Raw genomic sequence first — 57,060 nt, forward strand, 5'->3', positions numbered from 1 at the left:
ACACGCCACGTGCAAGCCCATCGATGTGGCCACCATGAACCAGCGTTATTTCTTTGGCTAATGCCTGAACGGGCCGCTACCGGGGGCACCTGCACCCGGTGGCACACGCCCGGCACATGATTCAGGGAAGGAGTTTGCGACGTGATTTTGATTGAACACATACTCGGCAACGCCAAGAAAGACCCGCACTGGCAACACAAACTCGAAGGCGCCAAGGTTGACCTGCTGGTGCTCGACCAGCGTGAAGCGCAAAAAAGTCGCTGCCGGCGCACCAGCCTCGGCGGTCTTGACCTGGGCATTTCGCTGGAACGTAACGTGGTGCTCTCGGACGGCGATGTGCTGCTCTGGGATGAAGGCTCCAACACCGCCGTGGTGGTGCAACTGAACCTGCGCGACGTGATGGTCATCGATCTCAAGGAGCTGAAAAAACAGCCCCTGGACGTGCTGATCAAAACCAGCTTCGAGCTGGGCCATGCCCTCGGCAACCAGCACTGGAAAGCCGTGACCAAAAACAACGAGGTCTATATCCCGCTCACCGTCGAAACCAAAATGATGGACTCGGTGATGCGCACCCACGGCTTTCAACACCTGCCGTACGCTTTTGTTGGCGGCGCCGAAATCCTGCCGCTACTGACCACATCCGAGGCGCGCCTGCTGTTTGGCGGTGCCGAAGAAACCGACACCCATGTTCACGTGGCCAGCCCGCAAGACAAGCTGGACGCTGCCGCCCTGAAGATCCAGGGCGTGCACAGCCATGACGCACACAGTCACAGTCACGACAACGGCCATACGTTTCACAGCCATAAGCACTGAACCCGGCAAGAAGGCGCATAGATGAACGCATCAGATCTAATTCGCATCATGCAGTTTGGCGATTCCGTATTGCCGGTCGGTGCCTTTTCGTTCTCCAACGGCGTGGAATCGGCCATTCAAAAAGGCATCGTCCACGATGTCCCGACCCTGAAGGGTTTTGTGCTCACCGCCCTCAAGCAGGCGGCCAGCTGTGACGGCATGGGCGTGGTCGCTGCGCACCGGGCTGCCGTGGCAGAAGACCGCGACGGCATTTTACGCGCCGACTGGGCGGTGAATAACCGCAAGCTCAATGAAGAAAGCCGGTTGATGGCCACGCGCATGGGCAAAAAACTGGCGGAAATGTCGATCCATGTCGTCGAAAAACCGCTGGTGCGCTGGTGGCTTGAACAGATCAAGGCCGGCAACGCGGCAGGCACCTACCCCGTCACCCAGGCCGTGGTGATGTCGACCCAGGGCATCGGTGCCCGTGAGGTCGTGGTGATGCACCAGTACGGCGTGGCCATGACCATCCTCAGCGCGGCCATGCGCCTGATGCGGGTCACGCACCTGGACACCCAGCACATCCTGTTCGAACTCAACCACGACATTGAAGCGTTCTGCGATATCGCCGAAGTCGGCGATATCGAGCAGATGTCCTCCTATGTCCCGATAGTCGATGTGCTCGCCGCCGTGCACGTCAAGGCACATGTACGGCTATTCATGAACTGACACCCCGGGCTGCGTCGGCATGTGTCGACGCAGCTTCCGCTCCCCTATCTGGTAAGGAAATAACCGTGAAAAAGATTACTCGTATTGGTATTGGCGGCCCGGTCGGTTCAGGTAAAACCGCGATCATCGAAGTGATCACTCCGATCCTGATCAACCGTGGCTACAAGCCCTTGATCATCACCAACGATATCGTCACCACCGAAGATGCCAAACAGGTCAAACGTACCCTCAAGGGTATCCTCGATGAAGACAAGATCCTCGGTGTGGAAACGGGTGCCTGCCCGCACACCGCCGTGCGTGAAGACCCGAGTATGAACATTGCCGCGGTCGAGGAAATGGAAGAGAAGTTCCCCGACAGCGACCTGATCATGATCGAGAGCGGCGGCGACAACCTGACCCTGACCTTCAGTCCGGCCCTGGCCGACTTTTATATCTACGTGATCGACGTCGCCGAAGGCGAGAAAATCCCGCGCAAAAATGGCCCGGGGCTGGTGCAGGCCGATATCCTGATCATCAACAAGATCGACCTCGCCCCCTACGTTGGCGCCAGCCTTGATGTGATGGAAAGCGACACCAAAGTGGTACGCGGCAACCGCCCGTATATCCTCACCAACTGCAAGACCGGTCAGGGCATTGAAGAACTGGTGGACATGATCGAGCACATGTTCCTGTTCGCACAAAAACCGGCGGTCAAAAGCGGGGTCAGTGCATGACAGCGCAGAGCCAGATCGTGAACAACCCGTCACGGCTACGCGCTCACTCACTCGGCATTGATGCGCCGGAGCTGTCGCAGTACCAGGACGAACCGGCGCAAATGCACAGCGGTGCCGTGGGTAAAAGCGGCTACCTGCGCCTGGGTTTTGAAAAGCGCGGTAACCGCAGCGTACTGGCGGACATGGAGCGCCGCGTACCATCGCTGGTGCAACGGGCCTTGTATTGGGACGAGGAAATGCCCGAGTTGCCCTGTGTGACCATGATTTCAACTTCGGGCTGCGTGCTGCAGGGCGACCGCCTGGCCACAGATGTCAACGTGGGGGTGGGTGCCTGCGGGCACGTCACCACCCAGTCGGCGACCAAAGTGCATTCGATGAATGCCAACTACGCCTCGCAAATCCAGCACTTCACTATCGAAGAAGGCGGCTACCTGGAGTTTATGCCCGACCCGCTGATCCCCCATCGCAATGCACGGTTTATCACCGACACGCAAATCAGGATCCACCCCACGGCGACGGCCATCTACTGCGAAATCCTGATGTCGGGGCGCAAGTATCATCATGTGGATGAGCGTTTCGGCTTTGACGTGTACTCCTCCCGGGTGCGCGCCGAGAACCTCGAGGGTCGCGAGCTGTTTGTCGAGAAGTACATTCTTGAGCCAAAAAAAGAGAGCCTGGACGCCATTGGCGTGATGCAGACCTTCGATGTGTTCGGCAACGTGGTATTGCTCACGCCCAGGGAGCATCACGACCGGATTGTCGAGCGCATCCCGGCGCTGTTTGACATGCAGGCCGGGCTGGCCAGCGGGGTGACCCGCCTGCCCAACGACTGCGGGCTGATATTCAAGGTGCTGGGCAACGACAGTGGCGAGGTCAAGGCGCAAATCCGCGAGTTCTGGAAGGTGGCCCGCGAAGAAATCCTGGGCGTGACCCTGCAACCGGCGTTTTTGTGGAAGTAGCTGTGTAGCAGCTGCCGAAGGAACGAGGCTGCGTCCGGCGGCGCAGCCGTCGTAATTCCTGAGGGCAGGGTTTGACTGGCACACCGCAGTGCCTGATTTTGCGACGGCTGCGCCGCCGAACGCAGCCTCGTTCCTATGGCAGCTGCTACGCAAGCTGATCCTGGCCAAATGCTCAATTGGGAGAGTCAATATGGAAGCTGCATCCAAGTGGTCGAAAATCGTGGATGGCAACGTCGTCCTTGAGTTTATCGACGTCACCCTGCGTGGTTGTGCTCAGGTCATGTTCCAGAATAACCCGCTGACCGGGCTACTGTTTTTTGCCGCCATTTTTGTCGGCGCGTTTGGCGAAGGCAACCCGGCCATGGCCTTCGGCAGTGTGCTGGGCACGGTCGTGGCAACCCTTACCGGTATGCACCTCAAGGACCGCACTTCCTGGAAGGCCGGCCTCTACGGCTATAACGGCTGCCTGGTCGGCGCTGCCCTGCCTACCTTCCTCGCCGTCACACCCATCCTGTGGCTGTGTATTATCCTCGGCAGCGTGGTCTCGGTAATCGTCACCATCTGCATCGCCGATATTCTGAAGACCTGGAAAGTCGCCGCCCTCACGGCGCCCTTCGTGCTGGTGACCTGGACCATGCTGCTGGCCAGCTATGCCTTTGGCGGCCTGAACACCAGCGCCCTGCCCGTGCCCAACCTGCCCCATGATCTGGTCGCGTACAACACCAGCCTGTTCGATGGTATCGACCTGTTCAAGAGCACGTTCTACGGGATCTCCGAAGTGTTCTTGATCAGCACGGTGATCGGCAGCGTGCTGTTTCTCGCCGGGTTGGCGGTGTCATCGTTGTGGGCCGCGGTGTTCGGCCTGCTGGGCTCGCTGCTGGCGGTGCTGGTGGCCGTGGTTCTGCAAGCCGAACACGCCAGCATCAATAACGGCCTGTATGCCTTCAGCGCCGTGCTGACTGCCATCGCCCTGGGTTCGACCTTCAACAAGCCCAGCTGGCGCGTGTTGATCTACACCCTGATTGGCGTGGTTTTCACTGTATTTGTGCAAGGCGCCTTGAATACAGTACTGGCCCCGGTTGGCATCCCGACATTGACCATGCCCTTTGTACTGGCTTCCTGGCTGTTTCTGGTGCCCAACAAAGACGTCATGCCGGCCCACCGCCAATAATTTCGATCCCTTTGCCGGAGTCTTTCCATGACCGCGATTGCCTACCCCCTGACAAATGCCGAGCCGTCGAACACCACACGGCGCGCCATTTATCTGCTTACCGGCCTGATCGTGGCCAACCTGCTGGCTTGGGCCTGGGCCTTTATCGAGTTCGGCAACAACCCGGTCTTGATGGGCACCGCATTGCTCGCGTACGGCTTCGGCCTGCGCCACGCCGTGGACGCCGACCATATTGCCGCCATCGACAATGTCACCCGCAAGCTGATGCAACAGGGCAAACGCCCGATAGCCGTAGGCACCTGGTTCTCCCTGGGGCATTCGACCATTGTGGTGCTGGCGTCTTTCGCGATTGCGGCCACGGCAATGGCGTTCAAGGACGATATGGAGTGGTTCCATGAAACCGGCGGCCTGATCGGCACCCTGGTGTCCTCGGTATTCCTGCTGCTGTTCGGCGTGCTCAACCTGGTCATCCTGATCTCGGTGTACAAGAAGTTCAAACAGGTCAAGGCCGGCCACACCCTGCCCCCCGAAGAACTGGACCTGATCACCACCCACCAGGGTGGCCTGATGGCGCGAATTTTTGGTCGGGTGTTCAACCTGGTTAACAAAAGCTGGCACATGTACCCGGTGGGCTTTCTGTTTGGCCTGGGCTTTGACACTGCCACCGAAATCGGCTTGCTGGGCATCAGCGCCACCAGCGCCTCCCACGGCATCAGCCTGTGGTCAATCATGGTATTCCCGGTGCTGTTTGCGGTGGGCATGGCCCTGATCGATTCACTGGACAACTTCGTGATGATCGGTGCCTACGGCTGGGCGTTTTCCAAACCGGTGCGCAAGCTCTACTACAACATCACCATCACTGCCGCCTCGGTGGTGGTGGCCCTGTTTATTGGTGGTGTCGAAGCGCTGGGGTTGATTGCCGAAAAACTGCAACTCACCGGCGGGATATTGACGCCGATCAATGCCATCAGTGAAAACTTCGGCGAGATTGGCTACTGGATCATCGGGATGTTTGTCCTGTGCTGGCTGATTTCGGCCCTCAATTACTACATCCGCGGCTATGACCAACTGCCTGCCAACGCCTGATCAGAGGCTCAAGCACACGGGCTGCTGGTGGCAGCCCGATAAACCTGACCTACACTCCCCTCACCCCTTAACTGACGCGTCGTAGGTGCCATGACTTTATTACAGGACGTAAAAAATCGGATCTCCTTTGCCTATGGGGTCGCCTTGCTGGTTGCGATCAACGGCTTTCTTTTGTTTCTGCCGGTGCTTGAACGTGGCGTTGCCCATGCCAATGCCAAATCCGGCTCCTTTGATACCTGGAAGGAGGCATTAAGCTTTTTAGCCTTGCTGGAAATCCCCGGGTTTGTGGTGGGGCTTGTACTCCTGCTGATGTCACTGGGGCTGTTGATCAAGTCACGCATCAGCTGGTTTTTTTCCCTGCTGCTGCTGGTGGCCACGGTCTGCGTGGATTTTTTCATTCTGAAAAAACCTGACGGCGTGACCTTCTTCTCGCTGGTCACCATTGCCGTGCTGGCCTTCTATTGGCGCCGTTTTGACCACTACAGCCTGGCCTCGGGCAGCTTCTTTGCGGTGGTCAGCATCGCCTCACTGATCGTCTACAGCACGCTGGGCACGCTCTACATCGGTGATGGCTTTGCACCGCCGGTGACGGACCTGCCATCGGCGTTCTACTTCGCCATCGTGGTGATGTCCACCGTAGGCTTTGGTGACATCGTCCCGCATACCACCGATGCGCGTTTTTTCACCCTGACAGTGATCATCCTGGGCATCACCATCTTCGCGATTTCGGTGGCGTCCATTGCCGGCCCGCTGATCAGCAACAACATCCAACGTATTGTTAAAGGCAGGATTACCCATATGGCGCGTAAAAATCACTACATTCTCGTTGGCGTTGGTTCCCTGGCACAAAACGTCTATAAAGGTCTGACCGATCGCGGCGAACACGTCACGGTGGTATGCGTGGCCGGCAGCCAGCATGACCTGCCGGAAAAGGCCGATATCATTGAAGGTGACCCGTCGGCCGCGTCGACCCTGAAACTGGCCGGTGCAGCGGACGCCAAGTACATCGTCACCCTGTGCGACAGCGACGCCGAAAACGTGTTCACCATCCTCGCGGCCAAGGAAGTGGCAGGCGACGAAACCCAGATCATCGCACTGGTCAACGAAACGCGGAACATGCCCAAGGTCAAACGCGTCAACCCGACCATGGTGCTGTCGTTGCCATTGCTGGGCAGTGAGTTGCTGGTGCGTACCCTGCAGGGCGATCAAATCAACAATGATCTGATCACCGAGATGTTCTTCGGCAAGCGTACGTCTTTGGCCTGAGACATGGCAGGATAAAAAAAGCCCTCTGACGAGGGCTTTTTCATGGGTGCTGCAAGGGCCTATTGCGGGGTATCGGATGCAGGCAGCGGCGTAACCTTGGCCCCGGCAATCAGACCCAGTTCGACGGCAGCAAAACCGATTACCAGGCTGATCACCAGATAGCAGATGGAGACAAAAACACTGCCCGGGTCTTGCATCATCTCGACTGCGCCAAACACGAAACTGGAGAACGTGGATAACCCGCCCATGATCCCGGTGCCGACCATCACGTGCACGTACTGGTTGATGCGGTTGCTCTTGAACAGCGACGTGGCCACGCCCAGCAGGAACGCGGCGACGATATTGGCGACAAAGATATCCATGGGAAAACCATCGGCCAGGCGCGGCACCGAGAGCATGACGAACTCGCGGCACATGGCGCCGAACGCACCACCGACGAAAATCAGAATAATCATGTTGAGCATGGTGTGACTCCTGAGTCAGCGCGCCAGCCAGGCGCCGAAAGCGGCGGCGGCCAGGCCGACCAGTACCGAGATGATCAGATAACCTGCGGTCCATGCACGATCCCTGGCCTTGGCCAGTTTCGAGGCATCCAGCTGCATGCTGCTGAATGTGGTGTAACCGCCCAGGATACCGGTGAGCACCGCGGCGCTGAGGAAGTCGCCGTAGCGGTCGCGCCAGTCCACGGTAAACAGGATGCTCAGGTAACCGATTACAAAGGCGCCGCTGACGTTGATCAAAAATGTACCCAGCGGAAACGGTCCCTTATAGAACTGCCCTACCCGCAAACCGATCCACCAGCGCAACAGCGAGCCCAGCCCGCCCCCCAGCCCGACCCAGAAAACATCCAGCGCAGTCATGAAAGTCCCTCTCGTGTCTGTTGGTGAGTGGGGGAAACTCTAGTTCATAAAACAGCGGGCGGGCATGACTTGGGCCGGGTCTTTCGCTGTTACAGAAGAGTCCATGCCGGGGGCAGTGAGGCCTGAATGGCGCAGCTCATATTTGCTCAAGCTTTCAAACTGGCGCTCCTGAGAGTTGCAGGGTATTTGAGCAGCACAGGACGTAAAGCCAACTTGCAAAATTCCCATCATGGGACCAGGATCGTTTTATGAGAATCATCGCAGTCAGTCAGCTCAAGATTTTTTGGCAACAGCACCCAGGCTCAGAGCAATCCTTCCTCTGCTGGATAGATGAAGCGAAAAAGGCGAACTGGCAAACGCCGGCCGACATCAAGGGCAGTTTCGCCATGCCAGCATTCTCAAGAGCAACCGGGTCGTGTTCAACATCAAAGGTAACGACTATCGGCTCGTGGTAGCTGTGGCCTACCGCTTCAGCGCCATTTATATCAAATTCGCAGGCACTCACCAGCAGTACGACGCCATCGATGCCAACACCGTGGAAATGGAGTAACCCATGAATATTCGTCCAATTCGCACAGAGCAGGACTACAAAGACGCACTGAAGTCGGTTTCGCCGCTGTTCGACAATGAACCGCAGCCCGGGACACCTGAGGGCGACTACCTGGAGGTTATGATCACCCTGATCGAAGCCTACGAAGCCAAGCACTTTCCCGTCGACCTGCCCAACCCGGTGGATGCCATCCGCTTCAGGATGGAGCAGTCCGGGTTGTCAGCGGCTGACCTGGTGCCTGCGATCGGCCGGCAGAACCGGGTGTATGAAGTGCTCAACGGCAAGCGCTCCCTGACCCTGCCCATGATCTGGAAGCTGCATGAGATGTTTGGCATCCCGGCAGAGAGTCTGATCAAGCCGGTCAAGTAGTGACCGCCGGGGCAGGCAAAATCATGGGCGCGGGTGAAAAGGAGTACCATGCCCTCCGGCTTCATCCTACCGCCCCATGGAACCCCTATGTTTCCCAATGCTGAACGCTACAACCACTCTACCGAATACGCCAACAAACTGGTCGACCGTATCGGCCAGACCCCGGCCTGGATTGCCCTGCGCCTCGGGGTCACGGAAAAACGCATGCGCTATATCCTCGCTGGGTCCCGCACGATCAAGGGCGACACCACCGAAATCCTGATGAGCTATGCCGAGCAGTTCTGCCTGGAATGCCTGGCCGCCGAAGCCAAGGCCGCCAAGGATCGTGCCCGCTCCAAGGCCGCCGCCAGCCCTGCCAGCGACGCTTAGAACAACCCCAGTTGCCCGCCCACCAGGGCGCTGAAATTGTCATCGACAAACACCAGAATCGCGTCGGCCACCGGTTGCAGCTGACGCGACAGATAGTGCTCGTAATCCACTTCTGCGGTGCGGTTCTCCAACGGCTGGGGGCCGGCCACGGTGATCACGTAGCTGATCGTCCCGCCATTCTGGTACTGCCGGGGCCGCCCCTGCCGGTCGTTATACTCATCGGCCAGCCGCGCCGCCCGCACATGGGGCGGCACATTGCGCTCGTAATCACTGAGCGGGCGGCGCAAGCGCTTGCGGTAGATCAGCAGTTCATCATGCTCACCCGCCGGGGTGGCACGCACAAAGTCACGCACGTAGGCCTGCCAGGGCTGACGATTGAAGATGCGCAGGTACAACGCCTGCTGGAACTGCCGGGCCAGCGGTGACCAGTCGCTGCGCACGGTCTCAAGCCCCTTGTAGACCATCTCCCGACGGCCGTCGGCGTGCACCACCAACCCCGCATAGCGCTTTTTGCTGCCCTCTTCGGCGCCACGAATGGTGGGCATGAAAAAGCGGCTGTAGTGGGTCTCGAATTGCAGCTCCAGTGCGCTGGTCAGCCCATACTCGTCACGCACATGGGCCTGCCACCAGTCGTTGACGTACTGCACCAGCTCACGGCCGATACTCGCCGCGTCCTCCTCACTGTGCTGACTGCGCAGCCAGACAAAGGTGGAGTCCGTGTCGCCATAGATCACGCTATAGCCCCGGGCCTCGATCAGTGCCCGCGTCTTGAGCATGATTTCATGCCCGCGCAGGGTGATCGAGGATGCCAGCCGCGTATCAAAAAACCGGCAACCGCTGGAGCCTAGCACCCCGTAAAACGCATTCATGATGATTTTCAGGGCCTGTGACAGGGGCGCGTTTTTGTCCCGCTTGGCCACTTCGCGCCCCTTGGCCACGCGCTCGATAATGGCCGGCAAGCAATGCCGGGTGCGAGAGAAACGCGCACCGCGAAAGCCCGGTACCGAGGTTTCATCGCCAGGCTCGCGCAAGCCTTCAACCAGCCCCAGCGGGTCAATCAAAAAAGTGCGGATAATCGACGGGTACAGGCTTTTGTAATCGAGCACCAGCACCGACTCATACAACCCCGGCTCGGACTCCATGACAAAGCCGCCGGGGCTGGCCTGGGGCGGTTTGTCCCCCAGATTGGGGGCGACAAAGCCCTGACGGTGCATCAACGGCATATACAGGTGATAAAAGGCCGCCACCGAGCCACCGCTGCGATCGGCCTCCAGCCCCGTGACCGAGGCGCGCTCCAGCAAAAAGGTCAGCAGCTCGGTTTTCGCGAAAATCCGCGTGACCAGTTCGCAGTCCTTGAGGTTGTAGCGCGCCAACGCAGGTTTGTCGTGGGCGAACATGCGGTTGATTTCGTCCATGCGCTGGTACGGCGTGCTGATGTCCTTGCCTTCGCCAAGCAGAGTCTGGGCGACGTTTTCCAGGCTGAAAGACGGGAACGACCAAGTCGCTGAGCGCAACGACTCGATGCCGTCAATGATCAAGCGGCCCGCAGCACTGGCGAAAAAATGGTTTTTGCGCGTGCCGTGTTCGCGCCACTGCATTTCACTGCTGCCACGCCCCAGCAGCAACGGGATACCAAGGCGCCGGGCATGCTCGTGCAACACCCGCATGTCGAACTGCACCACATTCCAGCCGATGATCGCGTCGGGGTCATGCCGGGCCATCCACTGGTTAAGACGCAGTAACAGGTCGCCGCGGCTGGCGCAGAACTCCAGGTCGAAATCCACCGGGGTATCGGCCGCGGTGGCCTTGCCCAGCATATACACCTGACGCTGACCGCAGCCCTCGAGGGCAATGGAATACAGATCGCCCTGCTCGCTGGTTTCAATATCCAGGGACACCAGTTTCAACCGTGGCCGGTAGTCGGAATGCGGCTTGATCCGGACGTCCAGCAGCGGGCCGTCGCCCTGTACACGGCCGCCAAAGCTCACCGGCGCAGTGATAAAACGCTCCATCAGGAACCGCTCCGGCGGGCGTATATCGGCCTCGTACACATCGACCCCGGCGCGGCGCAGGCGCTGGGCGATGTCCATCAACTGGGCATGCTGGCGGCAGTAGAGGCCGATCACCGGGCGCGACTGGAAATCACACAGCGCCAGCTCACGCCATTCGATATCGCGCTCGTTCTGCAGCAGAGCCTGGGCCTGGCCAAGCTGAATCTTGGGGATAAACGCGGTGCAGGTTTGGTAAGGCAGGCGCACCTGCTGCGGCCCGTCATCGGTGGCCAACCAGAAGTCGACCTCGATACCCGACGGCGTATCACGCCAGTGCCGGGTCAGGACAAAGCCCTGCCTCAAGTCCATTACGCGGTTACAGGCATGTCGCCAGCATCGCCAGGCGGCGCATGGCAGCAGCATCACCCGGCTGTTGGGCGTAGTAGCTCACTGCCGTGCCGGTGCCCTGGGGCGTCAGATCGGCAAAGGACTCGGCGCCACGGGTGTAGACGGTCTGTTTGCCAGCCTTGTCGTTATTGATATAGGCACTGGCATCGACCCCGAACACGCTTTCATCCTGCCAGGAAAACTTGATGCATTCGGCCACCAGCGCCGTGGCTTTTTCCGAAGCCAGCACCCGGGTCGGGGCTTGGTTACGGGCAGTGTCCATCGCAGGAGACACACAACCGGCCAGCATGGCCAGACTCATGACGCTAATCAGCATTCGCATTGGATAGCCTCTGGATAAAGGTCAATACGATATCACGCAGCCAGTGCCCATAGGTGGCTAAATAACCAGTAGTCCGCTGAATGGGCTTGGTCCCACAGAGAAAATATGTCGCCGGTATTGCAGTTAAAACCACCGGGGACAAATCCATTCCTGGGGGTGGCTACAGCAAAAGCAAAAATTTGAACAACACCAACCCTGCTCCCCGAGCGCAACACCTATAACCGCTCGTCATTTAAAAGAGACCCAGCCCACAGAATCAGCAGCATTTGCGTCTCCAGCCAGCGAATTTCGCGGTTGCTGCTAGCTTCAGTAAACAAATAAACACGCCGGGCATCGGACGATAAACCGCCAAAGAGCGATTGAAGGAGCACTACGATGGGAGCAAGTACCGCTCGCAAGGCCAGCTTTACCGCCCTCACCCTGATCCTGACGCCGCTGGCAGGCTGGGCCGACAACGCCCGTGACTGGCAAAACACCCCCACCGACCTGAACATGCTGTTCGGCTATTACAACCGCGTCGACTCCAATACCCCCATCGACACCTCGCTACCCATCGACGGTCTGTCCCTCAATGCCGACCTGTATATCCTGCGTTATGCCCGTAGCTTCGGTATCGACGGGCGCAACAGTGCCTTCGAGATCCTGCAGCCTTACGCCGATCTATCCGCATCATTCGACAACGCCCGCTATTTCACCGGTACCAAACACAACGGTGGCATGGGTGACACCCAATTGGTGTTCGCACACAACATCTTTGGCGGCCCCGCCCTGAGCAAGGAGGAGTTCGCCAAATGGACTCCCGAGACCTTTCTCACGGCAGCCCTGACAGTCACCACCCCCACCGGCGACTATGACAAGAACCGGGTGATCAATATCGGTGCCAATCGCTGGGTGTACAAACCCGAGCTGGGTTTCGGCACCCCCATCGGCCCCACCTGGCTGGAGATCAACACCATGGTGTCGTTGTTCGGGTCCAACGATGAATACCAGGGCAACAGCAAGCTCGAACAAAAACCCCTGTATGCCATCGAAGGCCATTACAGCTACGACTTCAACCGCGCCCTGTGGGCTTCGCTGGACGCCACCTATAGCCGGGGCGGCGAGACAAAAATTGACGGCGACTGGCAGGACAACAAACAGGAAAGCACCCTGGCAGGCGCCAGTATGGGCTTTATGCTCACCCCCCAATTCGGCGGCCTGCTGGCCTATACCGACACCGTGAGCGAGCGCAAAGGCTCACCGGATATCGCCACCTGGACGCTGCGCATGCAGTACGTCTGGTAAGCGTCGTGACCATGCCTCGGGTACGTCGCGTAGTGCCAGGCCTGTTACTGGCCCTGGCCTTGCACGCCCATGCCGGCGACCCGTCCGCCATCGAGCCCGCGGCTGTGCAGGCCCTGGAGCAGATGGGCAGTTACCTGCGCAGCCTCAAGCAGTTTGGCGTCGAGGCCCGCAGCCAGACAGACCAGGTACTGGATAACGGCCAGACCGTCGAATTTCGGCACACCACCCGACTGCTGGCCCAACCGCCGGACAAGCTGCTGGTCTCGGTGGACAATCAGGGCATACACCGCACCCTCTATTACAACGGCAAGCGCTTCACCCTCTACCAGAGCCCCAGCCCCTACTACGCAAGCGCCCCCGCCCCGGCGAACATCAACGCACTGATCGACCTGCTCAATAGTCGCTATGGCATCGAGTTGCCGCTGGCCGACCTGTTTCGCTGGAACGCCAACACCGTCAGACAGGCCGGTTTGCGTTCGGCCGTGCTGATTGGCAGTGAGACGCTGGACGGCCAGCGCTGTGATCATTACGCCTTGCGTCAGGATGCTATCGACTGGCAGCTGTGGCTGCGTGAGGGCGAACAGCGCCTGCCGTGCCGCCTGACCATCACCCGTCGCGACATACCCGAGCAGCCGCGTCACAGCGTCGACTTTACCTGGCAGCTCAAACCGGCAATCAGCGCCCACAGCTTTGATTTTGATCCGCCCGCAGGTGCCCAGGAAGTGCCGTTGCAGTGGGCCCCGAGCAAATACAGCCTGGAGGCGCAACCATGAAGCGTCTGCACTGGCTGTTCTGTGGCGTGCTCAGCGCCTGCCTGCTGCACACCTCTGTCGCCCTGGCCTGGCAACTGCGCGGTGGTGGTGGCGCACGGACTTTTGTGCTGCCGCACACTGGCGGACACCCAGCGCCGCACCCCATGCCACAGCCACAGCCGCATCCACAGCCGGGGCCGCACCCCTACCCGCAGCCGGCCCCCCAATCGCATCCCTACCCGGCACCACGGCCCATGCCACCTCCGCCACGGCCCTTGCCTGCGCCACCACCACCGGACAACTGGTATCACCCGTGGGCAGCCGCCGCCGTGGTCGGTGCAACCACGGCCACGGCAATAGCCATCGGCTCGCAAGTCACCAGCGTGCCTGCGGACTGCGTATCGGTCGTGGCCAACAATGTGGCGTATCAACACTGCGGACCAACCTGGTATCAGCCCCGCTATGTAGGTGGCAACGTGCAGTTTGTGGTGGTCCCCGCCCCCTGGTAATCGTGCTCAAGCAAGGAATGCTTTATGACAGCGCTCAACGATCTGAATGCCCTGCAAGCCAGCATCGCCGAAGCGGTATTGGGCCAGGACGAGGTTATCCGCCAGATCATCGTCGGCTTGCTGGCCAACGGTCATCTGCTCCTCGAAAGCCTGCCGGGTTTGGCCAAGACCCGCACCGTCAAGGCGTTGGCCAGGCACCTGGAGGCGCAGATGAGCCGTATCCAGTTCACCCCTGACCTGCTGCCATCGGACATCACCGGCGCCGAGGTGCTGCACCAGGTGGACGGCCAGAACCTGATCCGTTTTCAACCCGGGCCGCTGTTTGGCAACCTGATCCTGGCCGACGAAATCAACCGCGCCCCGGCCAAGGTGCAGGCGGCCCTGCTTGAAGCCATGGAAGAACGGCAGATCACCGTCGCCGGCAACAGCCACCCGCTGCCCGCACTGTTTATGGTGCTGGCTACGCAAAACCCCATCGAACAGGAAGGTACCTACCCGCTGCCCGAGGCGCAGATGGACCGCTTTGTGATGAAAGTGCTGCTCGACTACCCAAGCCCGGCAGATGAATCCCGGGTGCTGCGTATGCTGCGCGCTGAAGAACAGGTGCAGCACGCCACAGCCGATACAGCCCCGCCGTTTACCCTGGGTCAGGAGGTGATTTTCGCGGCTCGCCGCGAAGTCGCCACAGTGGCCGTGTCCCCCGCCATCGATGCTTACCTGATCGACCTGATCAACGCCACCCGCCGTCCTGCCGATTATGACGCCGATCTGGCCCGCTGGATCAGTATCGGCGCCAGCCCCCGCGGCGGTATCGGCCTTGACCGCTGCGCCCGTGCCGACGCCTGGCTGCGCGGCCAGGCCTTTGTCACCCCGGACAACGTGCGCGCCGTGGCGTATCCGGTACTGCGCCACCGCCTGCAACTGAGCTACGACGCCGTGGCCGATGGCGTCAGCGCTGATCAGGTACTGCAACGCATACTCGACAAAGTCGCGATACCTGCCTGATGCACGCCCAACGGCAGGAGGCCGACGGCCTGGTATACGTCTCGCTTGCGCAACTGATGGCGCTGGAGTTCAAAGCGCGGGCGTTGAGTTTTGTCGCCCGCCAACCCCACGGCAGTATCCTCTCGGGCAACCATGCTTCGCGCTTGCGTGGCCGCGGCCTGAATTTTGACGAACTACGCCGCTATCAACCCGGTGACGACCTGCGCCACCTCGACTGGCGCGCCTCATTGCGCACTGGCAAGCCAGTGGTGCGTACCTTTACCGAAGAACGCGACCGCCCGGCCTTGATCGTGGTCGACCAGCGCATGTCGATGTTTTTTGGCTCCAGCCGCAGCTTCAAATCCGCCACCGCTGCCGAACTGGGTGCACTGGCCGCATGGATGGTGTTCAACGCCGGTGACCGGGTGGGCGCCCTGGTATTCAACGATCAACGCATCGACAGTATTGCCCCGCTGCGCAGCCGCAAACGGGTGGAGGCGTTGTGCAGCAAAATTGCCCGGCAAAACCAGGAACTCAATGCCACTCAACCGGACTGCGAAGACGCCGATCAACTGGACAAGGTCCTGCAACATTGCCTGGCCATTGCCGGGCATGACCACCTGATTTGCCTGATCAGCGATTTCGCCGGGGCCGGGCCGCACACCCTGCAGTTGCTGCGCCAACTGGCAGTGCACAACGATGTCATCGCCATGCAGGTTTACGACCCATTGGCGCTGGACCTGCCCGACACCGGGCGCTTGCTGGTTACCCAGGGCCAGTTGCAAGTGGAGCTGGCGGTAGAGCACGCACACGTACGCCAGCCGCTGGGCGACTTCCTCAGCGGGCGCTTCAAGGACATCGCCAGCCTGCTGCGCCGCAGCCAGGTGCCGCTGATGATGTTCAGTACCGCGCAGGATACTCACAGCCAGCTGCGGATCGAACTGGGCAAACTGGGCGGGGCGCGGCCATGAGCAGTACTATCCCCAGCATTGACCAACTGCAAACCCTGGCCCTGCCTGCACCCGTCAGCTACCTGCCGCAGACCTGGGGCTGGTGGGCCTTGCTTGGGGTTGTGCTGACCGGCCTGGCGGTCTGGGCGGCACGCGCCTGCTGGCAGTGGCGGCGTGACCGCTACCGGCGCGAGGCCTTGCAACGGCTGGCACAACTGCGCGCGGCCAACGACCCGCTGGGCACCTTGCGCGAACTGCCCACGCTGCTTAAACGGGTGGCACTGTCCATGCCCGTCCCGCAGGCAGCGGCGCCTCTGCAGGGCGAGGCCTGGCAGGACTTTTTACAACGCCACGGCCCGCCGCCTGTGCCCGAGGATTTCAGCCAGCAACTGGCGTTTCTGGCCTACGCCCAGGATGAGCAATTGCTCGCCCTGCCCGCCGCACAACGCCAGCAGTTGGTCGACACCTGTACACGCTGGGTGGAGCTGCACCATGTGGCAGTTTGATTATCCCTGGTTGCTGCTGTTGCTGCCCTTGCCGTGGTTCGGCTACCGCTGGCTGCCCGCTTACCGCGAAGCCCGCAGTGCGGTACGCGTACCGTTTTTCAACGCCATGAGCCGCGCTGTCGATCAAGCACCACAGATCGCAGGTGCGCAGCACAACATCTGGCAATTGCTGCTCAACCTGCTGGTGTGGACATTGCTGGTGGTGGCCGTGGCCAGACCGGTATGGGTCGAAAAACCCATCGAGCGCCAGCAACCGGTGCGCGACCTGATGCTTGCCATCGATATCTCTCAATCGATGCAAACCACCGATTTCACCGACGCCAGCGGGCAGAGGATCGACCGCCTGAGCGCGGTCAAACACGTGGTGCAGGACTTTATTGCCCGGCGCAAGGACGACCGCATCGGCCTGATCCTGTTTGGTAGCGCTGCCTACCCGCAAGCGCCCCTGACCCTCGACCACGCCAGCCTGTCGCTGCTGCTGGACGACACCGGCATCGGCATGGCCGGGCCCGACACCGCTATCGGCGACGCCATCGGCCTGAGCCTGAAACTGCTCGACCAGGCCCACGAGCAGGAGAAAGTACTGATCCTGCTCACCGACGGCAACGACACCAGCAGCGCCATCCCCGTGCCCCGTGCCGCGGCCATGGCGGCGGCCAAAGGGGTAGTGATCCACACTATCGGCATAGGCGACCCGGATGCCGACGGCGAAGCCAAGGTCAACCTGGCCGCCCTGCAGAGCATCGCCAAAAGCACCGGCGGCCAGTACTTTCGCGCAGAAGACCGTGACAGCCTGAACCAGGTCTACGCCACCCTCGACCAGCTCACCCCGCACAGGGTGCAAACCTTCAGCCACCAGCCCAAACGTGACCTGTTCTGGTTGCCCGTAGCGGCCGCCATCAGCCTGATAGCGCTGTATCATCTGCTCGCACTGCTGGCCTCACGGCGCCACCCGCGCTCACCACCGCGGGAGGCCTGAAATGGAGATCAACCTGAGTGACTTCCACTTTCTGCGCCCGGCCTGGCTGCTGTTGGCGATTGTGGGTGCCCTGCTGCCGCTAATGTGGCGCCGCAGCCATGACCAGCAACGGCGTTTGCGGGCGATCATCGCTCCCCACCTGCTGCCACACTTGCTGGTCACCCCGCCCGACAGCCACCGCCTGCGCCCGGTACATTTGACCGCTGCCCTGCTGATCATCGGCGCCATTGCGGCCGCAGGCCCCACCTGGGAAAAGGACCGCCCGGCGTTCCTGCAAAACCGCGCGCCGTTGATCATTGCCCTCGACCTGTCCCCGTCAATGGATGCCAGCGATGTGCAGCCCACCCGGCTGGAAGCCGCCAAGCACAAATTGCATGACCTGACTGCCCGGCGCAGCGGTGCCCGCACGGCCCTGATCGCCTACGCGGGCAGCGCCCATCTGGTGTTGCCCGCCACCGACGACCCGGCGCTGCTCGACAGTTTTATCCAGGCCCTGGGCACCGACCTGATTGCCCGGCCCGGCAAAAACGTGGCGGCGGTGATCGAACAGGCCAGGCGCCTGCTACAGGCCGAGAAAGCTCCGGGCACCCTGCTGCTGATCACCGATGGCGCCGACACCTCGCAACTGGACAGCCTCAAAGCCCTGTTGCAAGACAATGCCCTGCAAGTACTGGTACTGGCAGTGGGCAGCAGCAATGGCGGGATCATTCGTGATGCCCGCGGCCAACCGCGCACCGACAGTTCCGGTCGCCCGCAACTGGGCAGCTTCGACAGCGCCGCGCTCAAGCAACTGGCCGCGGCCACCGATGCACCGCTGGGCAGCCTGACCATAAACAACGATGATCTGGACTGGGTCGAAGGCCACGCCCAACAGCACTTCCAGGCCGCCAGCGACGAGCAGCGCGAGCTGCAATGGAAAGACGCCGGTTACTGGTTATGCGGGCCCCTGCTATTGCTTGCCTGGTTCTCGGTGCGCCGTGGCTGGAGCCTCAACTGGAACGCCGTCCTGCTGCTGGGCGCAGGGCTGGCCCTGCAACCGTCACCGGCGCAGGCCAACGCACTGACCGATGCCTTCTTCACCCGGGACCAACAAGGGCGCTGGGCCTTTGAGCACCAGCACTACCCCGCAGCAGCCGAGTTATTTGTCGATCCTTACTGGAAAGGCATCGCAGCTTATAACGCCGCCGATTTCGATCTGGCACTGGCCAGCTTTGCCCAGTTGAACACCGCCCCGGCGTACTTTTACCTGGGCAATATTTACGTACGCCGCTACAAGTTCGATCAGGCGATTGCCGCCTATCGCCAGGCCTTGGCCCAGCAACCGCAGTTCCCCGAAGCCAGTGCCAACCTGGCATTGGCCATTGCCCTGGAAAAAGATACCGACAGCGCCGAGCAGAACACCCCCGAGGTCAAACCCGACGCAGTCAAATTCGACAAGCCCCCAGGCAAAGGCCAGAGCAAACCGCTGCAAACCCCGCAGGCGGCCAGCGACGAACAATGGCTGCAAAACCTGACCACCTCTCCGGCCAATTTCCTGCGGCAAAAATTCAGCCTGCAAGACCAAAAGGTGGCGCCATGAAGCCCTGCGCCCTGGTACTGCTGATGTTCGTCGGCCTGGCACAGGCCAACGAACCGCAACTGTTGGTGCAGGCCCGGCTGGTACCGGGTGATGCCGTGGTGGTGGGCGAGACCTTGCAGTTGCAGGTCGATGTGCTCACCGACAGCTGGTTCACCCGTGGTGCGTCATTACCCGAACTGAACCTGGACGGTACCGATGTGACACCGCCCAATGGTGAGGCCGGGCACCTGTCGCAGACGATTCAGGGCCAGACCTTCAGCAGCCTGCGCTACACCTATCGAATCACCCCGACGCAGGCGCAAGCGTTCTCGATCGCGCCACTGACAGTGCGCGCGACCCCGGCGCAGGCCAGCCATGAGCTGTCGGGGCAAACCCCGGTGCTGACCTTTCGTGCCAGTCTGCCCGAAGGGTTCAGCCCCGGCGAACCGATACTGGTGGCCAGCGCGTTGCGCCTGAGCCAGACCCTGACCCCGCCAGGCGGCCCGTTCAAGGTGGGTGACAGCCTGACCCGCAGCGTGACGTTACAGGCCGACGGTACCCCGGGGCTGGCCCTGCCCGCTCCGCCCCGGGGCTCGGTGGCCGGACTCGGTGCCTACCCGCAGACCCCGCAGGTGAGCAATCTGGACGACGGCCGGGGCGGTTTCAATGGCGGTCAGCGCATTGACCGGGTCAGTTATCGCATCGAGCGCGAAGGTGATTTCGAGCTGCCGGCAATCCGCGTCAAATGGTGGGACAGCGTGAACCGCCAAATCCGTTTCGGCGAACTCCCGGCCGTCACCTTCAAGGCCACAGCCAGCAGCAGCTACACCCCGGTGTTCTCGATCGTTGACGACCTCAGGCAAATGGGCCAACCCACCCGGCTGCGGCTGCCCGCCACGTTGCTGGTTGGCATCGGGTTATTGCTGCTGGCCGTTGCCCTGGCTGTGAACCGGCGGCGCTTGCTCCACGCTTTCAATGCCATGCGTCAGTGGAAACACAACCGCCCGCCGCGCAAAAACTATGGTTTGCGCCCGCTCAACCCAAGACATGAAAAGGACTTCCAAAAATGAATAAACAAAAAACTGTAGCCGTGGCAGCGAGCCTGCTCGCGAATGGCCTTCGCGAGCAGACTCGCTCCCACTGGAGCAAAAGGATCTCGGCAAGAACGGCAGCGACTCTGCTATTCGCCCTGCCCCTGTTCGCCCTGGCTGCCGACCCGTTGCCCTCCTGGAACCAAGGGCCGGCGAAAAAAAGCATCATCGAATTTGTCGAGACGGTTACCACGCCAGACAGTAAGGGCTTTGTACAACCCGAAGCGCGTATCGCCGTGTTCGACAACGATGGCACCCTGTGGAGCGAGCAACCTGGTTATTTCGAGGAGCTGTTTGCCTTCGACGAAATCAAACGCATGGCCCCCCAACACCCGGAATGGAAAGACCAGCAACCGTTCAAGGCGGTGCTGGAAAACGACCACAAAGCCCTGGCCGAAAGCGGCATGGAGGGCCTGCTGAACATTTTCATGACGACCCACGCAGGGCTCACCACCGATGAGTTCCGCGACAACGTCCAGCGCTGGCTAAGCAGCGCACGCCACCCCACCAGCGGCAAGCCCTACACCGAGATGGTCTACCAGCCGATGCTGGAAGTGCTGGCCTACCTGCGCAGCCAGGGATTCAAGCCCTACATCGTGTCCGGCGGCGATACCGGCTTTATGCGCGTATTTGCCGAAGAGGTCTATGGCATACCGCCAGAGCACGTGATCGGCTCCACGTTTGTCACCGAATACCAGGTCAAGGACGGCAAACCGTCAATCCTGCGCACCGCCAAAATTGCCCACAACGATGACGGCCCCGGCAAGCCGGTAAGTATCGACAGCGCGATTGGCCGCCGACCGATCCTCGCCTTCGGCAACTCCGACGGCGACCTGCAGATGCTCCAGTGGACCGCCGCCGGCGACGGCCCGCGCCTGATGGGGCTGGTGCATCACACCGACGCCAAACGCGAATGGGCCTATGACAAGGACTCGAAAATCGGCCGCCTGGACAAGGCGCTCGATCAGGCAAAACAGCAGGACTGGACTATCGTCGATATGGCGTCGCAATGGCGACGGATCTACCCGTTCGAGACCAGTGCCAACGAGCAACAGCAATAAGAAAAACAGCCGTCAGCAGTGCACCAACCAGGTCAACAAGGAGCAAGTTGCATGACTCGAACAGCCAAGTGGTTCCCCCGGCTAGCCCTCGTGGCGGCTTCGGTGATGGCGTTGTCCGCCACCGCCGTGGCCGCCGAAAAACCCAATATCCTGGTGATCTTTGGTGATGACATTGGCCAGTCCAATATCAGCGCCTACTCCATGGGTGTGGTGGGCTACAAAACCCCCAACATCGACCGGATTGCCAAAGAAGGCATGATGTTCACTGACTACTACGCAGAGAACAGCTGCACCGCCGGGCGCTCGTCGTTTATCACCGGGCAGACGCCGCTGCGCACAGGCCTGTCCAAAGTCGGCATACCGGGAGCACCGGTAGGCCTGCAAAAGCGCGATATCACCATCGCCCAGGCGCTCAAATCCCAGGGCTACGCCACTGCACAATTCGGTAAAAACCACCTGGGCGACCGCGACGAGTACTTGCCGACCAATCATGGTTTTGACGAGTTTTTCGGCAACCTCTACCACCTCAATGCCGAAGAAGAACCCGAACGCCCGTACTGGCCCAAGGATGACCCGGCTTTCGTCAAGGCCACCTCGCCCCGTGGCGTGATCCACAGTTTTGCCGACGGCAAGATTGAAGACACCGGGGCCCTGACCGCCAAGCGCATGGAAACCATCGACGACGAAACCACCGCGGCCGCGCAGGAGTTCATCGAAAAGCAGGCCAAGGCCGACAAGCCTTTTTTTGTGTGGATGAACACCACGCGCATGCACGTCTTTACCCACGTGCGCGACTCGATGAAGGGCCAGAGTGGTATGCCCGGCAACGAGTACGCCGATGGCATGCTTGAGCATGACGGCGACGTCGGCAAACTGCTGAAAACCCTCGATGACCTGAAAATCGCCGACAACACCATCGTGGTCTACACCACCGACAACGGGCCGAACCAGTTCTCCTGGCCGGACGCGGCCACCACGCCGTTCCGGAACGAGAAGAACTCCAACTGGGAAGGTGCCTTCCGTGTCCCGGCAATCGTGCGCTGGCCGGGGAAAATCAAGGCTGGCGAAGTGAGTAACGAGATGTTCTCGGGGCTGGACTGGTTCCCGACCCTGCTCGCGGTGGCTGGCGATGCCGATGTCAAAGACAAGTTGCTCAAGGGCTGGGCCCCGGTGGCAGGTGGCAACAACTTCAAGGTGCACCTGGACGGTTTCAACCAGCTGCCGTACCTGACCGGCGAACAACCCAAGGGCAATCGCAACGAGTTCTACTACTTCAACGATGACGGCATGCTGGTATCGATGCGTTTCGACAACTGGAAAGTGGTGTTCTGCGAGCAACGCGAACCGGGCGGTTTCAAGGTCTGGAGCGAACCTTTCGTATGCCTGCGGGTGCCGAAAATCTTCAACCTGCGCATGGACCCGTTCGAACGGGCTGACGTGGTCTCCGATCAGTATTACGACTGGAGCACGAAAAACGTCTACTTGAACGAACTGGCAATCATGAAGGCGGCCAACTTCCTGGAAACCTTCGTCGATTACCCGCCGAGCCAGAAGCCGCCAAGCTTCAGTATCGATCAGGTACGGGCAGCGGTAGACGCCAAGATTGCGGAAAAAATGAAAAATCAGCCAGCGCAGTAAACCTGCCCTGTGGGAGCGGGCTTGCCCGCGATTGTCTCGACGCACTGCATCTGTCAGATCGCGCCGCCTCCATCGCGAGCAAGCCCGCTCCCACACGGGGTAACGACTCCTTCCCGAATTCCTTCTGCACAAGGCTCCCGCGCAATGCCGTCACCCTTACCGCCCAGCCGTACTGCATTGTCTGCCACTGCCTTGCTGCTATTTATTTCCGGTACTGCCGCCCTGATCTATCAGGTGCTGTGGATCAAACAACTGTCGCTGGTGATCGGTGTCGAGGTGTACGCCATCACCACCGGCATCAGCGCCTTCTTTGCCGGGCTGGCCCTTGGCGGGCTGCTGTTTGGCCGCTGCGCCGACCGCCTGGGCAAACCCTTGCTATTATATGCGGGCCTTGAAGTGGGTGTGGCCGTGCTCGGCATCGGCGCCACGCTGGGGCTGGGTATGGCCGCGGCGCCATTCGCCTGGCTCGAACAACTGATCGGCCTGCCCGCCTGGTTGCTGCCATTGCTGCTCGTGGGTCTGCCCGCTCTCTTGATGGGCGGCACGCTGCCAGTGCTGATACGCGCACTGGCATCCGAGCCGCAACATCTGGGCCAGGCCGGTGGCCGCCTGTATGCCGCCAATACCGGCGGGGCGATTGTCGGCACTCTGCTGACCGCCTTTCTCCTGATTGCCAGCCTCGGTGTTTTCGCCAGTGCCGTTGTAGCCGCCGCACTCAACCTGATTGCCGCCGCGGGCGCCCTGTGGCTGCAACGCGGGCAGCACACCATTGTCGCCGATCCGGTGGCGACCAGCGCGGTACAAAAACCGGCCCGGCTGGCCATGGCCCTGTATGCCATCGCGGGCGGTGTGGCACTGGGCTACGAAGTGGTCTGGTCGCAATCGATTGTTCAGTTCATGAGCACCCGTACCTACGCCTTTGCCGTGGTGCTGGCCACTTACCTGACCGGACTGTTTATCGGCAGCAGCCTGATGGCGCGCCGGGTTGATCGGCTACGCGATCCCTGGGGTGTGTTTGCCTTGCTGATTGCCGGGGCCGGACTGGTTGCCCTGCTGGAAGTTGCCCTGCTCGGACGCTGGCTGATCCTGCTGCAAACCCAGGCAGAGACTGCGGCACTGGCCTTGGGTGGCAGTGTGTTGCTGGGCATGAGCGCCCGCTTCGCAGTGGCTGCACTGAGCATTGTGTTTATCCCTACGTTGCTGTTGGGCGCAGCGTTCCCGATAGCCCTGCGCCTGTGCGTCGGCCCCGGCCGGATCGGGCGGGATGTCGGTGCAGTCGTGGCGTTCAACACGCTGGGCGGGATCGTCGGCGTTGCCCTCTGCGGTTTTGTCCTGATCCCCTGGCTGGGGCTGGTACATACGCTCGGCATGCTGGCAGTCATCGCCGCTGCAGTAGGTTTGATCGCGGTACAGCAGGGGCACCGGGTCAAGAAAGGCCATCGCCAGGCAGTCGTTGCGTTCAGCCTGGCAGCGCTGCTGGTAGCCGTCTTAACGCCGGTTGAGCGCCTCGCCGAACTGCTGCCCGGAGCCCGTAACGGTGAGCTGGTGTTTTACCAGGAAGGTCGCGGCGGCACCGTCGCCGTCGTGGCCCAGGGCAAGGGTGAACGCCGCTTCCATCGCCTGTATATCCAGGGCGTGTCCAACACCGGTGATGCTATGCCTTCACTGCGCTACATGCGTATCCAGGCCCTGTTGCCGCTGTTGATCCACAACGGCGAACCACGCTCGGCGCTGGTGATCGGCTTTGGCACCGGGATCACTGCCGGGGCCCTGTTGAGTTACCCGGGACTGCAACAACGGGTGGTGGCCGAGTTATTGCCCTCGGTGGTCAAGGCTTCAACCCTGTTCAAAGGCAACTTCGCTGCGGCTTCCAACCCCGGCTTGCAGGTGCGTTTGCGCGACGGTCGCCAGGAACTTCTGCGCAGCGAACAGCGCTATGACCTGATCACCCTCGAACCACCACCGCCCTCCGCCGCCGGCGTAGTCAATCTGTACTCGCGGGACTTCTATCAACTGGCTGCACAGCGCCTGCACCCGCAAGGGATAGTTGCGCAATGGCTGCCGTTGCCGACGCAGAATATCGACGACTCGCGTTCGCTGGTGCGCAGTTTTCTCGACGTATTCCCTTACGCCACGCTATGGACCAGCGAGTTTCACGAAATGCTGCTGGTGGGTTCATTGCAGCCCATTGAACTGGATGCCGCGCGCATCAGCGCCCGTTTCGGGCAACCGGGTGTACGCAACGCCCTGCAGGATGTGGGCGTCGCTTCGCCAGCGGCACTGCTGGCAACCTGGGTGACCGACCGTGAAGGGCTGGTGCGCTTTGCTGCAGATGCGCCGGCCGTCACGGACGACCAACCGCGTATCGAGTACGCTCCGTGGGTGCGCAGCAAAGAAATCAGCCGGGTGCTGCCGGCGCTGCTCGATCTGCGCCAACCGATACCGTTGCTCAACGCCGCCCCGGAGTTTGTCGAGCGCATGCACAGCCAACAGCAACGCCTGATGCAGTTTTACCGTTCCAGCCTGCATGCCTATGATGGCGACCGCGAGGCATGGAGCCGGGATATCCGTGAAGTAATGCGTGGCGATGGCGCCAACCCCTATTACCGCTGGTTTGTCGGTGAACGATAGAGCCTTTTGGATACGGAAGTCGCAATGCCCAAAACTAAAACTATAAAAGCTGCAAACCCACCTGATTCGCGCCCCACCCTGATGAGCCGTTACCTGTTACCCGTAAGCGCTGCCGTGTTGCTGGTGGTGCTGGGCGGGTTATGGTTTTATCTCAGCCGCCCGGCGCCGGTGTATGAGCCCAAGGTGCTGGCCACGGCTGCGGTGGCCGAGCACGTCGCCCCGGCGCAGATGGTCGACGAGCAACAGTGCCAGGGTTGTCACGACGCCCAGGTCAAGGACTGGCAAGGCTCTCATCATCAACTGGCCATGCAGGTGGCCGCGCCGCAGACCGTACTGGCCGACTTCAGCAATGCCACGTTCAAGGGCGAAGGCGAAAACAGCCGGTTTTTTCGCCAGGGCGACGAGTTCTGGGTCAATACGCCGGGGCTGGATGGCAAACCCGCCGACTTCAAGGTCGCTTACACCTTCGGCATTGCGCCGTTGCAGCAGTATTTGATCGAAGTTGGCGACGGCAGGCTGCAAGCCCTGGGGGTGGCCTGGGATACCGAAAAACACCGCTGGTTCCATCTGTACCCAGGCCAGGGGGTGAGCTTCAAGAACCCGCTGCATTGGAGCAAACCGAACCAGAACGCCAACTTTATGTGCGTCGAATGTCACACCACCGGCTACAAACGTAACTTTGATGCCGCCAGCAACAGCTTCAACAGCCAATGGAACAGTCTCGGCGTCGGTTGCCAGGCCTGTCACGGCCCGGCGTCCAGCCATCTGCGTGCTGTCACGGAAAACAACCCGTTGCCCCACAGCGGCTTTGACGTCGACCTTAAAAGCAAGGACGCCACGGTAGAACTCGAAACCTGCGCCCGCTGCCATGCCCGCCGCGCCCCGCTGGGCGATGGCTTTACCGTGGGCAAGCGGCTGATGGACGACTACCTGCCCAGCGTACTGACCCGCGAGCTGTACGCACTGGACGGCAAGATCAAGGACGAGGTGTTCGAACACGGCTCGTTCCTGCAAAGCAAGATGTTCGACAAGGGCGTGCGTTGCAGCAACTGCCACAGCACCGAACTCAAGGCAGCGGGCAATGCACTGTGCCTGCAATGCCACAACACGGCCGGCAAAGCAGCCATTGCCGGGATTGATGGCAAGGGCCTGCACGCGAAGAACTATGACGCCATCGACCACCATCGCCATGCCGAAGGCCAACCGGGCTCGCAATGTGTGGATTGCCATATGCCCGGCAAGTTCTACATGGGCAACGACTATCGCCATGACCACAGCTTCAGCATCCCCAACCCGGTGCGGGCCAAAGCCCTGGGCACAACGGATGCCTGCCTGGGCTGCCATCAGGGCAAGGCCGGTGACAGGGTGACGGAGCAGTTCAAGCACTGGACCGCCCACGATGCACCGCAAGCAGCCCGGTACGATGAAAGCCTGTGGCTGATCCGCGGCGGCCGGCCGGGTGCTGCGCAGGCGCTCTACGAGCAATTGCGGCGCAGCAACCTGCCAGCGATTCAACGCGCCACGTTGTTGGCTGAACTGGCCAACTACCCCAGCGAATCCGCACTGCAGCTGGCCAGCAAGGACCTCAACCACCCTGCCCCGCAAGTGCGTGAAAGCGCGGTGCGGGCAGTGAGCGCTTTCTTGCCTCCGGCAGAGCGGGTCGCGTTGCTCAGCCCATTGTTGAGTGACAGCGTGCGTGCAGTGCGCATCATCGCCGCGCGCAACTTGCAGGGCGCTGCGCGCAATGGCCTGGGCACGAATCAAGTGGCGTGGGACAAGGCCATCGGTGAATACGAAAGCGTGCAGCTGAGCCTGGCCGAACGGGCCGAGTCCAACCTCAACCTGGCCATGCTGTATCAGGCCAGCGGGCGCAATGCCGAGGTCGAGGCCAGACTGCGCGCCGCCCTGCTGCGCGACCCGGACTTCTACCCGGCTCTGGTCACTCTGGCCCAATGGCTGGAAGCCAGTGGGCGCAGTGCCGAGGCCTCGACCCTGCTCAACGACGCGATCAAGGCACAACCGCAGGCAGCGTTGTTGCAACACAGCCTGGGGCTGGCATTGATTCGCGGTGGCCAGCCCGAACAAGCGATGAAAGCTTTGCAGCAGGCCGTAAAACTGGAACCGGACAACAGCCAGTACCGCTATGTGCTGGCGGTGGCCCTGCACCAGAGCGGTCAGCTCGAACAGGCCTGCGCGCAAATGGAAGAACTGCTCAAACGCCAGCCGGCGTTTCGCGATGCCCGATTGGCGTTGATCCAGTTCTACCTCGACAGCGGCCAGGAGCCCAAAGCGCAGGTGGTGCTGCAAGCCTGGAAACAGATCAATCCCGAGGATATGGCGTTGAAGTGACAGCCCTCACCCCCCCGCCATGCGCTCCAGGCTGTTGCTCAAATGCAGCAGCATGGCAGCGCGGGCGGCGTCGGGGTCCTGACGGCGGATCGCGCGCAAGATCGCCTCATGTTCCAGCACAGCCATTTGCCCCAACTGCTTGAGGTCAGCATCACCGCGCTCTTCACTATTGATCCGGGTACGCGGAATCACCGAACGCCCCAACTGGGCAATGATATCGGTGAAATAAGCGTTGCCCGTGGCCTGAGCGATCAACTGGTGGAAACGCAGGTCCGGCTCGACGCTGCTGTCGTTGTTGGCCAGTGAGCTTTGATGGTCATCCAGCGCCTGGCGCATCTGCAGCAGTTGCTCCTCCGTGCGCCGCCTCGCGGCCAGCGCCGCAGCCTGGGTCTCCAGGCCCAGGCGCAATTCGACGATACCGCGCACGCTGGCTGCGGTATCACGGCTCAGGTGGATACCCTGGCGCGGATCGCGCTCAAGCACGAAGGTACCAATGCCGTGACGGGTTTCGACCAGCCCGGATGCCTGCAATTTTGAAATCGCTTCACGCACCACCGTGCGGCTTACACCGTGCTCGCGCACGATGGCCGACTCGGAAGGCAGCTTCTCGCCGGGCGCCAGTTGGCCCAGCAAAATTCGCTGGGTCAGCTCGGCCACGATGTCGTGGGCCAGGCCCGGTGAACGCTTGCGCAGCGGCGCATTCTGGGGGTCATGCATGGGGCAAATCCATTCGTACAAGACCGCTTGATACTAGCACCCCAACATGTATGACAAGCTATATAAATCTCAGTAAACCTTGGGTTTTGAACGAGCTCTGCCCCCAGGCAGATACGTTTCCGAACCTGACATCAGGCTTTAAAACGCTCTTAACAGCGATAAAACCTCATAAAAGGTATCTAAAGCTGCATCTTTTATAACTTTTTCGTTTGTTTCATGGCATTGCTAGGGAAAAAACCAACTCGTATGATGTCTGGCAACTGCAGAGCCATCTGCAGCACACACAACCCGCATAAAAATAATCAGTGGGGCTCTGAATTGTGAACACTTCCAGCAATCCGTCTGCTGCGTACGCCAACGACCCCGTCCTGGCGCGCGCGATCCAAAAAGTGAAGAGGCATGTACTGCCACTTTTCGTCATCATGTTTATCGTCAACTACATCGACCGGGTAAACATCGGCTTCGTACGCAGCCACATGGAGCACGATCTGGGCATTGGTGCCGCCGCCTATGGTTTCGGTGCCGGGCTGTTTTTCATCGGCTACGCACTGTTTGAAGTGCCGTCCAATATGCTGCTGCAAAAAGTTGGCGCCCGCATCTGGCTCACCCGAATCATGTTCACCTGGGGTATCACCGCCACCCTGATGGCCTTTATCCAGAACGAAACCCACTTCTATATCCTGCGTTTTCTGCTTGGCGTCGCCGAAGCGGGCTTCTTCCCGGGCGTGATCTATTACTTCACCCGCTGGCTGCCTGGCGCCGAACGCGGCAAGGCGATTGCCATCTTCCTCAGCGGCTCGGCACTGGCCTCGCTGATCTCGGGACCACTGAGCGGCCTGCTGCTGCAAATCACCGGCATGGGACTGCACGGCTGGCAGTGGATGTACATCATCGAAGGTATGGCCTCGGTGGTGCTATGCGTGTTTGTGTGGTTCTGGCTGGACTCAAAACCCCATGACGCCAAATGGCTCAGCCTTGCAGAGCAAGATGCGCTGGTTAACGAAATTGACCGCGAACAGCGTGAACGCGATGCCGCCAACACCGTCAAGCCGACCCTCGGCATGCTGCTCAAGGACCGCCAGATCATGCTGTTCTGCGCGATTTACTTCTGTATCCAGCTGACCATTTACGCGGCCACGTTCTGGCTACCGAGCATCATCAAAAAAATGGGTGACCTGAGCGATATCCAGGTGGGCTTCTACAACTCGATCCCGTGGCTGATTTCAATCATTGCCATGTATGCCTTTGCCTCGCTGGCCAGCAAATTCAGGTTCCAGCAGGCCTGGGTGGCGGCCGCCCTGGTGATTGCCGCCATCGGCATGTTTATGTCCACCACCGGCGGGCCGATCTTTGCGTTTATCGCCATCTGCTTTGCCGCCATCGGCTTCAAGTCGGCCTCGGCGCTGTTCTGGCCCATTCCCCAAGGCTACCTGGATACACGCATCGCGGCGGCAGTCATTGCCTTGATCAATTCCATCGGCAACCTCGGCGGCTTCGTCGCCCCCACCACCTTCGGGTTTCTGGAACAAACCACAGGCTCGATCCAGGGCGGGCTCTATGGCCTGGCCGGCACGTCGATCATTGCGGCACTCATTGTGTTCTTTGCCAAAACCAAACCCACACCCACGGCCGTGAACCCCACCGCCCTGCAAACTGCCTGACAAGGACCAGACCATGAATGCCGACCATCAACACCACGCCAGCCAAGCTCCGATCGTGACCAGCCTGCAGGTGATCCCGGTAGCGGGCCATGACAGCATGCTGCTCAACCTGAGCGGCGCCCACGGCCCCTTCTTTACCCGCAATATCGTTATCCTCAAGGACAGCAGCGGCAATACCGGCGTGGGTGAAGTGCCCGGTGGCGAACGCATCCGCGAAACCCTGGAAGACGCCCGTAGCCTGGTGATTGGCCAGCCCATCGGCAATTACCAGGCTGTCCTCAACGCCATGCGCAGCACCTTCGCCGCACGGGATTCGGCGGGGCGCGGCCTGCAAACCTTCGACCTGCGCATCACCATCCACGCCGTGACGGCAATGGAAGCCGCCCTGCTCGACTTGCTCGGTCAATTTCTGCACGTGCCGGTAGCCGCCTTGCTCGGTGAAGGCCAGCAACGGGATGCCGTGAAGATGCTCGGCTATCTGTTCTATATTGGCGACCGTCAACACACCGATCTGGCCTACCGCAGTGAAGCGGATGGCGATGACTGGACACGCCTGCGCCATGAACAAGCCCTTACCCCACAGGCCATCGTGCGCCTGGCGGAAGCGGCACAAGCCCGTTACGGCTTCAACGACTTCAAGCTCAAGGGCGGCGTGCTGCGCGGCGGCGAAGAAATCGAAGCGGTCACTGCACTGGCCGAGCGTTTCCCCGATGCCCGCATCACTCTGGACCCTAATGGAGCCTGGTCTCTCAAGGAAGCCATCGCCCTGTGTCGCGACCAGCACCGGGTACTGGCCTATGCCGAAGACCCTTGCGGCGCCGAAAACGGCTATTCGGGGCGTGAAGTCATGGCCGAGTTCCGCCGCGCCACGGGCCTGCGCACCGCCACCAACATGATTGCCACCGACTGGCGCGAAATGGGCCATGCGATTCAATCGCAGGCCGTGGACATCCCATTGGCCGACCCGCACTTCTGGACCCTGCAGGGCTCGGTACGCGTTGCGCAGATGTGCCACGAATGGGGCCTGACCTGGGGCTCGCATTCCAACAACCACTTCGACATTTCCCTGGCCATGTTCACCCAGGTTGCGGCTGCAGCGCCGGGGGACATCACCGCCATTGATACCCACTGGATCTGGCAGGACGGCCAGCGCCTGACCCGTGAACCGCTGAAAATTGTCGACGGCCATATCAAGGTTCCGACAAAGCCTGGCTTGGGCGTGGACATCGACATGGACGCCGTGGCCAAGGCTCACGAACTGTACAAAGGCATGGGCCTGGGTGCCCGGGATGACAGCGTGGCCATGCAGTACATGATTCCCGGCTGGAAATACGACAACAAAAAACCCTGCCTGGTGCGCTGAGTCGCTTATTAGAGCGTGGCAACTGCAACAAGGCGCCAGCGATTGGCGCCTTTTTATTGCCCGAAAATTGGATCCAATATCAAATTTCAGGCAAAAAAAAGCCCAAGTAGCTGATGGAAACTTGGGGCTTAAAAATGCATAAACCGTGGTAGGTGAACGCAGGGCGATCTTACCCTATCGTAACAATCAGTAACAAGTGATTCTGCACATTTTATTTCAAGGCAATACTGACCTAAGTCATTAAATAGCCACACTTTTTAAGATTTAGTTGATTTGAAATGGCCATCACGGCACGGATAACGGGTATTTTCAACCCACTTTTGCGCTTGCATTTAATGTGGGAACTGGGCTCGAGCGATTCAGGCGACGCGGTTCAGTTGGTAGACCGCATCGATACCTTCGCGAGCAGGCTCGCTCCCACAATAATGATCAGGCAAACCTCATTTATGTGAGCACAACATGCCCTGTGGGAGCTGGCTTGCCTGCGATTCAGGCGCTGCGGTGTGCCCGTCGAACCGCGTCGATACCATCGCGGGCAAGCCCGCTCCCACAACAAATCAGCCTGCGAAATTGCCGCTCAGCGCCGCCAGCCCACCCTGATAGACCCCGGTAAACAGCTCTTCGGCAGCTTCAGTGCTTACACCTGCCGGGGTGAACTGCCCCGACCAGGTCACACGGGCGCCGTCGCCCAGCGCTTCAACGCGCAAGGTCGCCAGGTAGTCGGTCACCGGAAACGGCGCCTCGACAATGGAGTAGCTGTAGGTCTTGCCGGCATTGTCGAATGTTTGCAGGCGCTCAACGATCACCGTGCCATCCACGGTCTGCAGATGGCGCAAGCGCCCGCCTTCGCCAGCTTCGCTGACGGCAACCAGGGGCAACCAGTCCGGCAGCGAGTTGAAACCACCGATCAATTGCCAGACCTGATCGGGTGAAGCGGGAATATCAATAAATGCGGATGCAGTTGCCATAGGGGCATGCCTCTTTGAAGAAGTGGGGGTTAGTCGAAAACCGGCCTGAAAAAGCTGCGCTCGTAACTCAGGATACAGCGATTATCTTCAGCCAGTTTGAACGCGGCAATGCATTCGGCATCCGTTTTTGAGCGTTCGCGGTAGTCTTCATAGGCTGCGAGGCTGGGGAAGGTAAACATGGCCAGAGCAATGTTATTGGCACCTTCCGAGGGCAGGAAGTAACCGTGATGCTGGCCGCCAAATTTGGCTACCAGCGGGATCCAGACTTTGGCATAGGCCTCGAATTCGGCCAGTTGGTAAGGGTCAATCACGTAACGCAGGTAGCAGGTGATCATCGATGCATTCCACGGGGCGAAAGGAGATCGAGACTAATCTCCAGCCGCCCCGCGGGTCAATTCACTCAAAGTCGATGCAGGCAGTCGTCCTCGGCATAAATGGCGGTGTGCAGGCCGCCGTCAGTATCCAGCCAGGCGCGGTACATGCCCGGCGTATTAAAGCTCAGCACGGTCTCGCCGCCCGGTGTCACGGCGACCACGCCGCCGTTACCACCGAGCTCCTTGAGCTCGCCCTGTACAACTTGCTCGCAGGCGTCTGCCAGGCTCGAACCCACCAGGCGAATGCGCGATGCAATATTGTGGGCCACCACGGTGCGCATAAAGAACTCGCCGTGGCCGGTCGCCGAAATCGCCGCGCTGCGGTCATCCGCCCAGGTGCCGGAGCCAATCAGTGGCGAGTCACCCACCCGGCCGTAGCGTTTGTTGGTGATGCCCCCGGTGGAGGTGGCTGCTGCTACATGGCCGTGACGGTCCAGGGCGACAGCCCCCACAGTGCCGAATTTTTTCTCCACACCTCCCGGCTCCAGCAACACCGTCTCCGGTTGCTGCTGTTGCGCAGCCCACTGGCGACGACGCAAAGGCGTGTCGTACCAGTCATTGCTGACATGTTCGAGACCCGCCTGTTCGGACAGGAACAAGTCCGCCCCGGCACCGGCCAGCAGCACATGCTCGCTATGCTCCAGCACCGCCCGCGCACCGCATATCGGGTTGCGCACATGATGCACGCCGGCTACGGCTCCGGCTTCCAGGTTGGCCCCGTTCATGATCGCGGCGTCCAGTTCGTGGTCACCGCTGTGGGTAAACACCGCGCCTTTGCCGGCGTTGAACCAGGGGCACTCTTCAAGCTCAACCACACTGGCTTGTACCGCATCCAGACTGCTGCCGCCCTTTTCCAGGACATCGACACCCGCCTTGAGCGCCTGCAGCAGTGCTGCGTGGATCGCCTGTTCGTCTTCGCGGGTCAAAACACCGGGCATCAGCACACCGGCACCGCCATGCAAGGCCATCGCAATGGATTGGGTCATTGGGCATGCACTCCGTGATTGATGATCTGGCTCAAAAAACGTTGGGTTCGAGGTGATTCAGGGGCTGAGAAAAACCGCTCCGGGGGGGCCTCTTCAATGATTTCACCCTGATCCATAAAGACAATGCGGTCGGCTACCTTGCGTGCAAAACCCATTTCGTGGGTCACGCAGATCATGGTCATGCCTTCCTGGGCCAGGCCGGTCATGACGTCCAGCACTTCCGCGATCATTTCCGGGTCCAGGGCCGAGGTCGGCTCGTCAAACAGCATGACCTTGGGTTGCATGCACAGCGCCCGGGCTATGGCGATTCGTTGCTGCTGACCACCGGATAACTGCGACGGAAACTTGTTGGCGTGGTCGCGCATCTTGACCTTGTCCAGCAAGCCCAGCGCTCGTTCAATGGCCTCAGCCTCGGGCACGCCCAGGTTGGAAGTCTGCGGTAACGTGCAGTTTTTCAGCACCGTGAGGTGCGGGAACAGGTTGAAGTGCTGGAAGCACATGCCCACCTGGCGGCGGATGCGCTCAAGCCCCTTGAGGTTGCCGTCAAGTTCCTCGCCCAGCACGACAACCAGGCCCTGCTGGTGTTGTTCCAGCTGGTTGATGCAGCGGATCAGAGTTGACTTGCCGGAGCCCGAAGGCCCGCAGATCACTACTTTTTCCCCGGCATGGACATTCAGCGAGATGTTTTTCAGCACATGGGCATTGCCGAACCACTTGTTCAATTGTTCGATGCGTACCATTGCGGCGGCATCAGCCTTGGGTTTGCTGATCATGAGCGGCTTTGCTCCATACGTTGTTCAAGGTGTCGGGCATAGCGCGACAGTGCAAAACAGATGACGAAGAAGTAGATCGCCAGGAAGACGTAGATTTCGTGGCCGTACTCAACCCATTCCGGGGCGACGGCGGTGCTCATGGCGATACCGACGATGTCCAGTACGCCGACGATCATCACCAGCGTGGTCTCTTTGAACAGGCCGATAAACTGCGTGAGCAAGGGCGCAATGGATTGCTTGAGCACTTGCGGCAAAATGATCTGGCCCATGGTTTTCCAGTAACCAAAACCCAGCGCCATGGCCGCCTCGTATTGGCCCTTGGGCAGGTTCTGCAAACCGCCGCGCAGGGTTTCAGCCATATAGGCGGCGGTAAACAGGATCAGCACCAGTTGCACCCGCAAGAGGATGTCGAAGGCCGAATCCGGCGGCAGGAACAGCTGAATCATCAGCGAAGCCATAAACAGCAGCGAAATCACCGGCACCGAGCGCACCAGCTCGATATAGAGCACGCAAAGCATGCGCACCACCGGCAGTTTCGAACGTCGGCCCAGCGCCAGCAAAATCCCCAGCGGCAGCGCGAAAATCATCCCGGCGGTGCCCAGGAATACTGTCACCAGCATCCCGGCGAACTTGGTCGAAGACACCTCGGGCAAACCGGCACCGCCCTTGAGCAGCCACCACATCACGATCGGCAGCAACGCCAGATACGCCAGCAGCAGGCGACGGTCCAGGCGCTTGAAAAACAGCAAGACAAACGCCGCCCCTGCCAGCACCAGTGCCAGGCTTACCCGCCACTGTTCGGCTTGCGGATAGAAGCCGTACACAAACAGGTTCCAGCGTTGGGTAATCGGCAACCAGCAGGCGCCGCCGGGGTTGCAGTCTTTGGCACTGCTGCCGATGAAGGTGGCATCGAATACCAGCCAGTTCAGCGCAGCAGGAATGCACCAGCACAGCAGCGCCAGCACGCCCAGGGTCAGCAGGCTGTGGCCCACGCTGGGGAACAACTGGCTGCGGCTCCAGGCTGCGGCGCGCTGTACCCAGGGCAAGCGCGGCGGTGCCAGCGGGACTGCCAGTGCCTGATTCATTGCGGTCATGTTCAGTGCCCCCTCTGGCCGATACGGTGGTTGTAGATGTTCATCCCCAGGGAGATCACCAGGCTGATCAGGCAGTAAGTGCCCATCACCAGCGCGATGCATTCAATGGCCTGGCCGGTCTGGTTCAGGGTTGTTCCGCCGGTGGACGACACCAGTTCCATAAAACCGATGACCACCCCCAGTGAAGAGTTCTTGACGATATTCAGGTACGTGTTGGTGATCTGCGGGATCATCGGGTAGATGGCCTGGGGTACGATCAACTGGCGCATTGTGGAACCGGATTTGAAGCCGAGCGCCCTGGCCGCTTCGTACTGGCCGCGGTGTACCGACTCAATCGCGCCACGCACAATCTCGGCGATATAACTGGCGCTGTAGAACGACAAGGCCAGGCATAACGCAAGCATCTCCGGCACCAGGGTGATTCCGCCCTTGAAACCGAAACCGCGCTGCACGGGTACTTCCCATTGCACATGGGCATCACTCAAGGCGTACACCAGCACGGGCAGCAGCACAGCCCCTGCCAACAGCGCGGGCCAGCGCCTGGAAGCAAAACCGCGCCACGGCCCGCGGGCTTCCTTCAAGCGGCAAAACACATAAGCCAGCAACGTGCCCAGCAGCATGAGGGAAAGCCCCCAGCCGACCACACTGCCCTGTTCGAGCCAGGGCAGTGTGAGGCCGTTGTTGTTCAGAAACACCACGCCAAACAGCGAGGCCGAGTGCTTGACCCCGGGCAGCGCCAGCACCAGGCCGTACCACCAGACCAGATGCACCACCAGCGGCACATTGCGCAAAAATTCGATGCAGGTGCCGCTCAGGCGCTTGATCAGCCAGTTGTCCGAGACGCGCGCCATGCCCAGCGCACCTCCCAGCAGGGTCGCCAGCACAATGCTCAGCACCGACACCAGCAAGGTGTTGAGCAAGCCCACCAGATAGGCGCGGGCATAGGTCGCATCCGGGGTGTAATCAATCAGCGAGAAGCTGATGTCATAGCCTGCGCGCTGGGACAGAAAACCGAATCCCGAGGCGATATTGAGGTTCTTCAAGTTCAGCGCGGCGTTGCTGGAGAGCAGATAAAACACCGCGGCAACCAGAGCCAGTACCAGCCCCTGCTGCAGCACGCTCGACAGGCGCAGATTGGGCGAACGATGGGTCGACATCACAGAAATCCCCTCAGCGAATCGGCGGCGCGTACATCAGGCCATGGTCTTTCCAGCTGCGGTTGAGGCCGCGCGGGATGTTCAATGCCGTCTGCTGGCCGAGGTTACGGTCGTAGATTTGCGCGTAGTTGCCGACTTGCTTGAGGGCGCGATAGGCCCAGTCACTGTCCAGGCCAAAGGACTTGCCGATGGTGCCTTCGGTGCCCAGCAAACGGGCGATATCGGTGGATGCGCTCTTGTTGCCACGCAACTCGTCGACGTTATCCGAGGTCACGCCCAGTTCTTCGCCGGTCATCAGGGCATAGGCGGTCCAGGTCACAATATTGCGCCAGACCGTATCACCCTGTGCGACAAAGGCCCCCAACGGCTCCTTGGAAATCACCTCGGGCAGCAGCGCATAGTCCTTGGGGTTGTTCATCAGCGCCAAACGCGCCGCCAGCCCCGAAGAGTCATTGGAAATGGCGTTACAGCGCCCGCGCTGGAAGGCAGCGTAGAGTTCGGGGCTTTTTTCGATGACCACGGTTTTGTAAGTCAGGCCACGGCGGCCAAAATAGTCTTCCAGGTTTTGCTCGGAGGTGGTGCCCGGTGACAGGCAGAAAGTGGCACCGTCCAGGTCGGTGAGTTTCTCGATGCCGTCGGCAGCGTGGGTCATAAAGCCCTGGCCGTCGTAGAACCAGACCGTGGTGAAGTCCACGCCCAGGTTGGCTATGCGTTCAGCGGTCCAGGAAGCGGCACGGGACAGAATGTCGATCTCCCCGGAAGCCAGGGCGGTAAAGCGGTTTTTTGCGGTGGTGGTCAGGTACTCGACCTTGTCTGCATCCCCCAGCACCGCAGCGGCCACAGCGCGGCACAGGTCTACGTCCATACCGGTCCAGCGGCCCTTGTCATCGATCAGCGAAAACCCCGGCTTGTCACCTGCGACCCCGCAGCGCACGCTGCCATGGGCCTTGACCTTGTCCAGCACACCTGCCTGGGCAGCCTGGGCACCGGTCAACAGCAGGGCCAACAGCGGAGCCCCCAGCAAAAGCTTGGCCCTATTCAATTTGTGCATATCATTGCCCTTTTAAAATTCTTCTTGTTATGCCTGTCAACCACAATCCAACGGCAGGTGGCGGTTTAGGTGCACAATAAAGACGGCGGCATGGCGCGGATAGCGGCAATTGATCCACTATGCTGGACGGGCTATCGAATATTGGAATAAGTCTATGAACATTGACTGGTACGAAGATTTTCTCGCCCTGGCCGATACCGGCAAGTTCACGGCCGCGGCCAGCATGCGCAACTCATCGCAATCGGCGCTGAGCCGACGCATTCAATTGCTGGAAGCCCACCTGGGCGCGACCCTGATCGACCGCGAGCGCAACCCGGTGCGCCTGACCGCTGCTGGCGAAGCGCTGCTGCCCAATGCCGTTGAGCTGGTACGCATGGCCCGCGACTGCGAGCAAAGCGTCAAAGTGCTCAACCGGCCGCTGACCTTTGCCTCGCTGCATACCCTGGCGTGCAACTTTTTCCCGGGCTGGATCAGCCAGTTGAACAGCCCGCAGGCGCCGCTGTTCACCCGTATCGACACGGGCTATCGCAGCACCGACGACTACTACATGGCGCTGATGTCCGGGCGCTGCGACTTCATCCTGTTCTATCGCGACACCAAGACCGCACCCTACTCGCGCCAGAGCGAGTTCGAGGTCAAGTCCCTGGGTCATGACGAACTGTACTGGGTGGCCACACCGCAACTGGCGGCGCATTGCACCCAGACCGACGAACCGATCCCGCTGCTCAGCTATTCGCGCAGTGCGCAATTGCATGAACTGTCGCGTACCCAGATCAACCGTCACCCCCAGCCTCAGCGTTTGCTGCAGGTATTCGAGGCCACGGTGTCCGAGGCACTCAAACCGATGGTCGCCAGTGGCCAGGGGGTGGCGTGCATGCCCCACAGCATGGTGGCGCCGCTGATTGAGCGCGGTGAACTGGTGCGCGTGTACCCGGACATGGAGTCCGACCATCTGGAAGTGATCCTGGTGCGCTGGCGTGACAACCGCAACCCCCAGGCAGAAGCGCTCTGGCAGCGCCTTTAGCCACACGCACCCCCTTTGTGGGAGCGGGCTTGCTCGCGATGGCAGCACCGCAGTTTGCCTGCCGCACCGTGCGTCTGCATCGCTGGCAAGCCAGCTCCCACAGGTTTGGCACTGTTCACACTCCCAGAGCCTTCACGCTGTTGGCGCAACAACCGTGAGCCAGGAGCAAGCCCCTTTGTGGGAGCGGGCTTGCTCGCGATGGCAGCACCGCAGTTTGCCTGCCGCACCGTGCGTCTGCATCGAAGGCAAACCTGCTCTCACAGGTTTGGCACTGTTCACATGTCCTGTGCCTTAACCCCGTGAAAATCATATGAGCCTGAGAAGGCTATTGAACCAACCCGACCTGAATCTTTTCCACCACCTCCTGCATCGCCGGTAAAAACCGCCGTGCAGCTTCCTCGACCGGCATGGCCTTGGCGATATACACCAGGTTCAGGCAACCCATCACCCGCTCCTCATGCATCACCGGGATCGCAATCGCCGCGATCTTGCGCTCTTCTCCCCAGTGCGCGTTGTTTTCGCCATAGCCCTTGCTGCGTGTGTGCTCCACCAGTCGCTCGACGAATCGGCGATCCGCCGCCAGCGCCGACTGCGAGTCGTCCCGACTGATCATCAACTCGATCAATTCTTCCCGCTCGGCCGGCGGGCAAAACGCAAAGTATGCCCGCCCGGTCGCGGTCATCAGCAAGGGCAAGCGGCGCCCCACCATCGAACGGTGAAACGACAGGCGACTGAAACGGTGAGTGGTTTCGCGAATCACCATCGCGTCGCCATCCAGGGTGCACAGGTCGGTGGGCCAGGCCACTTGCTGGAGCAATTGACCCAGCAAGGGCGCAGCAATCGAAGAAATCCACTGTTCATCGCGAAAGCCTTCGCTCAGCTCACGCACCTTCAGGGTCAACCGGTAGCTGTCATCCGATTCACTGCGGCGCACGTAGCCTTCGGCCTGCAACGTCTCCAGTAAACGACGTACGGTAGTACGGTGCAAACCGCTCTGCTCGGCCAACTGAGCCGTACTGGCGCCCCCGTCAAAACGGTTGAGACCGTTGATCAGTAACAACCCGCGCATTAGGCCCCGCACGGCCTTGTATTCGGTTTCGCTCATGTGTTTCCCATTATTTTTATTGGTAAATCAACGATGTGCACTGAGTGCACCCTAGCAAGGGTTCTCGTTGTTCACCAGCTTCGCGATTTCCATACTGCGCCCAACAAGAAATCCAAAAAAAAGCGCTGTACGGAGATACCCATGAGTTCTGCACCCACTGCTTCCACCTTGGACCTGAGCACCGATATCGCCATTGTCGGAGCGGGTCCTGTCGGGCTGATGATCGCCAATTACCTGGGCCAATGTGGTGTAAACGTCACCTTGGTGGAAAAGCTCGACAGCCTGATCGACTACCCGCGCGCCATTGGCCTGGACGACGAAAGCCTGCGCACATTCCAGGCCGTCGGCCTTGCCGATAACGTGCTGCCGCACACCACGCCCTGGCATGCGATGCGCTTCATGACGCCCAAAGGTCGCTGCTTTGCAGACATCCAGCCCAAGACCGATGAGTTTGGCTGGTCCCGCCGTAACGCCTTTATTCAGCCGCTGGCTGATCGCGTGCTGTTCGAAGGCCTGCAACGCTTTGACAACGTCAAGGTACTGTTCGGTCGCGAACTCGATGGCTTCGAGCAAAGCGACAGCGGTGTGCAACTCACACTGAAAAACGCCGAGGGTCGCAGCGAACGCCTGCAGGCCAAGTACCTGATTGGCTGCGATGGCGGCAACAGCCTGGTGCGGCGCAGCCTTGGCATCAGTTTTGAAGGCAAGACTGCGCCCAATCAGTGGATCGTCGTGGATATCGCCAACGACCCCCTGAGCACACCCCATGTGTACCTGTGCTGCGACCCGGTGCGCCCCTACGTGTCCGCCGCCCTGCCCCACGGGGTGCGTCGCTTTGAGTTTATGGTAATGCCCGGTGAGACCGAGGCCGAGCTGAGCAAGCCCGAAAACATGCGCAAGCTGCTGGCCAAAGTGCTGCCGGACCCGGATCGCATCGAGCTGATTCGCAGCCGCGTCTATACCCACAACGCCCGCCTCGCAGGCCGCTTCCGTCAGGGCCGGGTACTGCTGGCCGGGGATGCCGCGCATATCATGCCAGTCTGGCAGGGCCAGGGTTACAACAGCGGCATGCGCGATGCCTCCAACCTGGCCTGGAAACTGTCACTGGTGATCAAGGGCCTGGCCAATGACCGCCTGCTCGACAGCTATGAGCTGGAGCGCCGGGATCACGCCAAGGCCATGATCGACCTCTCGGTACTGGCCGGCCACGTACTGGCCCCCCCCAAGCGCTGGCAGGGCACCCTGCGCGATGGCGTGTCGTGGCTGCTCAACTATGTGCCGCCGGTCAAACGCTATTTCGTCGAGATGCGCTTCAAGCCCATGCCGCAATACAGCCGTGGCGCTCTGATCGTGCCGAGCGAAAAAGGCTCGCCGGTGGGCAAGATGTTCATTCAGCCCAAGGTACTGACCGACGCCGGTGCGACCGTGCTCCTCGATGAAGTGATCGGCGAGAATTTCGCCTTTATCGCCTGGGGCTGCGACCCGACCTGGGGCCTTACGACGGCGCAGATTGCTCAATGGAAAACCCTGGGCACGCGGTTTATTCAAGTGCTGCCGGATGTCCAGCTCAGGGCCCCGAGCGACGCCGGCAACGACGTGATTCGGGTCGGCGACAGCACTGGCCGCCTGCGCGAGTGGTTCGCCCGCGGCTCATCGTCCATTGCCCTGCTGCGCCCTGATCGCTTCCTCGCCGGGCTGGCCACACCGCAAACGCTCGGCAAGGCCTGCAATGAGCTGGCCCTGGCGCTCAACGTGCAGCCACACATCCAGATGACGCCAGCCGTCAGCAAGGTGGCTTGAGATGAGCGCCTATTTGCACTGTTTGTCACACACGCCGCTGGTGGGCTACGTCGACCCGGCCCCCGAAGTGCTGGCCGAAGTGGACTGCATGATCCGCAATGCCCGCGAACGCATCGCCCGCTTCAATCCGCAACTGATCGTGCTCCTGGGGCCCGATCACTACAACGGCTTTTTCTACGACGTCATGCCGCCTTTTTGCATTGGCATGGCCGCCGATGCCATCGGCGATTTCGACACCGCAGCCGGCCCCCTCGACGTACCCAAAGCCCTGGCCGAAGCCTGCGCCCAAGCCGTCATGGAGGCTGGTATCGACACCGCCGTGTCCTACCGAATGCAAGTCGATCATGCCTTTGCCCAACCCCTGGAACTGTTGCTGGGCGGGTTGCGCACCTGCCCGGTGATTCCGGTCTTCATCAATTCGGTAGCCGTGCCCCTGCCCGGTTTCAAGCGGGCACGACTGCTGGGCGAGGCCATCGGCCAGTGGGCCAGATCACTGGACCTGCGCGTGCTGTTCCTGGCGTCCGGAGGCCTGTCCCATCAGCCTCCGGTGCCAGAGCTGGCCAAGGTCGATGCCCGCATGGCCGACCGCTTGATGGGCAGCGGCCGCCAGTTGCCCGCCGATGAACGCGCCGCACGCCAGCAGCGGGTCATCCAGGCCGCCCGGCACTTCGTCGAGGACCAGAACAGCCTGCACCCGCTCAACCTGGTCTGGGACCAGCAGTTTCTCGACACGCTGGAGCAGGGCCGCTTGAGCGACCTCGATGCACTGGGCAATGACGCGCTGTCGGCGCTCGCCGGTAAATCGACCCACGAGGTGAAAACCTGGGTCGCCGCATTCGCCGCATTGTCCGCCTTTGGCCCCTACCAAACCGAAGGCCGCTACTACCGCCCGATTCCCGAATGGATTGCAGGCTTCGGCGCCCTTGGCGCGCAGCCGCTGACCCACCCCCTTTGAATTCAAGGAACACTGCCATGACTGCCACTGCCAGCGTATTCACTGAAGCCTCGACCAGCCGCTTTGCCCGTATCAAGGAAGGCGACCTGGACCTGCAATTGCACTACAACGACGTCGGCCAGGGTGCCGAGACCGTGGTCATGCTCCACGGCTCCGGGCCCGGCGCCAGCGGCTGGGCCAACTTCAACCGCAACATCGAACCGCTGGTGACTGCCGGTTACCGGGTGATCCTGCTCGATTGCCCGGGCTGGAGCAAAAGCGACCCGGTGGTGAGCGAAGGCTCACGCTCCAACCTCAATGCGTCGGCGCTCAAGGGCCTGCTCGATGTGCTGGACCTTGACCGCGTGCACATCATCGGCAACTCGATGGGCGCCCACAGCACCGTGGCCTTCGCTCTGGAAAACCCCGGGCGCATCGGCAAACTGATCCTCATGGGCGGCGGCACCGGCGGCCCGAGCGCATTTGTGCCCCAGCCCACCGAAGGCATCAAGCTGATCGGTGCGCTGTACCGCGAGCCGACCATCGAGAACCTGAAAAAGATGATGAGCGTCTTCGTTTTCGACACCAGCAGCCTGACCGAAGAACTGTTCCAGACCCGTCTGGATAACCTTCTGGCGCGCCGCGACCACCTGGAAAACTTCGTAAAAAGCAGCACCATCAATCCCAAACAGTTTCCCGACTTCAGCCATCGCCTGCACGAAATCAGCGCCGAAACCCTGCTGGTCTGGGGGCGCGAAGACCGCTTTGTGCCGATGGATACCGGCTTGCGCCTGCTGGCAGGGCTGCCCAACGCGCAGCTGCACGTGTTCAACCGCTGCGGCCACTGGGCGCAATGGGAACACGCCGACACCTTCAACCGCATGGTGCTGGACTTCCTGACCCACTGATAACCGAGACCGCCATGAACCCGACTCCCGAAACACTGGCCCAACTGGCCGCCGACCTGCGCCACGCCGAAACCCACAGCAGTGCCATCGCCCCCCTGCGCGAGCTGATCGGTGAGGACAACGCGACAGCCGCCTACACCATCCAGCAGATCAATGTCGCCCACGGCGTCGCCAATGGACGCCGGGTAGTGGGCCGAAAAATCGGCCTGACCAACCCCAAGGTGCAAGCGCAGCTGGGCGTGGACCAACCGGACTTCGGCACTCTGTTCGCCGACATGTGCTACGGCGACAACCAGACCGTACCCATCGATCGCGTGTTGCAGCCCAAGATCGAGGCTGAAATCGCCTTGATCCTCAAATATGACCTGCCCCACTCCGACACCACCTTCGACGAGGTCATGGCCGCCACCGGCTGGGTGATGCCGGCTCTGGAAATCGTCGGCAGCCGCGTGCAGCAGTGGAACATCCGCTTTGTCGACACGGTGGCCGATAACGCCTCCAGCGGCTGCTACGTACTCGGCGGCCCTGCCCGCAGCCTTGATGGGCTGGACTTGCGCAATGCGGGCATGTGCATGACCCGCAATGGTGAAGAAGTTTCCAGTGGCAGCGGCGCGCAATGCCTGGGCCATCCGCTCAATGCGGCCGTATGGCTGGCTTGCACCATGGCGCGCCTGGGCAATCCGCTGCAAGCGGGCGACATCATCCTGACCGGCGCACTGGGGCCGATGGTGGCCGTGGCCGCCGGTGATCGTTTCGACGCGCATATCGAAGGCATCGGCAGTGTCGGTGTGGACTTCTCGCAACACGGCAGCGCCGAGTAATCGGCGACTTGCGTGCAACTGAGGCAACAATAATGAACAAGAAACTCAAGGTCGCCATCATCGGCTCCGGCAATATCGGCACCGACCTGATGATTAAAATCCTGCGCAATGCCCGGCACCTGGAAATGGGCGCAATGGTTGGCATCGATCCGGCCTCCGATGGTCTGGCCCGTGCTGCGCGCATGGGTGTTGCAATCACCCACGAAGGCGTTGAAGGCCTTACGCGCATGGACGTGTTCAAGGACATCGACTTCGTGTTCGATGCCACATCGGCCGGTGCCCATGTCAAGAACGACGCTTTTCTGCGCGCGATCAAACCCGGCATCCGCCTGATTGACCTCACCCCGGCGGCCATCGGCCCGTACTGTGTACCGGTGGTCAATCTGGAGCAGAACCTGGACCAGTTGAACGTCAACATGGTGACCTGCGGCGGCCAGGCAACCATTCCGATGGTCGCCGCCGTGTCCCGTGTGGCCAAGGTTCATTACGCCGAAATCGTCGCTTCGATTGCCAGTAAATCTGCCGGCCCCGGCACCCGCGCCAATATCGACGAGTTCACCGAAACCACCTCCAGGGCCATCGAAGTGATTGGCGGTGCAACCAAGGGCAAGGCGATCATCGTGATGAACCCTGCCGAGCCGCCGCTGATCATGCGCGATACCGTTTTTGTACTCAGCGAAGCCGCAGACCAGGCACTGGTCGAGGCGTCTGTCGTCGAAATGGCGGCAGCCGTGCAAGCCTATGTGCCGGGCTATCGCCTCAAGCAACGCGTGCAGTTTGACGTAATCCCTGAAGACAGGCCGCTGACCATTCCCGGACTGGGCAGATATTCCGGGCTCAAGACTTCGGTGTTTCTGGAAGTCGAAGGCGCCGCCCACTACCTGCCGGCCTACGCCGGAAATCTCGACATCATGACCTCTGCAGCCTTGGCCACCGCTGAGCGCATGGCGCTGTCGATGCTCAACGTCTGAGGGGAAAACCATGAACGATAAAAAGATCTATATCAGCGACGTCACCCTGCGTGACGGCAGCCATGCCGTGCGCCACCAGTACTCGTTGCAGAACGTGCAGGACATCGCCCGCGCCCTGGACAAGGCCCGCGTCGACGCCATCGAGGTGGCCCACGGCGATGGTCTGCAAGGTTCGAGTTTTAACTACGGTTTCGCCTCCCATACCGATCTGGAATGGATCGAAGCGGCGGCGGACGTGATCAGCCACGCAAAAATCACCACCCTGCTGTTGCCCGGCATCGGCACGGTGCATGACCTCAAGGCTGCGTACAACGCCGGGGCCCGGGTCGTGCGCATCGCCACGCACTGCACCGAAGCCGATGTGTCGAAACAGCACATCGAGTACGCCCGGGAACTGGGCATGGACACTGTCGGCTTTTTGATGATGAGCCACATGATCCCTGCCGATCAGTTGGCGGCCCAGGCCAAACTGATGGAGAGCTACGGCGCGACCTGCGTGTACATGGCCGACTCGGGCGGAGCGATGAACATGCAGGACATTCGCGATCGCTTCCGTGCGTTCAAGGCCGTGCTAAAGCCTGAAACCGAAACCGGCATGCATGCCCACCACAACCTGTCGCTGGGCGTAGCCAACTCGATTACGGCGGTTGAAGAAGGCTGCGACCGGATCGATGCCAGCCTCGCGGGCATGGGGGCCGGGGCCGGCAATGCCCCGCTGGAAGTGTTTATCGCCGCCGCCGAGCGTCTGGGCTGGAACCACGGCACAGACCTTTACACGCTGATGGATGCCGCGGATGACATTGTCCGACCGTTGCAGGATCGCCCGGTGCGGGTCGACCGCGAGACCTTGGCGCTGGGTTATGCCGGGGTGTATTCGAGCTTCTTGCGCCACGCCGAAATCGCTGCGGCCAAGTACGGCCTCAAGACCCTTGACATCCTGGTCGAACTGGGCAAGCGGCGGATGGTGGGCGGCCAGGAAGACATGATCGTCGACGTGGCGCTGGACCTGCTCAAACGCTAAGGCCTTCCTTACCCCCCCTTGTAGGAGCGGGCTTGCTCGCGATGCAGGCAACGCGGTTTACCTGACGAACCGCATTGATCCAATCGCGAGCAAGCCTGCTTCCACAGAAACAAGGGTTAACGCTGCTTCATCCATAACAACAATAAAACGGGTACAGCCCATGACTTCACTCAATCTGCAAATGGCCCGCACCATCGGCCTGTGTTTTCTCGTTGCCCTCATGGAAGGCCTCGATCTACAGGCCGCAGGGATCGCTGCTCAAGGCATGGCTGCCGCGTTCGAACTGGATAAATTACATATGAGCTGGGTGTTCAGCGCCGGAATTTTCGGCCTGTTGCCCGGTGCGTTCGCCGGTGGGTGGCTGGCTGACCGCATTGGCCGCAAACGGGTGCTGATGGCCTCGGTGGGGCTGTTCGGGGTGTTCTCCCTTGCCACCGCATTGGCCTGGGACATTAACAGCCTGCTGGTCGCACGCTGCCTCACCGGCGTTGGCCTCGGTGCCGCCCTGCCCAACCTGATCGCCCTCACCAGCGAAGTGGCTGGCCCGCGCCTGCGCGGTACGGCGGTAAGCCTCATGTATTGCGGCGTGCCTTTGGGCGCCGCGCTGGCCGCCCTGATCGGCATCGCCGACCTGGCCGGTGGCTGGCAAGTGGTGTTCTACGTCGGTGGCGTGGTGCCGCTGCTAGGGCTCTACCTTCCCGAGTCGCAGCAGTTTCGCAACGTTCAGGGCGAGGCGCCCATCGGTGTGGTTCGGGGTTTATTTCGCGAGGGCGCGGCACTGCCGACTACGCTTATCTGGGTTAGCTATTTCTTTACTCTGATGGTGGTCTACATCCTGATCAACTGGCTGCCCAGCCTGGTGATCGGCCAGGGGTTCACCGGGCGCCAGGCCAGCTGGGTGATGCTTGCCCTGCAAATTGGCGCAGCAGCCGGCACCCTGTTTCTGGGCTGGGTCATGGACCGCCTGCCCGCCTGGGCGCTGTCGGCACTGATCTATGTGGGCATCCTAGTGTCACTGACCGCCCTTGGGTTGGCGAGCCATCTGCCGGGCATGCTGGCGGCGGGCTTTATTGCCGGTTTTTTTGCCACCGGAGGTCAATGCGTGCTCTACGCCCTGGCACCGCATTTCTATCGCCCCTCGATACGCGCCACGGGCGTGGGCAGCGCAGTGGCCATCGGTCGCCTCGGTGCCATGAGCGGCCCCTTGGTGGCCGGCAAGATGCTCGCGCTGGGCACCGGCACCGCCGGGGTGATGCTGGCGTCGGCGCCAGGCATCGTGATTGCAGCCGTGGCCATGTTTTACCTATCGGTGCGGCGCAACGCAGCATCACCCGACTGACTACCTGCGCGCCGAAAGGCGCGCAGTGCTCCACCCCCCATAACAATAAAAGTGAACCTGCCATGCTCAAGACTGTTCTTCGGGCGCTCAGCGCCTGCACCTGGGTTTTATCCATGACCACGGCTGTGGCCAGTGGTTTTGTCGATGACAGCCACGCTGACCTGGTGATGCGCAACTATTACTTCGATCGTAACTACGTCAATGCAACCCCGCAGGCTGCGGCCCGAGAGTGGGCACAGGGTTTTATCCTCAACCTGCGTTCGGGCTACACCGAAGGGCCGGTGGGCTTTGGCCTGGACGCGCAAGGCTTGCTCGGTGTGCGCCTGGATTCCTCACGCGCCCGCACCGGCACCGGCCTGCTGCCGTATGACGCCAACACCCGCGAGCCTGCCGATGAGTACTCGGAACTGGGGCTGACCGCCAAGGTTCGCGCCTCGCAAACCGAGCTGCAAGTGGGCACCATCAGCACCTTTTTGCCGATCGCATTCGCCAGCCCTACCCGCCTCCTGCCACAGACGTTTCGCGGCGCCTACCTGAAGTCTCAGGACATCGATCAACTGACGCTGCACGTCGGCTGGCTGGACCGCATCAACCTGCGCGACTCAACCGACTACCAGAAAATGTCTGTCGGCTCGCCCAATGGCCGCTTCAATGGTGCGGCCGAGTCCAACCGCTTTATGTTTATCGGCGGCGACTATGCCTGGTCAGCGCAACTGACTCTCAAGTACTACCACGCCGAACTCGCGCAACTGTACCGCAAGGACTTTTACGGCTTAGTCGATAATCGCAAGCTGGGCCCCGGCAGCCTGAAAAGCGATTTTCGCCTGTTTATCACTGGCGAAGACGGCGCAGCCAAAGCCGGGACGGTGGACAACCGCAATGCCGCACTGATGCTGACCTACAGCCTGGGGGCCCATAAATTCGGCGCCGGTTATATGAAACTGACTGGCAAGACTGGCATGCCGTATCTGTTTGGCACCGAACCGCTGGTGATCACTGAGGGCACCCTCAGTTCCGAGTTCCTCAACCCCAAGGAACGCAGCTGGCAGGTGCGCTATGACTACAACTTTGCCGGGATGGGCGCGCCGGGCCTCAACGGCATGCTGCGCTACGTGAGTGGCGACAATATCGAGCTGGCCAGGTTTGGCGGCTCGAACCTGAGCGAGAGCGAAAAAGACATCGAAGTCTGGTATGTCCTGCAAAGCGGCCCGCTCAAGGATCTGTCGCTGCGCCTGCGCAACGCCTGGTACCGCAACGACTTCACCGCCCAGGCCAGCCACCGCGATGACAACGAGCTGCGGCTCAATATCGATTACACCTGGAAATGGTGGTGACTATTTGCGACCACACATGCGACATGGGCTGGCTGTGCAGGCAGGAGTTTCGCTAAGCTCTGCGGTTTCCCATTGTCCTCAAGCGGTAAGCCCATGATTGAAGTCACCGAGGTGTCCATAGCCCAACTGCGCGCCGCGCTCGAATCCGGCCAGACCACGGCGGTAGAACTGGTACAGGCTTATCTGGCGCGGATCGACGCCTACGACACAGCTGACACCCCCACCGCCCTCAATGCGGTGGTGGTGCGCAACCCCCTGGCAATGACCGAGGCGCAGGCCTCCGACGACCGCCGGGCCAAGGGCCAGACCCTCGGCCCGCTGGACGGCATCCCCTATACCGCCAAGGACAGTTACCTGGTCAAGGGCCTGACCGCCGCGTCGGGCAGCCCCGCCTTCAAGGACCTGGTGGCGTACCGCGATGCATTCACCATCGAGCGCCTGCGCGGTGCCGGTGCCATCTGCCTGGGCAAGACCAATATGCCGCCCATGGCCAACGGCGGTATGCAGCGCGGGGTCTATGGCCGCGCCGAAAGCCCGTACAACGCCCACTACCTGACGGCACCTTTTGCCTCCGGCTCGTCCAACGGTGCGGGCACGGCCACGGCGGCCAGCTTCTCGGCCTTCGGCCTGGCGGAAGAAACCTGGTCGAGCGGGCGCGGCCCGGCGTCCAACAACGGTCTGTGCGCCTACACCCCTTCACGGGGCGTGATTTCGGTACGTGGCAACTGGCCGCTGACGCCGACCATGGACGTGGTGGTGCCCTTTGCCCGCACCATGGCCGACTTGCTCGAAGTCCTCGATGTGGTCGTGGCTGAAGATACTGATACCCGTGGAGACCTGTGGCGCCTGCAGCCCTGGGTACCGATTCCGAGTGTGGCTTCGGTGCGTCCGGCCTCCTATGCACAACTCAATGCCGGCAGCGAAGCACTGGCCGGCAAACGCTTTGGCGTACCGCGCATGTATATCAATGCCGACCCCGAGGCCGGCACATCCGAAGCACCGGGCATCGGCGGCCCCACCGGGCAACGCATCATCACCCGTGCCTCGGTGATCGACCTGTGGCAAGCCGCGCGCAAGGCCATCGAGGCCCAGGGCGGAGAAGTGATTGAAGTGGACTTCCCGCTGGTCTCCAACTGCGAAGGCGATCGCCCCGGCGCGCCAACCGTGTTCACCCGCGGGCTGGTGTCCAAAGAGTTTATGCATGACGAGCTTTGGGAGTTGTCCGCGTGGGCGTTCGATGATTTCCTGCGCGCCAACGGTGACCCTAAACTCAACCGGTTGGCCGACGTTGATGGGCCGCTGATTTTCCCTCACGACCCGGGCACCCTGCCCAACCGTGAAGACGAACTGGCGGCAGGCATGGACGAATACGTGCGCATGGCCCAGCGCGGCATTACCCCGTGGGATCAGATCAGTAGCGTGCCAGACGGTCTGCGCGGCCTTGAAAAAACCCGGCGCATCGACCTGGAAGACTGGATGGACCGCCTGGGACTGGATGCCGTGCTGTTCCCGACCGTGGCCGATGTGGCCCCGGCAGATGCGGATGTGAATCCGGCGTCGGCGGATATCGCCTGGAGCAACGGCGTGTGGGTGGCCAACGGCAACCTGGCCATCCGCCATCTGGGCGTACCGACCGTGACCGTGCCCATGGGCGTGATGGCCGACATCGGCATGCCAGTGGGGCTGACGTTTGCCGGTCGCGCCTATGACGATTCGGCGTTGCTGCGCTTTGCTTCGGCATTTGAGGCAACCGGCAGCAAACGCATGATCCCGCCGCGTACACCGCCGTTGACGTGATTGCATGGGCGGGATCTGTGAGCAGCGCCGCTCATAGGTCCCGCCCTCACACCTGGTGGTAAAAACACCCCGCAATTCCTGTGGGAGCGAGCCTGCTCGCGAAGACATCCCTGCGGTTTACCCGAAAGACCGCGTCGCCTGCATCGCGAGCAGGCTCGCTCCCACATTACCCGCCCCCGCACCCGCTCCTGATCGACTCTCCAGACTCCAGCAAATTTTCTCCCCTGCCAGTCCCCGGTCACAATCGACAACATCACTGCATTTTTAGTTGTATACAATAATAACCAATTCTGGTTACATCATTGCACGCCTACGACTCCGGCAATCGCCGCTGCGTATTGCGATGGTCAAACACCATGCAGCTTGCACAGCCGCTTCAATTCAACGCGCCTTACCGGCGCATGTCATCGCGTATTCACTGCGCCCATGGGTGTGCCAGTGAACCGACCGCCCCTGCCCAGCCATGCTGCATCCGGCTGCCAGGGCTTGGCTCAAGCCGAAAACCGATGCCTGCAACCGCATCACGTTGAAAGCAAACTCCAAACGGAAGAGGAATACCCATGGCAAAGACTTTACTGGTCAAGAACGCAGAACTGCTGGTCACAATGGATGGTGAACGCAGGGAAATCCGGCGCGGCGGCCTGTTTATCGAAGACAACCTGATCAAGCAGGTCGGCCCCAGCGAATCCCTGCCGCAACAGGCCGACGTGATTCTGGACATGACCGGCAAGGTGGTTATCCCGGGCCTGGTCAACACCCACCACCATATGTACCAGAGCCTGACCCGCGTTGTACCGGCAGCCCAGGACGGCGAGTTGTTCAATTGGCTCAACAACCTGTATCCAATCTGGGCGCGACTCACGCCGGAAATGATCGCGGTTTCGACCCAAACAGCAATGGCCGAGCTGATTCTCTCTGGCTGCACCACTTCCAGTGACCATCTGTATATCTACCCCAACGGCTGCAAGCTGGACGACAGCATCCATGCCGCTGCAGAGATCGGCATGCGCTTTCACGCCGCACGCGGGAGCATGAGCCTGGGCCGTAGCCAGGGCGGCTTGCCGCCCGACTCGGTGGTTGAGAAAGAAAGCCATATTCTCAAAGAGTCCCAGCGTCTGATCGAGGACTACCACGACCCCCGCCATGGCTCGATGCTGCGCATGGTCGTGGCGCCCTGCTCGCCCTTCTCGGTCAGCCGCGACCTGATGCGCGAGGCCGCAGTACTCGCCCGCCAGTACGGGGTCTCGCTGCACACCCACCTTGCCGAGAACGTCAGTGACATCGCCTACAGCCGCGAGAAGTTCGGCATGACCCCTGCCGAGTACGCCGAAGACCTGGGCTGGGTCGGCCACGACGTCTGGCACGCCCATTGCGTACAACTCGACCAGCACGGCATCGAGCTGTTCGCCCGCACCGGTACTGGGGTCGCCCACTGCCCGTGCTCGAACATGCGCCTGGCTTCGGGGATCGCGCCGATTCGCAGGATGCGCGACCACGGCGTGCCGGTGGGGTTGGGGGTTGACGGTTCTGCGTCCAACGATGGCGCCAGCATGATTGGTGAAGTACGTCAGGCCCTGCTGTTGCAGCGGGTGGGTTTTGGCCCCGATGCGATGTCCGCCCGCGAGGCGCTGGAAATTGCCACATTGGGGGGCGCCAAGGTGCTTAACCGCAATGATATTGGTGCACTGGCACCGGGCATGGTGGCGGATTTTGTCGCTTTCGATCTGGGCCATCTGGCCTACGCCGGAGCCCATCACGACCCGCTGGCAGCGTTGGTGTTCTGTACCCCGACCCAGGTCCATACCAGCGTGATCAATGGTCGCGTGGTGGTCAGGGATGGCCACCTCACCACCGTCGACCTGCCGCGGGTGCTGGAACGCCACAACCAGTTGGCCCACCAGTTGGTCAGCGGTGAATAACCCCTTCAGGCCGTTGAGTTCCTGACAGGGCTCAACGGATGCAACTGAGAACGTGCTGTTAGACGCATCTAAAATAACAAAAGCGAGCTACTCACCATGACTTCTACCGCTTCCCCTCGTCCAGAAGACGAAAACCTCGGTACTGGCGCCAACCTGGCCTACGGCCTGCAGCACGTCCTGACAATGTATGGGGGCATCATTGCGGTGCCCCTGATCATTGGCCAGGCAGCCGGCCTTTCATCGGCCGACGTTGGCCTGCTGATCGCCGCTTCGCTGTTCGCCGGTGGCCTGGCCACACTGTTGCAGACACTGGGTATCCCTTTCTTTGGCTGTCGCCTGCCGCTGGTGCAGGGGGTGTCCTTCGCCGGTGTCTCCACCATGGTCGCCATCATTGGCGGTGACGGCGCAGGAGGCCTGCCGGTGGTGTTCGGGGCGGTGATCGTGGCTTCCGTGATCGGCTTGCTGATCACACCGCTGTTTTCCAGCATCACCAAGTACTTTCCGCCCCTGGTGACGGGCATCGTCATCACCACCATCGGTCTGACCCTGATGCCGGTCACGGCGCGCTGGGCCATGGGCGGCAACAGTCAGTCACCTGACTTCGGCAGCATGGCCAACATCGGCCTGGCGGCAATCACCCTGGTGCTCGTGCTGCTGCTCAGCAAGCTGGGCAGCGCCAGTATTTCACGCCTGTCGATTCTGCTGGCTATCGTTATCGGCACACTGGTTGCCACGGCCGTGGGCATGACCGACTTCTCCCGGGTGCTGGAAGGCCCGCTGGTCGCACTGCCCGAGGTGCTGCACTTCGGCATGCCCGAGTTCCGCCTCGCAGCCATCCTGTCGATGCTGATCGTGATTATCGTGACCATGGTCGAGACCTCCGCCGATATCCTGGCAGTGGGCGAAATCATCGACACCAAGGTCGACGCCAAACGCCTTGGCAACGGCCTGCGCGCCGACATGATTTCCAGTGCCCTGGCGCCGCTGTTCGGCTCCTTTACCCAGAGCGCCTTTGCACAGAACGTTGGCCTGGTCGCCGTGACCGGTATCAAGAGCCGTTATGTGGTGGCCACCGGCGGCCTGATCCTGGTGACACTGGGGCTGCTGCCGGTGATGGGTCGCCTGGTCGCCGCCGTGCCCACTGCCGTGCTTGGCGGTGCTGGTCTGGTCCTGTTTGGTACCGTCGCCGCCAGCGGCATCCGCACCCTGGCGCAGGTGGACTATCGCAACAACATGAACCTGATCATCGTCGCCACATCGATCGGTTTCGGCATGATCCCCATTGCAGCGCCCAACTTCTACCAGCACTTCCCGACCTGGTTCGAGACCATCTTCCACTCCGGCATCAGCTCGGCCGCAATCATGGCCATCCTGCTCAACCTGCTGTTCAACCATCTGCGGGCCGGCAACTCCGACCAGCAGTCGGTATTCGTCGCCGCCAGCGACCGTATCCTGCGCTCCCGGGATATCAGCTGCCTCAACGATGGCGATGTATTTCGCGATGGCAAGCTGTTCGACTGCAATGGCAAGGAAGTACCCGTGGTGGAGTCCGACGAGCACTACGAACAGTCCCCGCCCTTGCGTAAAAAGAGCTTCGAGCAAGAACACTAACCTGCCTTAAACCCGGCACAACGGCGCTCAGGCGCCGTTTTGCATACTGCGCCGATTTACACAAGCAGCCGGCTTGCGAACTTTTCCCTGTTTATCTGTCTATGTGAGTACGCGTATCTGCGCGACAAGCGCGAGCTCCAGGCGTCAGTCAGCAGATGGCGACACATTCGAATGATATTCAGAGGTTATCTTCGCTCATGAAATTCCACGCCCCACGGATGGTGCTTTTGAGCCTGTTCGCGTTTGCGGCAATGGGCTCGGCATCAGCTACACCGACAAAGACCCCGCCCGCGGTTTTTGCTACTGAACCTGGAGCCGTTCAGACGACGGCTGCCAATCCCTGGCCAAGGCTGGCCGCTGAACAGACAGCGCCCCTGCTTGCCCGTGACGACCACCACCGGTATGACAACCGCTGGCAAGCTCGCAGAGACGATCGCCGCAGAGAAAACTGGCGTCGCGATCAATGGCGTCGGGAGCAAGCCCGCCGCGAAGCCGAGCGCCGCCGTCATGACCGGGCCATGCACCAGCGTTACGACAACCATCACCGCGACTATCGTCGCTGAAAAAAACGGCTGCCGAGAAAGCAGCCCCTGTACCTTTTTTAGCAGCCGCTCAACGCCGCCTGTGGCCGCTCCCCGGTAAAGAACAGTGGTCGCAGGCGCACGCCCACCGTGTTGCCGATAAACGCTGCCACCAGCCATACCCAGCCATGCAGGCTGCCCGAGGCGATGCCGCTGAAGTACGCGCCAATATTGCAGCCGTAGGCCAGACGCGAGCCATACCCGAGCAGCAGGCCACCAATCACTGCCGCCAGCAGCGAGCGCGGCGGGATTTTCAGGCTGGGAGCAAAACGACCGGCCAGGCCGGCGGCCAACAACGCACCGAGAACGATGCCAATATCCATTACGCTGGTGATGTCTTCCCACACCGGCGCGGCCAGTGCCTTGGCATTGCCCGGCATCTGCCAGAACCCCCAACTGCCAACATCAACCCCCAGTCCGCTTGCCGCCTTGGCGCCCCACAGCGCGAACGCAGAAGTAATACCCCACGGCCGCCCGGCCAGTGCCAGCGTGGCATAGTTCAGCAGCGCCAGACCTATCGCCCCCCAGACCAGAGGCCACGGCCCACGCAAAAAGCGGCGCAGGCCCTGATGTTCACTGGTCACCCCTGCTTCAAGGCTGGCGTGACGGGATTTCTCCAGGCGTACGGTCACTGCGGCGATGATCGCGAACACGGCCAGGCTCAGCAGCAAGGCGGGAACCACCCCGAAGCTTTTAACGATAGAGGTCGCCGGAAACGCAGGCAGGGCAAACCACCAGTCAACATGCTGAGTGGCGATTAATGATCCGCAGATAAAGAACAACAGGGTCACCAGCATGCGCGCATTGCCGCCGCCGACAGTGAACAGGGTGCCGGACGCACACCCGCCGCCCAACTGCATGCCTATGCCGAAAATAAACGCACCGAACACCACCGACACACCGATCGGCGCCACCAGCCCGACGACCGGCTGGCCAAACAGGGTGCCCGCTCCCAGCGCGGGGAAAAACAGCACCACAGCCACGGCCAGCATCACCATTTGCGCGCGCAGGCCTGCACCACGGCGATCATTGATAAAGACTCGCCAGGCCGAGGTAAAACCGAATGCAGCGTGATAAAGGGTCAAGCCCAGCGCCGCGCCGACGATCAGCAACAACACCTGGCGCGTACCGACATTGTTTTGCAGGAAAACAGCGCCCTGCAGCAACAAGATAAAGGCCAACAGCGGCGCAAGCGGTTTGCGCCCAGGGGTTATGGAAAGAGAACGACTCATGGAAATCCCGATACGTATGATTTGGCTAAATTGCGTGGCGGAAAAGTATACCCCAGGCGGGGCTTCGGCCTAACCGTTTGACTTAGTAAGGCGCCAAGATAAACTGCGCCTTATGAATATTTTAGAGAACAAGCACCACATCATGCTGTGTGAACTAGAGAGCGCAGCGCCTGAGGTCAGGGACAGCGTAAAGCTGTGTTTCGAGTTGCTCTCGGCGGCGGCGGCGATCAATCGCGCCTGCGCAACCCGGCTGGCCCGCTACAACCTGTCGGAGGGCCGTTTTGTCATCATGCTGACCCTCAAAAACGCGGGAGGCAAGCTCTCCCCTCTGGAACTGGCGACCCGATTGTCGATTACCACGGGAACGGTCACCGGGCTGCTCGATGGTTTGCAGCGCGCCGCGTTGATCAAGCGCAAAACCGACCCGACGGACCGGCGCAAATTGATTATTACGCTGACCGCGCAAGGCAAGCGCGTGGTCGATGACGTTTTTGTCGAGCACACCGCCTGGATCAGCGGAATGATCCAGGACTTGCCTCCCGGGCAACGCCAGGCCCTGGCCGAGTCGATCTATTGCCTCTCGGCCAGCCAAGCGCTCGACCTCGCTACAAAAGCTGGTCGATAGCCATTTGAGCAGCAAGG

The 57,060-nt window shown here is 61.0% G+C and carries 54 protein-coding genes and 1 pseudogene (2 of these 55 only partly in view); 41 read left to right on the plus strand and 14 right to left on the minus strand.

The annotated features are described in order from the left end of the window. From FHL07_RS02735 to kch, 8 genes are all read left to right on the plus strand, one after another. Positions 1-61, plus strand: the end of a protein-coding gene (locus tag FHL07_RS02735; protein WP_095000477.1) for an urease subunit alpha. The gene continues 1,658 nt to the left of window position 1, outside the view; 61 of the gene's 1,719 nt are visible here — the last part of the coding sequence; the start codon falls outside the window, past its left edge; it ends in the stop codon at positions 59-61. 80 nt (positions 62-141) lie between these two features. Next, positions 142-813 (plus strand): hypothetical protein, encoded by a 672-nt coding sequence (gene ureE, locus FHL07_RS02740; RefSeq protein ID WP_095018078.1) that lies wholly within the window; start codon positions 142-144, stop codon positions 811-813. Between the two features lie 21 nt (positions 814-834). Next, a complete protein-coding gene (locus FHL07_RS02745; protein ID WP_095000479.1) occupies positions 835-1,521 on the plus strand; it encodes an urease accessory protein UreF in 687 nt (228 codons plus the stop codon). Positions 1,522-1,586: 65 nt separating this feature from the next. Beyond that, positions 1,587-2,234: an urease accessory protein UreG gene (gene ureG / locus FHL07_RS02750; RefSeq protein ID WP_016781201.1), complete on the plus strand. Its 648-nt coding sequence runs from the start codon at positions 1,587-1,589 to the stop codon at positions 2,232-2,234. After that, positions 2,231-3,193, plus strand: coding sequence for an urease accessory protein UreD (locus FHL07_RS02755; RefSeq protein ID WP_095000480.1), 963 nt, complete (start codon positions 2,231-2,233; stop codon positions 3,191-3,193). The genes ureG and FHL07_RS02755 overlap by 4 nt, the downstream gene beginning before the upstream one ends. 190 nt (positions 3,194-3,383) lie before the next feature. Next, complete coding sequence (gene yut, locus FHL07_RS02760) at positions 3,384-4,364, plus strand: urea transporter (RefSeq protein ID WP_095018079.1); 981 nt, start codon at positions 3,384-3,386, stop codon at positions 4,362-4,364. 27 nt (positions 4,365-4,391) lie between these two features. Beyond that, a complete protein-coding gene (locus FHL07_RS02765; protein ID WP_138738068.1) occupies positions 4,392-5,450 on the plus strand; it encodes a HoxN/HupN/NixA family nickel/cobalt transporter in 1,059 nt (352 codons plus the stop codon). A 90-nt stretch (positions 5,451-5,540) separates the two neighbouring features. Continuing rightward, positions 5,541-6,716, plus strand: a complete 1,176-nt coding sequence (gene kch, locus FHL07_RS02770) for a voltage-gated potassium channel protein (RefSeq protein ID WP_095026517.1) — start codon at positions 5,541-5,543, stop codon at positions 6,714-6,716. Between the two features lie 59 nt (positions 6,717-6,775). On the opposite strand, the gene crcB (FHL07_RS02775) is transcribed toward kch, so the two are convergent. Then, positions 6,776-7,180: a fluoride efflux transporter CrcB gene (gene crcB / locus FHL07_RS02775; protein WP_095018080.1), complete on the minus strand. Its 405-nt coding sequence runs from the start codon at positions 7,178-7,180 to the stop codon at positions 6,776-6,778. 15 nt (positions 7,181-7,195) lie between these two features. Further along, positions 7,196-7,576: a fluoride efflux transporter CrcB gene (crcB, locus tag FHL07_RS02780; protein ID WP_095031652.1), complete on the minus strand. Its 381-nt coding sequence runs from the start codon at positions 7,574-7,576 to the stop codon at positions 7,196-7,198. Positions 7,577-7,824: 248 nt separating this feature from the next. Between crcB (FHL07_RS02780) and FHL07_RS02785 the strand changes: the two are divergent. The 3 genes and pseudogenes from FHL07_RS02785 to FHL07_RS02795 all read left to right on the plus strand — a co-directional run bounded on the left by FHL07_RS02785 (position 7,825) and on the right by FHL07_RS02795 (position 8,864). Then, positions 7,825-8,126, plus strand: a pseudogene (locus FHL07_RS02785) (type II toxin-antitoxin system HigB family toxin). A 3-nt stretch (positions 8,127-8,129) separates the two neighbouring features. Then, complete coding sequence (locus tag FHL07_RS02790; protein ID WP_138738069.1) at positions 8,130-8,495, plus strand: helix-turn-helix domain-containing protein; 366 nt, start codon at positions 8,130-8,132, stop codon at positions 8,493-8,495. Between the two features lie 87 nt (positions 8,496-8,582). Then, complete coding sequence (locus tag FHL07_RS02795; protein WP_016781210.1) at positions 8,583-8,864, plus strand: hypothetical protein; 282 nt, start codon at positions 8,583-8,585, stop codon at positions 8,862-8,864. On the opposite strand, the gene FHL07_RS02800 is transcribed toward FHL07_RS02795, so the two are convergent. Then, positions 8,861-11,224 carry a DNA polymerase II gene (locus tag FHL07_RS02800; protein ID WP_138738070.1) on the minus strand — a complete coding sequence of 788 codons (2,364 nt, stop codon included), beginning with the start codon at positions 11,222-11,224 and terminating at the stop codon, positions 8,861-8,863. The two genes, FHL07_RS02795 and FHL07_RS02800, sit on opposite strands and share 4 nt — an antisense overlap. A 7-nt stretch (positions 11,225-11,231) precedes the next feature. Next, the gene (locus FHL07_RS02805; RefSeq protein ID WP_178084364.1) at positions 11,232-11,585 is read right to left on the minus strand and encodes a hypothetical protein; all 354 of its coding nucleotides are present in this window, start codon (positions 11,583-11,585) and stop codon (positions 11,232-11,234) included. Positions 11,586-11,960: 375 nt separating this feature from the next. Here FHL07_RS02805 and FHL07_RS02810 point away from each other — a divergent pair, with 375 nt between their 5' ends. From FHL07_RS02810 to FHL07_RS02870, 13 genes are all read left to right on the plus strand, one after another. Beyond that, positions 11,961-12,869, plus strand: a complete 909-nt coding sequence (locus FHL07_RS02810) for a transporter (RefSeq protein WP_095000488.1) — start codon at positions 11,961-11,963, stop codon at positions 12,867-12,869. A gap of 11 nt (positions 12,870-12,880) precedes the next feature. Further along, the gene (locus FHL07_RS02815; RefSeq protein WP_138738097.1) at positions 12,881-13,642 is read left to right on the plus strand and encodes a DUF2092 domain-containing protein; all 762 of its coding nucleotides are present in this window, start codon (positions 12,881-12,883) and stop codon (positions 13,640-13,642) included. Next, positions 13,639-14,130, plus strand: coding sequence for a hypothetical protein (locus FHL07_RS23765; protein ID WP_238705491.1), 492 nt, complete (start codon positions 13,639-13,641; stop codon positions 14,128-14,130). The genes FHL07_RS02815 and FHL07_RS23765 overlap by 4 nt, the downstream gene beginning before the upstream one ends. A gap of 24 nt (positions 14,131-14,154) precedes the next feature. Further along, positions 14,155-15,135 carry an AAA family ATPase gene (locus FHL07_RS02825; protein WP_095000489.1) on the plus strand — a complete coding sequence of 327 codons (981 nt, stop codon included), beginning with the start codon at positions 14,155-14,157 and terminating at the stop codon, positions 15,133-15,135. Next, positions 15,135-16,085: a DUF58 domain-containing protein gene (locus FHL07_RS02830; protein ID WP_095023536.1), complete on the plus strand. Its 951-nt coding sequence runs from the start codon at positions 15,135-15,137 to the stop codon at positions 16,083-16,085. The genes FHL07_RS02825 and FHL07_RS02830 overlap by 1 nt, the downstream gene beginning before the upstream one ends. Then, positions 16,082-16,570 carry a DUF4381 domain-containing protein gene (locus FHL07_RS02835; protein WP_095000491.1) on the plus strand — a complete coding sequence of 163 codons (489 nt, stop codon included), beginning with the start codon at positions 16,082-16,084 and terminating at the stop codon, positions 16,568-16,570. The genes FHL07_RS02830 and FHL07_RS02835 overlap by 4 nt, the downstream gene beginning before the upstream one ends. Continuing rightward, on the plus strand, positions 16,557-17,549 hold the full coding sequence (locus tag FHL07_RS02840) for a vWA domain-containing protein (protein WP_095026862.1): 993 nt from the start codon (positions 16,557-16,559) through the stop codon (positions 17,547-17,549). The genes FHL07_RS02835 and FHL07_RS02840 overlap by 14 nt, the downstream gene beginning before the upstream one ends. A 1-nt stretch (position 17,550) precedes the next feature. After that, positions 17,551-19,128, plus strand: coding sequence for a VWA domain-containing protein (locus tag FHL07_RS02845; RefSeq protein WP_138738071.1), 1,578 nt, complete (start codon positions 17,551-17,553; stop codon positions 19,126-19,128). Beyond that, entirely contained in the window at positions 19,125-20,177 is a 1,053-nt protein-coding gene (locus FHL07_RS02850; protein WP_138738072.1) for a BatD family protein, read from the plus strand. Before FHL07_RS02845 ends, FHL07_RS02850 begins: the two co-directional genes overlap by 4 nt. After that, positions 20,174-21,259, plus strand: coding sequence for an HAD family hydrolase (locus FHL07_RS02855; protein WP_238705492.1), 1,086 nt, complete (start codon positions 20,174-20,176; stop codon positions 21,257-21,259). Before FHL07_RS02850 ends, FHL07_RS02855 begins: the two co-directional genes overlap by 4 nt. A gap of 51 nt (positions 21,260-21,310) precedes the next feature. After that, positions 21,311-22,897 carry an arylsulfatase gene (locus FHL07_RS02860; protein ID WP_095000495.1) on the plus strand — a complete coding sequence of 529 codons (1,587 nt, stop codon included), beginning with the start codon at positions 21,311-21,313 and terminating at the stop codon, positions 22,895-22,897. A 144-nt stretch (positions 22,898-23,041) separates the two neighbouring features. After that, positions 23,042-25,528: a fused MFS/spermidine synthase gene (locus FHL07_RS02865; RefSeq protein ID WP_138738073.1), complete on the plus strand. Its 2,487-nt coding sequence runs from the start codon at positions 23,042-23,044 to the stop codon at positions 25,526-25,528. A gap of 24 nt (positions 25,529-25,552) precedes the next feature. Continuing rightward, on the plus strand, positions 25,553-27,877 hold the full coding sequence (locus tag FHL07_RS02870) for a tetratricopeptide repeat protein (protein WP_138738074.1): 2,325 nt from the start codon (positions 25,553-25,555) through the stop codon (positions 27,875-27,877). Between the two features lie 6 nt (positions 27,878-27,883). Here FHL07_RS02870 and FHL07_RS02875 read toward each other — a convergent pair whose 3' ends face one another. Next, the gene (locus FHL07_RS02875) at positions 27,884-28,594 is read right to left on the minus strand and encodes a FadR/GntR family transcriptional regulator (RefSeq protein WP_138738075.1); all 711 of its coding nucleotides are present in this window, start codon (positions 28,592-28,594) and stop codon (positions 27,884-27,886) included. A gap of 320 nt (positions 28,595-28,914) precedes the next feature. Here FHL07_RS02875 and FHL07_RS02880 point away from each other — a divergent pair, with 320 nt between their 5' ends. Continuing rightward, complete coding sequence (locus FHL07_RS02880; protein ID WP_138738076.1) at positions 28,915-30,255, plus strand: MFS transporter; 1,341 nt, start codon at positions 28,915-28,917, stop codon at positions 30,253-30,255. Positions 30,256-30,268: 13 nt separating this feature from the next. Then, positions 30,269-31,618 carry a glucarate dehydratase gene (gudD, locus tag FHL07_RS02885; protein ID WP_095000500.1) on the plus strand — a complete coding sequence of 450 codons (1,350 nt, stop codon included), beginning with the start codon at positions 30,269-30,271 and terminating at the stop codon, positions 31,616-31,618. A 557-nt stretch (positions 31,619-32,175) separates the two neighbouring features. On the opposite strand, the gene FHL07_RS02890 is transcribed toward gudD, so the two are convergent. From FHL07_RS02890 to FHL07_RS02920, 7 genes are all read right to left on the minus strand, one after another. Then, positions 32,176-32,586, minus strand: a complete 411-nt coding sequence (locus FHL07_RS02890) for an SRPBCC family protein (protein WP_095000501.1) — start codon at positions 32,584-32,586, stop codon at positions 32,176-32,178. A gap of 29 nt (positions 32,587-32,615) precedes the next feature. Continuing rightward, positions 32,616-32,921 carry an NIPSNAP family protein gene (locus FHL07_RS02895; RefSeq protein WP_095000502.1) on the minus strand — a complete coding sequence of 102 codons (306 nt, stop codon included), beginning with the start codon at positions 32,919-32,921 and terminating at the stop codon, positions 32,616-32,618. A gap of 65 nt (positions 32,922-32,986) precedes the next feature. Continuing rightward, the gene (locus FHL07_RS02900; protein ID WP_095000503.1) at positions 32,987-33,946 is read right to left on the minus strand and encodes an isoaspartyl peptidase/L-asparaginase family protein; all 960 of its coding nucleotides are present in this window, start codon (positions 33,944-33,946) and stop codon (positions 32,987-32,989) included. After that, positions 33,943-34,719, minus strand: coding sequence for an amino acid ABC transporter ATP-binding protein (locus tag FHL07_RS02905; RefSeq protein WP_095000504.1), 777 nt, complete (start codon positions 34,717-34,719; stop codon positions 33,943-33,945). The genes FHL07_RS02900 and FHL07_RS02905 overlap by 4 nt, the downstream gene beginning before the upstream one ends. Continuing rightward, a complete protein-coding gene (locus FHL07_RS02910) occupies positions 34,716-35,813 on the minus strand; it encodes an amino acid ABC transporter permease (RefSeq protein WP_095000505.1) in 1,098 nt (365 codons plus the stop codon). The genes FHL07_RS02905 and FHL07_RS02910 overlap by 4 nt, the downstream gene beginning before the upstream one ends. A gap of 2 nt (positions 35,814-35,815) precedes the next feature. Continuing rightward, positions 35,816-36,970: an amino acid ABC transporter permease gene (locus FHL07_RS02915; RefSeq protein WP_095025851.1), complete on the minus strand. Its 1,155-nt coding sequence runs from the start codon at positions 36,968-36,970 to the stop codon at positions 35,816-35,818. 13 nt (positions 36,971-36,983) lie between these two features. After that, positions 36,984-38,021 (minus strand): amino acid ABC transporter substrate-binding protein, encoded by a 1,038-nt coding sequence (locus FHL07_RS02920; protein ID WP_095000507.1) that lies wholly within the window; start codon positions 38,019-38,021, stop codon positions 36,984-36,986. Between the two features lie 154 nt (positions 38,022-38,175). Between FHL07_RS02920 and FHL07_RS02925 the strand changes: the two genes are divergently transcribed. After that, the gene (locus tag FHL07_RS02925; RefSeq protein WP_095000508.1) at positions 38,176-39,045 is read left to right on the plus strand and encodes a LysR family transcriptional regulator; all 870 of its coding nucleotides are present in this window, start codon (positions 38,176-38,178) and stop codon (positions 39,043-39,045) included. Positions 39,046-39,370: 325 nt separating this feature from the next. Here FHL07_RS02925 and FHL07_RS02930 read toward each other — a convergent pair whose 3' ends face one another. Beyond that, positions 39,371-40,150, minus strand: coding sequence for a DNA-binding transcriptional regulator (locus tag FHL07_RS02930; protein WP_095000509.1), 780 nt, complete (start codon positions 40,148-40,150; stop codon positions 39,371-39,373). 141 nt (positions 40,151-40,291) lie between these two features. Between FHL07_RS02930 and FHL07_RS02935 the strand changes: the two genes are divergently transcribed. The 12 genes from FHL07_RS02935 (at position 40,292) to FHL07_RS02990 (ending at position 55,168) form a co-directional block, all read left to right on the plus strand. Then, positions 40,292-41,950 carry a bifunctional 3-(3-hydroxy-phenyl)propionate/3-hydroxycinnamic acid hydroxylase gene (locus FHL07_RS02935; RefSeq protein ID WP_095039196.1) on the plus strand — a complete coding sequence of 553 codons (1,659 nt, stop codon included), beginning with the start codon at positions 40,292-40,294 and terminating at the stop codon, positions 41,948-41,950. A 1-nt stretch (position 41,951) separates the two neighbouring features. Next, a complete protein-coding gene (gene mhpB, locus FHL07_RS02940; RefSeq protein WP_138738077.1) occupies positions 41,952-42,905 on the plus strand; it encodes a 3-carboxyethylcatechol 2,3-dioxygenase in 954 nt (317 codons plus the stop codon). Positions 42,906-42,922: 17 nt separating this feature from the next. Beyond that, positions 42,923-43,792 (plus strand): alpha/beta fold hydrolase, encoded by an 870-nt coding sequence (locus FHL07_RS02945; RefSeq protein ID WP_095018100.1) that lies wholly within the window; start codon positions 42,923-42,925, stop codon positions 43,790-43,792. A 14-nt stretch (positions 43,793-43,806) separates the two neighbouring features. Beyond that, a complete protein-coding gene (mhpD, locus tag FHL07_RS02950; RefSeq protein ID WP_138738078.1) occupies positions 43,807-44,613 on the plus strand; it encodes a 2-keto-4-pentenoate hydratase in 807 nt (268 codons plus the stop codon). Positions 44,614-44,645: 32 nt separating this feature from the next. Beyond that, positions 44,646-45,584 (plus strand): acetaldehyde dehydrogenase (acetylating), encoded by a 939-nt coding sequence (locus FHL07_RS02955; protein ID WP_095018102.1) that lies wholly within the window; start codon positions 44,646-44,648, stop codon positions 45,582-45,584. A gap of 10 nt (positions 45,585-45,594) precedes the next feature. Next, on the plus strand, positions 45,595-46,605 hold the full coding sequence (gene dmpG, locus FHL07_RS02960; RefSeq protein WP_095000515.1) for a 4-hydroxy-2-oxovalerate aldolase: 1,011 nt from the start codon (positions 45,595-45,597) through the stop codon (positions 46,603-46,605). 160 nt (positions 46,606-46,765) lie between these two features. Further along, positions 46,766-47,944, plus strand: coding sequence for a 3-(3-hydroxy-phenyl)propionate transporter MhpT (mhpT, locus tag FHL07_RS02965; protein ID WP_138738079.1), 1,179 nt, complete (start codon positions 46,766-46,768; stop codon positions 47,942-47,944). 62 nt (positions 47,945-48,006) lie between these two features. Next, complete coding sequence (locus tag FHL07_RS02970) at positions 48,007-49,278, plus strand: OprD family porin (RefSeq protein WP_095020986.1); 1,272 nt, start codon at positions 48,007-48,009, stop codon at positions 49,276-49,278. 93 nt (positions 49,279-49,371) lie between these two features. Further along, the gene (locus FHL07_RS02975) at positions 49,372-51,075 is read left to right on the plus strand and encodes an amidase (protein WP_133144496.1); all 1,704 of its coding nucleotides are present in this window, start codon (positions 49,372-49,374) and stop codon (positions 51,073-51,075) included. A gap of 560 nt (positions 51,076-51,635) precedes the next feature. After that, a complete protein-coding gene (locus FHL07_RS02980) occupies positions 51,636-52,994 on the plus strand; it encodes an 8-oxoguanine deaminase (protein WP_138738080.1) in 1,359 nt (452 codons plus the stop codon). Positions 52,995-53,090: 96 nt separating this feature from the next. Continuing rightward, positions 53,091-54,605 carry a nucleobase:cation symporter-2 family protein gene (locus FHL07_RS02985; RefSeq protein WP_095000520.1) on the plus strand — a complete coding sequence of 505 codons (1,515 nt, stop codon included), beginning with the start codon at positions 53,091-53,093 and terminating at the stop codon, positions 54,603-54,605. A gap of 197 nt (positions 54,606-54,802) precedes the next feature. Continuing rightward, positions 54,803-55,168: a hypothetical protein gene (locus FHL07_RS02990; RefSeq protein ID WP_165484574.1), complete on the plus strand. Its 366-nt coding sequence runs from the start codon at positions 54,803-54,805 to the stop codon at positions 55,166-55,168. A 38-nt stretch (positions 55,169-55,206) separates the two neighbouring features. Here the strand turns inward: FHL07_RS02990 and FHL07_RS02995 are convergent, their stop codons facing one another. After that, positions 55,207-56,418: a YeeE/YedE family protein gene (locus tag FHL07_RS02995; protein WP_095000522.1), complete on the minus strand. Its 1,212-nt coding sequence runs from the start codon at positions 56,416-56,418 to the stop codon at positions 55,207-55,209. Between the two features lie 112 nt (positions 56,419-56,530). Between FHL07_RS02995 and FHL07_RS03000 the strand changes: the two genes are divergently transcribed. Both FHL07_RS03000 and FHL07_RS03005 read left to right on the plus strand, forming a co-directional pair. Next, the gene (locus FHL07_RS03000; RefSeq protein ID WP_095023521.1) at positions 56,531-57,043 is read left to right on the plus strand and encodes a MarR family winged helix-turn-helix transcriptional regulator; all 513 of its coding nucleotides are present in this window, start codon (positions 56,531-56,533) and stop codon (positions 57,041-57,043) included. A 4-nt stretch (positions 57,044-57,047) separates the two neighbouring features. Continuing rightward, positions 57,048-57,060, plus strand: partial view of a peroxiredoxin-like family protein gene (locus FHL07_RS03005; protein WP_178084365.1) — the 5' portion only. It continues 521 nt past the right edge of the window; 13 of the gene's 534 nt are visible here — the first part of the coding sequence; its start codon is at positions 57,048-57,050; its stop codon lies beyond the right edge, outside the window.

Source organism: Pseudomonas sp. FSL W7-0098 (assembly GCF_005930585.1).
GTDB classification, from domain to species: Bacteria; Pseudomonadota; Gammaproteobacteria; order Pseudomonadales; family Pseudomonadaceae; genus Aquipseudomonas; species Aquipseudomonas bubulae.

What these genes read in the sequence shown, in the direction of transcription:
- FHL07_RS02925 (WP_095000508.1), top strand. Translation starts at nt 38,176, where the DNA reads ATGAACATTGACTGGTACGAAGATTTTCTCGCCCTGGCCGATACCGGC.
- FHL07_RS02955 (WP_095018102.1), top strand. Translation starts at nt 44,646, where the DNA reads ATGAACAAGAAACTCAAGGTCGCCATCATCGGCTCCGGCAATATCGGC.
- FHL07_RS02900 (WP_095000503.1), bottom strand. Translation starts at nt 33,946, where the DNA reads ATGACCCAATCCATTGCGATGGCCTTGCATGGCGGTGCCGGTGTGCTG.
- FHL07_RS02745 (WP_095000479.1), top strand. Translation starts at nt 835, where the DNA reads ATGAACGCATCAGATCTAATTCGCATCATGCAGTTTGGCGATTCCGTA.
- kch (WP_095026517.1), top strand. Translation starts at nt 5,541, where the DNA reads ATGACTTTATTACAGGACGTAAAAAATCGGATCTCCTTTGCCTATGGG.
- mhpD (WP_138738078.1), top strand. Translation starts at nt 43,807, where the DNA reads ATGAACCCGACTCCCGAAACACTGGCCCAACTGGCCGCCGACCTGCGC.
- FHL07_RS02895 (WP_095000502.1), bottom strand. Translation starts at nt 32,921, where the DNA reads ATGATCACCTGCTACCTGCGTTACGTGATTGACCCTTACCAACTGGCC.
- FHL07_RS02825 (WP_095000489.1), top strand. Translation starts at nt 14,155, where the DNA reads ATGACAGCGCTCAACGATCTGAATGCCCTGCAAGCCAGCATCGCCGAA.
- FHL07_RS02790 (WP_138738069.1), top strand. Translation starts at nt 8,130, where the DNA reads ATGAATATTCGTCCAATTCGCACAGAGCAGGACTACAAAGACGCACTG.
- FHL07_RS02855 (WP_238705492.1), top strand. Translation starts at nt 20,174, where the DNA reads ATGAATAAACAAAAAACTGTAGCCGTGGCAGCGAGCCTGCTCGCGAAT.
- FHL07_RS02915 (WP_095025851.1), bottom strand. Translation starts at nt 36,970, where the DNA reads ATGTCGACCCATCGTTCGCCCAATCTGCGCCTGTCGAGCGTGCTGCAG.
- FHL07_RS02805 (WP_178084364.1), bottom strand. Translation starts at nt 11,585, where the DNA reads ATGCGAATGCTGATTAGCGTCATGAGTCTGGCCATGCTGGCCGGTTGT.
- FHL07_RS02795 (WP_016781210.1), top strand. Translation starts at nt 8,583, where the DNA reads ATGTTTCCCAATGCTGAACGCTACAACCACTCTACCGAATACGCCAAC.
- FHL07_RS02890 (WP_095000501.1), bottom strand. Translation starts at nt 32,586, where the DNA reads ATGGCAACTGCATCCGCATTTATTGATATTCCCGCTTCACCCGATCAG.
- crcB (WP_095031652.1), bottom strand. Translation starts at nt 7,576, where the DNA reads ATGACTGCGCTGGATGTTTTCTGGGTCGGGCTGGGGGGCGGGCTGGGC.
- FHL07_RS02935 (WP_095039196.1), top strand. Translation starts at nt 40,292, where the DNA reads ATGAGTTCTGCACCCACTGCTTCCACCTTGGACCTGAGCACCGATATC.
- gudD (WP_095000500.1), top strand. Translation starts at nt 30,269, where the DNA reads ATGAATGCCGACCATCAACACCACGCCAGCCAAGCTCCGATCGTGACC.
- FHL07_RS02975 (WP_133144496.1), top strand. Translation starts at nt 49,372, where the DNA reads ATGATTGAAGTCACCGAGGTGTCCATAGCCCAACTGCGCGCCGCGCTC.
- yut (WP_095018079.1), top strand. Translation starts at nt 3,384, where the DNA reads ATGGAAGCTGCATCCAAGTGGTCGAAAATCGTGGATGGCAACGTCGTC.
- FHL07_RS02945 (WP_095018100.1), top strand. Translation starts at nt 42,923, where the DNA reads ATGACTGCCACTGCCAGCGTATTCACTGAAGCCTCGACCAGCCGCTTT.
- FHL07_RS02990 (WP_165484574.1), top strand. Translation starts at nt 54,803, where the DNA reads ATGAAATTCCACGCCCCACGGATGGTGCTTTTGAGCCTGTTCGCGTTT.
- FHL07_RS02765 (WP_138738068.1), top strand. Translation starts at nt 4,392, where the DNA reads ATGACCGCGATTGCCTACCCCCTGACAAATGCCGAGCCGTCGAACACC.
- FHL07_RS02920 (WP_095000507.1), bottom strand. Translation starts at nt 38,021, where the DNA reads ATGCACAAATTGAATAGGGCCAAGCTTTTGCTGGGGGCTCCGCTGTTG.
- FHL07_RS02850 (WP_138738072.1), top strand. Translation starts at nt 19,125, where the DNA reads ATGAAGCCCTGCGCCCTGGTACTGCTGATGTTCGTCGGCCTGGCACAG.
- dmpG (WP_095000515.1), top strand. Translation starts at nt 45,595, where the DNA reads ATGAACGATAAAAAGATCTATATCAGCGACGTCACCCTGCGTGACGGC.
- FHL07_RS02980 (WP_138738080.1), top strand. Translation starts at nt 51,636, where the DNA reads ATGGCAAAGACTTTACTGGTCAAGAACGCAGAACTGCTGGTCACAATG.
- FHL07_RS02995 (WP_095000522.1), bottom strand. Translation starts at nt 56,418, where the DNA reads ATGAGTCGTTCTCTTTCCATAACCCCTGGGCGCAAACCGCTTGCGCCG.
- FHL07_RS02810 (WP_095000488.1), top strand. Translation starts at nt 11,961, where the DNA reads ATGGGAGCAAGTACCGCTCGCAAGGCCAGCTTTACCGCCCTCACCCTG.
- FHL07_RS02875 (WP_138738075.1), bottom strand. Translation starts at nt 28,594, where the DNA reads ATGCATGACCCCCAGAATGCGCCGCTGCGCAAGCGTTCACCGGGCCTG.
- mhpB (WP_138738077.1), top strand. Translation starts at nt 41,952, where the DNA reads ATGAGCGCCTATTTGCACTGTTTGTCACACACGCCGCTGGTGGGCTAC.
- FHL07_RS02985 (WP_095000520.1), top strand. Translation starts at nt 53,091, where the DNA reads ATGACTTCTACCGCTTCCCCTCGTCCAGAAGACGAAAACCTCGGTACT.
- FHL07_RS02845 (WP_138738071.1), top strand. Translation starts at nt 17,551, where the DNA reads ATGGAGATCAACCTGAGTGACTTCCACTTTCTGCGCCCGGCCTGGCTG.
- FHL07_RS02830 (WP_095023536.1), top strand. Translation starts at nt 15,135, where the DNA reads ATGCACGCCCAACGGCAGGAGGCCGACGGCCTGGTATACGTCTCGCTT.
- FHL07_RS02910 (WP_095000505.1), bottom strand. Translation starts at nt 35,813, where the DNA reads ATGACCGCAATGAATCAGGCACTGGCAGTCCCGCTGGCACCGCCGCGC.
- FHL07_RS02970 (WP_095020986.1), top strand. Translation starts at nt 48,007, where the DNA reads ATGCTCAAGACTGTTCTTCGGGCGCTCAGCGCCTGCACCTGGGTTTTA.
- FHL07_RS02930 (WP_095000509.1), bottom strand. Translation starts at nt 40,150, where the DNA reads ATGAGCGAAACCGAATACAAGGCCGTGCGGGGCCTAATGCGCGGGTTG.
- FHL07_RS02840 (WP_095026862.1), top strand. Translation starts at nt 16,557, where the DNA reads ATGTGGCAGTTTGATTATCCCTGGTTGCTGCTGTTGCTGCCCTTGCCG.
- FHL07_RS02800 (WP_138738070.1), bottom strand. Translation starts at nt 11,224, where the DNA reads ATGGACTTGAGGCAGGGCTTTGTCCTGACCCGGCACTGGCGTGATACG.
- FHL07_RS02865 (WP_138738073.1), top strand. Translation starts at nt 23,042, where the DNA reads ATGCCGTCACCCTTACCGCCCAGCCGTACTGCATTGTCTGCCACTGCC.
- FHL07_RS03000 (WP_095023521.1), top strand. Translation starts at nt 56,531, where the DNA reads ATGAATATTTTAGAGAACAAGCACCACATCATGCTGTGTGAACTAGAG.
- FHL07_RS02905 (WP_095000504.1), bottom strand. Translation starts at nt 34,719, where the DNA reads ATGATCAGCAAACCCAAGGCTGATGCCGCCGCAATGGTACGCATCGAA.
- FHL07_RS02815 (WP_138738097.1), top strand. Translation starts at nt 12,881, where the DNA reads ATGCCTCGGGTACGTCGCGTAGTGCCAGGCCTGTTACTGGCCCTGGCC.
- crcB (WP_095018080.1), bottom strand. Translation starts at nt 7,180, where the DNA reads ATGCTCAACATGATTATTCTGATTTTCGTCGGTGGTGCGTTCGGCGCC.
- FHL07_RS23765 (WP_238705491.1), top strand. Translation starts at nt 13,639, where the DNA reads ATGAAGCGTCTGCACTGGCTGTTCTGTGGCGTGCTCAGCGCCTGCCTG.
- mhpT (WP_138738079.1), top strand. Translation starts at nt 46,766, where the DNA reads ATGACTTCACTCAATCTGCAAATGGCCCGCACCATCGGCCTGTGTTTT.
- FHL07_RS02860 (WP_095000495.1), top strand. Translation starts at nt 21,311, where the DNA reads ATGACTCGAACAGCCAAGTGGTTCCCCCGGCTAGCCCTCGTGGCGGCT.
- FHL07_RS02755 (WP_095000480.1), top strand. Translation starts at nt 2,231, where the DNA reads ATGACAGCGCAGAGCCAGATCGTGAACAACCCGTCACGGCTACGCGCT.
- FHL07_RS02870 (WP_138738074.1), top strand. Translation starts at nt 25,553, where the DNA reads ATGCCCAAAACTAAAACTATAAAAGCTGCAAACCCACCTGATTCGCGC.
- FHL07_RS02835 (WP_095000491.1), top strand. Translation starts at nt 16,082, where the DNA reads ATGAGCAGTACTATCCCCAGCATTGACCAACTGCAAACCCTGGCCCTG.